The following is a 56,947-nucleotide window of genomic DNA, read 5'->3' on the forward strand; positions in this document are numbered from 1 at the left end:
AATCTTAGAAACCGGGTTTCTTCCCTTATTTCTCGTACTCAACCGAGATTATTCGCAGAAACCCGGTTTCTCGCCACCTATCGAGAGAAATCCGAGCGCACTTTCCCCCAATTTCCCCAATTTCGGTCGATCGCACAATCTTAGAAACCGGGTTTCTTCCCTTATTTCTCGTACTCAACCGAGATTATTCGCAGAAACCCGGTTTCTCGCCACTTGGGCGACAGAAATGCGAGCGCAAATCCGTCGCCCAAGTGGTGGCGGGTTTATATAAATTGTTGGTGATAGTTAGAGATGGCTGGCTCACGGGCCCCTACAGGAACTATGTTTATTTAGCCGGATATAATATCAGTATATTCCCCAAGGTTTGATTATGAACGAACCACCGCAAATTAGAAATCCCAGCATCACCCTCTATCCTTTCCACCTGCGAAATGACGGAGACGAAGGCTACCAACAAACAGCAAAAAATGCCGAACATCTCTGGCAAAACCTAGCCGATAATGTCGGTGAAAAAATCAATTTCCCCGAACTCAAATCCCTCAGATAGAAGCTAATCTGCTACAAAGACGGACTGTATCACGCAGCGGGCGAAGATGCGAAATTGAGCGGTAAAAAATTGTTAAAAGTCCGTTGTAGGAGATGATTTGCTGTTTTTGCAGAAGTTTCGGATTTTGTGCGATCGCAAATATCAAAGTCAAATTGAAAAATACTTAAACTACCTGATGGCGAATCAGGATTTGTTCCAGCAGACAATCTCCACAATCCGCGGGATGGTGGAAATCGAACAGGTGGAATTGGACGCCGAACAGGCAAAAAGCGATAAAAAGCGCGATCGCCAACTTGAGAATATCATCTTTTTTGTCGGAAGTGCGATCGGCGGCGGACAAATCTTTTCAGCCAGCTATCCCCTAATCACCAAGGATACACCCATTTAATGGCAACCCGATTTTTCCCTCCCGCTTCATCTCTTCACCGCGACGATTATCTGGAGTTTGCTTTTCGGTTTAATATTCGGCTTGCTGATATTACGTATCCTGCTGCTGGTAAGGAAAATATGTAAATTTATATTTCGGTAGCAAGTCGTAGGGTGTGTCACCTGCGATAAATCCCTAAAAAAGAGCGACTTTTCGAGTAGCGACGCACCTTATAAACAGCGCCCATACAAACAAATCCAACACTTCTTTTGTCGCAAAACTTTGTAAAAATCGTAGAAAACGGTGCGTGACAATTCATAGTCCCTGGTATGTATCAGGATTTTTCGCGGTCACACACCCTACAACTATAACTCTTCAAAAAATGAGGACTAAAGTCCTCACTACGAACCTAAATACAATTCATCAAACAAAAAACCTGGTTTTTTACCAAAACCCGGCTACCATGAACACAAGCAATATCAACACTGTTCAAACCTCAATTATTTAATAACTTCATCCCCATTTTCACCTTGTCCAAAATCGTCTTTTGCGAGACACAAGTAATCAGACAAAGCTTGCCACAATTCAAAGTATCCCGGCGGACTTCCTGAGCTTTTTCGCCGTACCAAATCTCGCGGGCGCTGGCTTCTTTCACATTCCCAATTACCGGAAACTCATCGCACAACTTCACATCGCCGCGCGTATCGATCCAGTAATTGCGCAGTCCAACGCGACAATGCCGAGTCGAATCAGGAGCTTTTTGTTCCTGGAAGTGAGGAACCATCAAACGCAATACTTCATCGCTGTTCATAATTGGTGCGCCGTTTTTCTTCATCTCAATTAAGCGCTCAATTACCTGTGAAAATTATTCCCTGTCTTCTTCTTCTACCCACAATTACGAATAGGTTTCTGGTGTCCAGCGGTTGACTGGTTGGAAGTTCACCGTCGTGGCTCCAATTCCTTTCGCCCAGGTTACAATTTCCTCTAGGTGGCGGAAGTTGAGCCGATTGATAGTTGGTTTGACGTTGATTGGAAACAGGACGTTTTGTTTTTCTTGTTCTTCCCGCAGATAACCGATTCCTTTGGAAAGTCTGTCAAACAATCCGGGTTGACCGCGCAAATAATCGTGCAATTCTGCGTTCTGCCCGTCAACGGACATATTCACATTAAAAGGACGCGCCGCTACAGTTTTCGCTGCATTTTCCCGAGTCATGCAGTAGCCGTTTGTGGTGACACCGGCGTGGATGCCATTTTTGTTGGCAAATGTCAGCAAGTCTAGAAAACCTTTCTTAATATAAGGTTCGCCACCGCTAAAGTTGATGGAAAATTCGCCGATAAATTCTTTGACACTCAAGAGGGCATTTTACCAATCTTCGATGGTCATTTCGTCTTTATATTCTTTGAGCCGCCAATACTCGCATTGACGGCATTTCACGTTGCAGTGCTCGTTGACAATCCCGTAAAAAGTAACTGGGGTTGTCATGTCTAGCCCTGTATTGATCCGCAGGGATTCGGCTACTGCACTCTTGGTGTGCTTGACGCCCAGTCTGGATAATGTTACAGCATCCATGTTTTTGTTACCTTACGTGTTGTTACTTAAGTCTATTTAGGGAACCGACTTTTCTAAATAGAATTACGTAGTTTTCGTTACCTATTCCTTTTGAGTACGTATGCACCATCTTAAGTGTTCCTTGTCAATATGGCTAGATGTTTGTGAAATATTTATAATATTAAAGGTCGTAACATATTAGTATTTCCAATGAATGAAGCGATTATTTGTGTGAAAACATGAATCAGCCTTAATAAGTGGCAAATAATATCGGCTTGAGATTGACTTAAATTAAGGAATTGTAATTTTTATTTAAATTCAGTCGAAAAAGTTAATAGTCTACCTCAGTAAAATTACTTAAGTATGCAGTACCAATAACTTAAAGTTATAATGAAGTGAGTGGCCCGTAAAGCATTTAACTTGACACAACCTTTAAAATATGAAGGAATTTAAGTATTTCAACGGCAAAAAATGGCGATAAACATGGGACGATATTTGCACGTACTGAAATTGTTCTGGGGTGCAGCGATCGCAGCCGAGCTCGAATACCGCATCAACTTTGTCCTCGCGACCCTCAGCAGCCTGGGAAACCTTGCTGGTAGCTTGTTTGGGCTGTCGCTGTTCTACCGTACCGGCTACAAGTTTGCGGGCTATTCATGGGAACAAGCTTTAGTGGTACTCGGCATTTTTACGATTTTACAAGGGTTTTCGTCAACCTTTCTGGCGCCCAACCTCAGCCGTATTGTCCATCGAGTCCAGGAAGGTACTCTCGATTTTGTCCTCCTCAAACCCATCAGTTCTCAATTCTGGCTATCTGCAAACACTGTTTCTCCTTGGGGAATCCCGGATTTAATCTTCGGCACCGTATTACTGCTGTATGCTGCTAATAAATTGGGAGTACAAATCGGCAACTATTTTTTAACAGCAATCCCGCTGTTATTTGGAACTATTACTCTTTACAGTATCTGGTTTATGCTGGGTGCGACTAGCATTTGGTTTGTCAAGATTTACAATGTTACTGAAGTTCTGAGAGGATTGTTAGAAGCGGGTAGGTTTCCGATGGCTGCTTATCCCGCAGCTTATCGATTTTTCTTTACCTTCGTGGTTCCTGTTGCCTTCTTGACGACTGTGCCGGCAGAAGCCATGCTGGGCAGAGGTGATATTGTTTGGATCGCAGGGGCGGGAGTTTTGGCGATCGGGCTGTTAATTTTCTCTCGGTACTTCTGGCAATTTGCACTCCGCTTTTACACCAGCGCTTCGAGTTAAGTAGGTAGGGTTTACTGCTGCGAGGCCAGAGATTGTCTGCGATGTTTGAGGAAAAAAAGCGAGAGAAAGTTTGACCAGTGGGGAAGAGTTGATGAAAATATACAGTTTGAATGCAGTACAGCCGACGGATAAATATTTTTTCCGCTATCTAGTTATATTCTAAAAAAAACTGTTAAATTCTACATATCCTTGAAATCTAAACTCTCAATCAACCACACAAACGAGGGCTAACGAATGAAAAGAAAAAGACTGGGCAACAGTAATTTTAATATCAGTGCGATCGGTTTGGGTGGTATGCCGATGTCGTTAAACGGCCGGCCACCGGAAGCGCAAGCAATTGCGGTAATTCACCGTGCCCTCGATTTGGGCGTTACTCTGATTGACACGGCAGATTCTTATTGCCAAGATGAATCTGACAAACACCACAACGAGCACCTGATTGCCAAAGCTTTGCAAGAGTACACGGGAGATATTCGGGCGGTTACTGTGGCCACGAAAGGTGGCTTAATGCGGCCTCAAGGTGCCTGGACTCGCAATGGTAATCCCCACCATTTGCGGCAGACAATTCGCGAAAGTTTTGATGCTTTGGGCGGTCAAAAGCCGATCGATCTTTGGCAGTACCACTCGCCCGATCCAGCCTATACAATCGAAGCAGCCCTAGCGCCCGCCAAAGAAGCAGTAGAAGCAGGAATGATTCGATTTATCGGAGTTTCCAACTTTTCTGTAGAACAGATCAAACGCGCCCGCGATACAGTAGAAATTGTCTCGGTGCAGAATCAGTACAATCCGTGGCACAGAGAACCGGAATCCGACGGCGTACTAGAATATTGCGAAGCCGAAAAACTGACATTTTTCCCCTGGAGTCCTTTGGGGGGAAGCCGTCGGGCCACTAGCTTGCAAGATCTGCCTGCGATCGCCAAATTAGCTGCCGAAAAAAACGTTTCAGTTTACTGTATAGTATTAGCTTGGTTGATGGCAAAATCGCCCTGTGTCGTTCCGATTCCCGGCGCCACAAAATTATCGAGCATTGAGGACTCTGTAAAGGCGATCGAAGTTAAATTGAGTGATGAGGAATTGCAACAAATTGCAGCAAGTTAGAAACTCCACTGATAAGCTGTTACGCATTTAAGTTGCATATTAGGGGTGATGCTCTGAGTATCGCCCCACAAGAATTTGATAATTTCTTGATATACAATTTGAATGCCGAGTAGCTTATAATACGACAGATTTAATTAGTAAAATTACCCCTTTGTGAGAAATTGAGTTTTATGGAAGCTAATCAAGTGAATGCCGATCGAGACGTAGCAATTGAACATCAAAACGTACCTGTCGCCCATGAAGGACTGCACAATTTTTTATACAGTTCCGACTCAGAACATAGCGCATCGACTGCTATTTCTGAATTAGAAAATGATGGTACGCAAGTAATGTCGATCGATACTTGGCGCGCTATAGCAAGTAATGCGAAGGTCGCCGGTGTTTACGCTGTCACGGACTCTTCTCGCAATACTCAATATGTAGGTTATTCACGAAATATCCTGCTTTCAATCAACGGTCATATAGCACAAAATGGCGCGGAAAATTGTGCTTTTGTGCGAGTGCAAACTTTTAAATTCCCAAAACGGGAAGAAATGGAAAGTTTGCGGGATGCTTGGATCGCAGAAATCGGCAGCATTCCGCCTGGAAACGGCGCCCAGAGCGAGATGTGGGCGAGTACGGTGGGTCAAGCAGCGCGATCGGCAATGTCGGCCGCGGAGCAACAAGCTTATGAGGAAAAGAAGCTAAAATTGCGCAAAGCCATGGCAGATTCTACTCTTAGCAAAGAGTTGGAAACAGCAGCTAAAAGTGATGGGGAAGGACACAAGCATCAGGAAGCTGTTGTTAACAATGATGATGATTGGAGTGCGGTGATTCAATCGCAAACCCAGGAAACAAAATCCGGCGAATAAAATTCGGTGCTAGATAAAGTTTCGTTTGTTGTAAGTAAGCGATCGAATTTCTATCGTTGGGTAGCGAGAAACCGGGTTTCTTCGACAAATTTGCGTTGAGTACGATAAATCTAGAAAGAAACCCGGTTTCTGAGATTAGGGTGCGTCCAATTCTTTGGTAGGTGGCGAGAAACCGGGTTTCTGCGAAAATTTTGGATTGAGTACGAGAAACATCGGAAGAAACCCGGTTTCTGAGATTAGTGAGATCGACCTTTTTTTCGTTCAGTAACTAAAGTCAAACTTACCCATTCACCCTTGTCATTGTAACTGCGCATCATCCGAAATCGCAAGTCAGGTTCTACCAACCAACCGGCCTCAAAAAATATAGGTTTTCTGGATTCAACTTTCACCGGACAAGTGCAAGAACCGCCGTCAGGAAGTAGCAAAACCTGCACGGGCGTTGCACCTTCGTTGAAATTAATAACTGAACCGTCAATGCTGCCGCTAGAAGCGATAACATTAGCATTACTGCCAAAAGTAATTTTCTGCATGAGCCGATCGCCATTTTGCGAATCCAATTGCAGTTTAGTAGAATAGCGATCTGCTGAACGCCCGTCTGGATACATCGTCACGGCCTCGCCCTCCCATTCTCCCAGCAAATCGCCAACCGTTAAAGGCGGACGTTCGGGGACGTTTTTATCAAGCTGCTTTTCCCGAATTAAGGTAAGTTGGGATAAATTACCGTCGGTACTGTAGAGTTGAACGAAGCGCAACCGGCGATAATTGTAGATAAAACCAAACTCGGCACCAGATTCAGAATAAGGTGATAGTTGAATAGTTCCCTGACAAAAATTCCCATTCTCGAAAAACAAGATATCTCGTCCCAAACTCTGATATTCTCGAACAAGTTCGCTGACTTCCGGTTCGCCGACACCGCTAGGATTTGGGGAGAAACGTCGCAGTTTCAACCGCACAGTTTTGTTATCGTTGAGTCCTTCTAGAGAGATAATGCTGGGAGTATCTTTAAGTACCTCTCCCCGCGTTGATAACTGAGTAAAGGAACCGTGCCATTCTCCTAAGTTTTGCAGAAAGTTTTCCCATTGCGAACCCATACTTTTACCTCTGGATATATACCAACTTTATAAACGGTTTATTCTTGTACTATCTAACTGTCAAGCGGTCAACGGAGAGGGCAGGCACGCACCATCCACTGCCCCTACAACTGTCACAGGTCAACGATCTAACTGTCAACTGCTATATGTCTAAAAATAGAATTATAACTCTGCTGACGGATTTTGGGTTGAGCGATGTTTATGTGGGAGTGATGAAAGGTACGATCGCCCAAATCAACCCGCAGTTAAAAGTGATTGACATTACGCACCAAATACCCTCGCAAAATATAGCAGCGGCGAGGTTTTGTTTGATGGCTGCTTTTGCTTATTTCCCGCAGGAAACCGTACACGTTGCTGTCGTCGATCCGGGCGTGGGTAGCAACAGACGCGCGGTGGCGGTGAAATGTGCTAATTGCTTCCTTGTCGGGCCCGATAACGGGTTGTTTGGCGGGGTGTTGAGTCGCGAAAGTGCGATCGCATCTGTGGAGATCACCAATCCGCAATATTGGCGTACACCGGAACCCAGCAGCACGTTTCACGGGCGCGATATTTTTGCAGCAGCGGGCGCTCATTTGGCGAATGGGGTGCCCCTGGAAGAGTTGGGAAGGGCGGTACGCCCTGCGAGTTTAGTACAGCTACAGATACCAAATTGCGCCGTTACAGCCACGGGTGCGACAGGTTGCGTTCAATATGTCGATCGCTTCGGGAATCTAATTACCAATATCCCGAATAATTGCGTTACAGGCAACAATTGGTCAGTCACAATTAACAATAGTTGCGCTCCAATTCACATACCCAGCGGTAAAACATACAGCGACAGCAAGCCTGGGGATTTAATAGCCATAATTGGTTCTGATGGTTGGCTAGAAATTGCCGTTAACAGCGGCAGCGCTCAATCCGTCTTGCAGCTAGAAGTTGGAGATAAAATAGAAATAATATTATATCCACTTCTCGAACAATCACCCTAAAATAGGTTCGTAGTGAGGACTGAAGTCCGCATCAAATGAGAGAGGAATAGCATTACGAACCCTCAAACCATCACCCTAAAATAGGTTCGTAGTGAGGACTTTAGTCCGCCTTCAATCAAAGAGGAATCGCATTCCGAACGCTCAAAACATCACCCTAACATAGGTTCGTAGTGAGGACTTCAGTCCGCCTTCAATCAGAGAGGAATCGCATTCCGAACGCTCAAACCATCACCCTAACATAGGTTCGTAGTGAGGACTTCAGTCCGCCTTCAATTAGAGAGGACTAAAGTCCTTACTACGAACCTATTTATTCATCTTAAGAGGACTTTAGTCCGCATTCAATCAGAGAGGACTAAAGTCCTTACTACGAGCCTATTTATTCATCTTACATTTGAGTTTATTTTCGCAAAATCAACAATAGTTTCGCGATATTCACTGCTATTAAAAAAAGCATCTCCATTATTATGCTTAGCATTAGGAACCAGCAAAAATTGCTTAGGTTCAGGAGAAACAGCATACAACTTATTACTCATCGCGGCGGGAATCAAAGGGTCAGCAGTTCCGTGAACGAACAAAACCGGAATTTTGAGCGATTTAACTTTATTCAAAGAATCAAACTTTTGTGTCAGCAGCAGCCGTACTGGAAACAGCCGCATCAAATTTTGGCGTTCTACCATATCCAGCATGGAAGTGAACGAACTTTGAACAATTAATCCCGCAGCTTCTGAATGTGCAACTGCTAATTCTACAGCAACAGCGCCTCCGAGTGAATGACCGTACAAAAAGATTTCGCTAGGCGACAATTGCCGCTGTTTGACTAAATAATTATAAGCTGTTTCTGCATCTTCATAAATCTGAGCTTCGCTGGGAAAATTGCCTTGACTGCGCCCGTAACCCCGGTAATCTATCAGCAGTACCGAAAAACCCAATTGTCGCAGGCGGTAAGATTGATTGATATTCGTACCGATGTTAAAGCCCTTACCGTGGAGGTACAATAGGGTTCCTAGTGGCTGTGGATTTGCCGCTGGCAGCCACCAACCGTGAATTTTGTCTGTTTTGTCCGTTTTGGGCGATCGCCCGTTAACTGGCAACCAGACCTCTTCGTAGGGGATGTTGAAAGCATCGGGTGTTTTGGCGATCGCAGATGTGGGACTAAAAATGAGACGAGTTTGCAGGATAAACAAGATTATGCAACAGACGATGTAGGCGATCGACCAAAATTTCACCAAAAATAATATCCATTTATGAAAATGCCTGTATTTCTTTGGTAATTTGCTCATGGGACTAAGATAACCGATAGGTGATTTAACCGCCTAAAAAACAACTATTATCTCCCTTGAAGCACCCCAACAAAATCGGTTCGTAGTGAGGACTTCAGTCCGCACCAAAGAAGGACTAAAGTCCTCACTACGAACCACCCGGTTGAGTTCACAAACCGGGTTTCTCATATTTATCCAGCTACCACGAAATTAACCAACTTTCCAGGAACCACAATCACCTTTTTAATCTCCTTACCTTCCAGATGGCGCTTAGCCAAATCCGACTCCCGGGCGTAATTTTCCAAAGCAGCTTTATCAGCACCAGAAGGCACTTGAATAGTGCCGCGCGTCTTACCCATAACTTGAATTACCAGCGTAATTTCATCCGTAACTAAAGCAGACGGATCGGCAACAGGCCAAGCTTGCAAGTGGACAGATTCGCTGTTACCAATTAAATGCCACAATTCATCAGCGATGTGCGGCGAAAAAGGCGCTAGCAGCAAAATCAAAGTATTAATTCCCTCTGCATAAACAGGCGAATCCTTACATTTAGCATCAGCCAGCGCATTGTTCAATTTCATCATTTCCGAAACAGCAGTATTGAACTGATACTCGCCCTCCAAATCTTCTCGAACTTCTTTAATTGCAGTGTGAATCGCCCGCCGCAAATCCTTCTCAGGTTTACTCAACACATCTTTCTCTCCCCCTTGGGAAGAGGCTTGACTCAACACATCTTTCTCCCCTCCTTGGGAAGAGGCTTGACTCAACACATCTTTCTCCCCCCCTTGATAAGGGGGGGCTGGGGGGGGTGCAGCAAACTCTGTCACCAAGCGCCAAACGCGATTTAAAAAGCGGAATTGCCCTTCCACATCAGCGTCATCCCACTCCAAATCCTTCTCAGGTGGCGCCTTGAATAAAATAAACATCCGCGCCGTATCAACCCCATATTTCCCCATAACTTCCAAGGGGTCAACACCGTTATATTTAGATTTGGACATCTTCTCATAGAAGACTTCCAAAGCTTCCCCAGTTTGCGGATCTTTAGGATTTTCCGAGTCTACATCTGATGCGGCAACATATTTGCCAGTCACAGGATTTTTGTAGGCTTTTGCTTGTACCATGCCTTGAGTTAACAAGCGCTTAAATGGTTCATCACAATTGATTAAACCCCGATCGCGCACAACCTTCGTAAAAAACCGCGAATACAGCAAATGCAGGATGGCGTGCTCGATGCCGCCGACATATTGGTCAACAGGCATCCAATCATTCGTCTTCGCCGAATCGAAGACTTGCGCTTGATTTTGAGCATCGGGATAGCGCAAAAAATACCACGATGAATCCATAAAAGTATCCATCGTATCCGTTTCGCGCTGCGCCGGAGTTCCGCAACTCGGACAAGGAACGTTTACCCATTCCGGCATCTTTGCTAACGGCGAACCTTTGCCAGTAAATTGTACATTTTCCGGCAACAATACGGGTAAATCCGATTGCGGGACGGGGACGGTTCCGCATTTTGGGCAGTGAATTACCGGAATCGGAGCGCCCCAATAACGCTGGCGAGAAATTAGCCAATCTCTCAAACGATATTGTACTCGCGCTTTGCCACAACCGGAATTTACGGCAGCTTGAATAATTGCAGCTTTGCCTTTAATTGAATCCATCCCGTTAAAGCTTTGGGAATTAATCATAATTCCTGGTTCCGTGTAAGCTTCCGTCAGCGGAACTTCATCATCATCCACAATTACTACTTTAATAGGTAGTTCATATTGATTGGCAAACTTGAAATCTCGCGTGTCGTGGGCGGGTACTCCCATGACTGCGCCGGTGCCGTATTCGTACAACACGTAATCGGCAATCCAAATCGGGATTTCTTCATCGTTGAAAGGGTTGATTGCTTTGCCACCTGTGGGGATACCGCGCTTCGGTTTGTCATCAGCCGTGCGCTCCATTTCGCTTTGCAATGCAACTTCTTTGATGAACGTATCAACAGCCGCTTTTTGGTCTGCCGTGGTCACGCGCTGAGTTAACGGATGTTCCGGTGCTAAAACAACGTAACTCACGCCATAAATTGTATCGGGACGGGTGGTAAAAACGGCAATTTTTTCATCCATGCCGACAATCGGAAATTCTAAGTAAGCGCCGACAGATTTACCAATCCAGTTGGCTTGCATTAATTTGACTCTTTCGGGCCAATCTGGCAATTTATCTAAGTCGTTTAATAACTGTTCGGCGTAATCGGTAATTTTGAGGAACCACTGCCGCAATAATTTGCGCTCGACTTTGGCACCCGAACGCCAGGAACGACCTTCGTTGTCTACTTGTTCGTTGGCTAAGACGGTTTGGTCGATCGGATCCCAGTTAACTGCCGCTTCTTTCTGATATGCTAATCCTGCTTCTAAAAATTGCAAAAACAGCCACTGAGTCCACCGATAATAATCGGGAGAACAGGTTGTAACTTCTTTTGTCCAGTCGAAAGAAATACCCAGGCGGCGAAATAAGCCTTTCATCTGGGAAATATTTTGATAAGTCCATTGTGCGGGCGGAATTCCGCGTTCGATGGCCGCATTTTCTGCCGGCAAACCAAAAGCGTCCCATCCCATCGGATTGAGTACGCGATAGCCTTGCATCCGCTTGAGTCTGGCAATTACATCGATGATTGTGTAGTTGCGGACGTGGCCCATGTGCAGGCTTCCCGACGGGTAGGGGAACATGGATAAGGCATAAAATTTAGGCTTTTCCCTATCTTCAGGCATCTGGTCTAAGTTTTGCTCAGCCCATGTCTGTTGCCATTTTTCTTCTATGGATTGGGGGTTGTATCTCGATTCCACAGCAATTGCTCCGTGCAGGGTTTAGTAAGGTTGGCTTCAGTATTTTTGCACATTCATGGGGCCGCGATTAGGATTCTTTGGCACCCCCAAGGATTTTGGCTCTAATATCTGTATTATATATTGTAGTATATGTATTTGGGTGCGCGGGCTATTTCTCGGTTAAAAGAATCAGACTGACGCACGGGTGGTGAGAAACCGGGTTTTTTCGAGAATACTTGGTTACATTCGGCAAAATCTCAAAAAACCCGGTTTCGAGGAGTCGGAAATGTGTGTTCAGAAACCGGGTTTTTACGAAAATACTTGGTTACAGTCGATAAAACCGCAAAAAACCCGGTTTCTTTGGTCTCGATCAGTAAGCCCTCAAAGAGTAAATAACTGCAATTCCCAGAAACCAGATTTCTCAAATAAATCTGGTTTCTTAGCATTTATTCTGGCTTAGATGCTATTAGGATCGATGTTCAATTCCCGCAGTTTTGCTGCTAAACGTTCAGATTTTTGAGCTTCTTGTTGAGCATTGAGAGCTTCTTGTTCGGCGCGCTGAAATTCTTGTTCTGCACGCTGAAATTCTTGTTCGGCGCGTTGAAATTCTTGTTCGGCGCGCTGTCGCTCTAATAGTCGTTCTGCATTTATTTCGGAAGGGGAAAGAAACTTTTCTCCATCAGGCTTATAAATTTCTAATCCTGCTTCTGCCAACTCAAACCTCACTCCCAGTCTCGGACTTATCCATCCCTCCATCGGTTCAATTGGTTCTAAGATTCCTTCTATTCTTTGCCAACCTTCCAACTCATTTGTTTCGGGATCGTAAAGGTAATACTCCTGCACTCCATAACGATAGTAAAATGAAAGTTTTTTGTTCATTTTTGTGTTGCTATCGTTGTGGGAGCGAATCTCAAAGACGACTTGGGGAGCAATATTATCTTCGCGAGATTGTATGTAGGAACGTCGATCGCCTTTTGGTCTACCAAATATTACCATCGTATCCGGTGCTTGAGAAATATCTGGTCTACCTTCAACCGGATACCACAGTAAATCGGCTGCTACAAATACGTTGGGGTCATCTTCAAACAGCGATTCGCAACCTTCTTTGATTGTGACTATTAACTTGTATTGTATTGTGCTGTCTGCCATTGGTTGACCGTCGCTGGATGGATAAATTATTTCTTCGGTTGTGACTTGCATAGTTGTTGTCTCCGAGAAGTATCTCTGCTTGATTATACTATTGTTGGAAGTAGTGATATCGGGTGAGGATACGGCAGTGCAGTTTCCCTATGGATGCTCGCTTATTTGCGTTCTAATTTTGCCAATTCGTTCTGGGCAAATTCGCGGAGTTTTGGATCGCGATCGTTCTGGGCGCGATCGCGAACGATTGCTAAAGTTTGAGGGCGATCGGGATATAGCTCAATAATAGCTGCAAGAGCTGTTTGCCGGGGGTTATCTTGCCAATCATATTTGCGATCGAAGGGGTCATTGATAGCAACATCGCACAATAATTCAAATATTCCAGGCTCATCTTTCCACCCCCGTGCTAATTCTTGGACTGCTGCTTGTCGCACATCCGAATCATCGTCAGATTGAGCGAGTTGTTTGAGCCAAGGTAAGGTTTCCGGGTCATCTTTCCACCCCCGTGCTAATTCTTGGACTGCTGCACGTCGCACAGGCCAATCATCGTCAGATTGAGCGAGTTGTTTGAGCCAAGGTAAGGTTTCCGGGTCATCTTTCCACCCCCGTGCTAATTCTTGGACTGCTGCACGTCGCACAGTCGAATTATCGTCAGATTGAGCGCGTTGTTTGAGCCAAGGTAAGGTTTCCGGGTCATCTTTCCAAGTTGCTGCAAGTGCTGCTACTGCTTGTCTACGAATTTGATAAACTCCGTATTTAGTTAACTCTTTGATTCGATCGCGCAAATCCCCAGCAATAGCAGCGATCTCATTTCGATTCTTGACTTCAGAAACACACTCGGCCGCCAAAAACAGATTGATAAACTTTTCTGCTTCCCCATTTTCACCAATCAGGTATTCTCGGATTTCACCTGTAAACTTAGCATTCAGCATTCCCGCCATTAAGCGCAACACTTCATGCCAAGACTCATCTCGCCAATGCCCTCGAAAAACTTCAATCAAACCATCTATATCGAGCGTTCTTTGTTTCTCAAATTGCCGGACAAACTCCCAAGCACAAAAATATTCCAAAAACGTGCGGTGGACAAAAGCAAAATAATCTTCATTGTATCCACCCAAGAAGCACAAGATAAAATTGCGATCGCGCAGTTGCTCTACCATCAACTTAGCACAAGCAGTTGCCCCAGTTCCCATCAAGCCGCTCAATGACTCAGTTATAGTCTCCCGCAAATCCTCGCGACTGATAATATTTCCGGCTAATCCTTTGCCACTCGACTGCATTTTGTAGGCAATTCGCCCACAGATAATTTGTTTGACTTCTTCATCAATTTTGTCAGAATCAATTTTATCATGATTTAACTGTTCCTTTTCCTTAAAATCCCATTTATGCAGCAGCACTTTAGAGGCTTCTTGATATAGTTTATGTCGAAAGCGCGGTAACTCCTGATAGCGATTCAGAATTGACATCATCGTCAGCAACAGCGGATTTACGGCTAATTCTAGAATCGCCCTTGATTCGGAAATTGCTTTATCCAATCTTTCTAAACTTGCAGCTTTTTTCAACCTGTCTGTCAGTGTCAACTCGTGCCACTTCTGAATAAATTATTGAATCTGTTCCGGTTCAAAATCTTGCAGCATGAAGTGATGGAATTCTGCATTTTTCAGCCGCTGCTGCTGGTAGCCGATAACGCGAGAAGTCACAACAACTTTTACTGCGGGGTAGGTTTGAGTAAAAGCATGAATTTGGTCAACAATCCGGTTGCGTTTTTGCACTTCAAACACTTCATCTAACCCGTCAAACATGACGACAGCCCGGCAGGCTTGCAGCCATTCGTGCAGTCTTGATTTATTTAAATGCCCGATCCAACTCGAACCGCGCTCGATAAATTATAGAAAATTACTGCACTCTTTTTCATCTTTACTACGATTGTACTTGCGCAATTCAATTAGTAAGTGAATCGGTTGCGATGACAACTGATTTGGAAGCAATTTTGACCACTGAAGCGCCAGATATTTTAACAGCGTAGATTTGCCTGAACCCGGATCTCCGAGAATGACTAAATAACGGTAATTGAAATCGTCAATGATTTCCAAGACAGATCGCGTTTGCTGTTGAGTGTAAGCTTTTTGATAGCGTTCCAAATCTTCGGCACTAACTTCGGCGGCGATTTCTCCCAGTTCCCGCAATCGCCTTTGAATCTCTTTGGGCAATTCATAATCTTTCGGCAAATATTCCTGACAATATCGCGCGTTTTGCGGAATAAATATTTCTTTGACTGTCAGTTGTCGTTCGTACTCTCCAGATCTAGTATCTAAATTACCTAAATCCAAACATTCATATTGTTCTCGCAGTGCTTCTTGATATTTTTCTAAGTTAAAATCAGCCGGAATCGGAGCATTGTTTTTGAGATATTGATTTATGCTATCAAGATTTTGGCTGTTGAAAATTTCTCGCAGTTCCGCATTTTGTTGTATAATTGATTTAACACTTTTAAAATAATTGTCTGCGACTTGTTCCCAACTAAATGTATCGGGAAGCGAGGCAACTGGCTTTCCCTGAAAAATCTTAGCAGGTACGAGCAGAGTGAACGTGGGGAACGTCCGTCGCACCCAATGCGGCAAACACAAATTTTGCCAATGCTGAGCTAAGATACCAGTGCCTAAATATTCACAAGTCCCTTGAAACGCAGTTCCCAAAACTTGCCTGACATCCGGTTGTTTGAGAAATTGCTTTAAAGGTTGCAGGTATTGCCGGATCTGTTTTTTATTGGAGTGCGATCGCTCTAATTCCTGCTCGAACAATATAATAAATGATCTCAGGGCATCGCGAACAGTATTTTGAGCGAAGGGTTTTTTAGCGAGTCCTTCAACATCTTTAATACAACCTTTAAAAAAATCTTTAACGTAGTCGTCTAAAGCGGCTTTTCCCAATTCTGTCAAAATAGGTGACACTAACAACCAAACCAAACCGGCGCTTTCTATCATGGCTTTTTGCTCGATCGACTTTAGTTGAGAATATTATAGCGTGGTTGAAAATTTTAGGAAACCCGGCGGTTGAAACCGCGGCTACACAAACGATGTCCGGATGGTGCGCGGACTAAGAGATGACATTATGTCAGAAATCCCGGCGGTTGAAACCGCCGAATCCAAATCTTGCTTGTATTCAATATCCTTCTTATTCTTAGTCCGCGCACCATCCGGACTTGGTTCGTGTAGCCGCGATTTAAATCGCCGGGGTTTCAACCGATTAAAACAACGAACACTTGCGCTTCAAAGCTGCTTGCAAAAGAGCATTATATTGTTTCTCCTTAACTGTATAAGCCCCGAATCTTTCGAGGTGCGGATTGTTCATTTGAGCGTCGAAAAGTAGATAAGATCGATCGCGCAATCTCTCCACCAACTTCACCATCGCCACCTTAGAACCCTCGGGAATCTGGTAAAACATCGATTCCCCAATAAACGCGCCGCCTATAGACAATCCCAAAATACCGCCCGCCAATTCGTCGCCGCACCAAGTCTCGAAGCTGTACGCCCAACCAGCCTCATACAAACCCCAGTAAATCTGCTTGAGCTCCTTAGAAATCCAAGTCGTTTCTCGATCGGCACAACCCTCAACCACCGCCCCAAAATCGCGGTTCACAGCCACCGAAAACCGATTTTGATTCAAGGCCCGGCCCAGCGATCGCGGATAGGTAAATCTCTCATCCAGCGGTATCAGCGCCCGCTGGCGGCTCGAATACCACCCCAGACTCTCCTCGCCATCATTGGCCATCAAGAAGTAGCCTTGCGCGTATCCCTGTATAATTGACGGTATATCATATTGCATAAATTTATCAGTTGTCATTTGTCCGCTAACTTTTCATTCGTCAACATTAGCAATTAGGAATAATCATGTCTGAAACCATCAAACCTATTACCTTACCGCCCGCCCAAAACCCCGAACAAGAAAGCCAATGGCTGCAAGAAACACTCCTCGCTTGGCTAGACTCCGAGTTTATCCCAGAAGCAGCCAACCAGCAAATAGCTAAAAGAGCCGCCCAAATCTACCTCCGCCAGCGCATGGAAGGCGAAAACGACTTGGGTAGCCTCGTAATTGCGATCGTCACCGAAATGCAGGCCTATGATTTTTCTAAAAGCTTTTACGGCGAATTTGCGATCGCCAATGCCGTCAGCGACTTATTACTCGAAAGTCTCGGTATCGATAAATGCTGCGGCCAATGAAGCAAGAAGGTTCGGCAACGGATTTTGTAACGGATGTAACGGATGCCAGGAGGAAGGAAGAAGCAAGGAGTAATAAGTAATGAGTAAGAAGCAAGAAGGAAAAAGCAAGAAGGAAGCTTGATATGAAGTCTGAAAAAAAAATAAACCCTAAATATAATCTTACCGATTACTCATAAGTTTTTTATTCATTCCTTATTCCTTTTTCCTTCTTCCTTTTCTCTCTCCTAGATAACTAAAGGTTTCTTTCTTCTATCCGTTAAATCCGTTACCAAATCCGTTGCCGAACTTCCTTCTTTCTGCTACCAGCTAGACTTCACAACACCGGGCAAAAGACCTTCGTGAGCCATTTCTCGCATCATGTTCCGAGACAGTCCGAAATCGCGGTAGTAACCTCTGGGGCGACCTGTAGCCCAGCAGCGGTTGCGCAAGCGAGTCCGCGAACTGCCGCGGGGTAGCTGTTGCAGTTGGCGGTGAATCGCCATTTTGTCCATCTGGTTCGCTGCTTGGTCGAACTGCTCTTTCAGGTCTTCGCGCTTGTCGGCGTACTTGTCTACGAGTCTTTGGCGCTTTTTCTCGCGCTCGACCATGCTCTTTTTGGCCATAATCTGTTGATATCCTTAGATAAATCACAATCTACTATTTTACTATATTTTGGTCATTTGCGATCGCTTTTATTTAAATTAGTTTTTTTGTTGACAAGATTTTTGGCAACAGGCAAGATGCCTGTTCCACAAGAGTTTAAATTTTTGGTAACAGGCAAGATGCCTGTTCCACAAGAGTTTAAATTTTTTTGGCAACTTCCACAAGAATTTAAGCTTTTTTAGCAACAGGCAAGATGCCTGTTGCACAAGAATTTAAGCTGTTTTGTGGAACAGGCATCTTGCCTGTTCCTGAAATTACGGCCACAAGAATTTAAGCTGTTTTGTGGAACAGGCATCTTGCCTGTCCCTGAAATTAGTGCAAAATCTAACTATTAGCAGAAGGGCACAAATCTGCAAGTTCGCAAATATGGCAAATCGGATTTCTCGCATTACAAACCGCCCGGCCGTGATACACCAACCGAATTGACCAATTTTCCCAATCCGGCTGCGGCAACAATAGCATCAAATCCCGCTCGATCCGAATTGGATCGGCGTGTTCAGTCAATCCCAACCGCTGACTCAAACGCTTGACGTGAGTGTCTACCGTCACGCCCTGATGAATACCAAAGGCGTGGGCGAGGACGACATTAGCCGTTTTGCGTGCAACTCCGGGCAATTCTAGCAGCAGTTCCATCTGCTGCGGTACTTGATTGTTGAATTTGTTGACGATCGCCCAACAAGCAGCTTTAATATTTTTAGACTTATTCCGGTAAAAACCAGTCGATCGCACCAGACGCTCCAATTCATCCAAATCAGCATTTGCCAAAGCCTGCGCATCCGGGAAACGCTCAAACAAAGCCGGCGTTACCAGATTGACTCGCTCATCGGTACACTGGGCCGCCAGAATCGTCGCCACCATTAACTGCACGGGAGTTTCGTAGTTGAGAGTGCAAGGGGCTTCTGGATACAGGCGTTTGAGGCGAATCAGAATTTCGAGCGATCGTTGTTTTAAACTTAACTTTTTAGTCATTAGTCATTGGTCATTGGTCATTAGTCATTAGTCATTAGTCATTGGTCATTTTACCCAGAGCGAAGTCGAAGGGTGGTCATTGGTCATTGGTCATTGGTCATTGAGCGAACTTGAGCTTAGTCATTTACAACTGATTCGGGTCAATTCCCATGTCTCGCAGCCGAGCTTCCAAAGCTTGCGAGCGCGATCGTTCTTGCTCCAGCATAGTTTCTGCTTGCTCAGCCCTTTGCCGTTCTTGTTCGGCCCTTTGCCGTTCTTGTTCAGCTCTTAATTCTGCTTGTTCTCGAAGTTGAGCGAGTTCCACAAAACTCACAAACGGTGTTCCATCAGGCCTGAATATTTGCAGTTCAGTTTCTGATACTTGAAACCGCACTCCCATTCTTGGACTGACCCAGCCGTTCACTTCTTCGACTGCTTCTAATCGATCCTCTCGGCGCTCCCATACAGTCAAATCCACACTTGCTGGATCGTAAAGATAATATTCTTCTACGCCGTACCGTTCGTAAAATCTCAGCTTTTGCAGCATCGGAGTCAGGCGATTTCCCCGCGACCAAATTTCAAACACGACTTGCGGTACAATATTTTCTTCGTTCCACTGTTGGTAGGAACCTCGATAACCTTTCGGTCTTCCAAAGGCTACCATCACATCTGGCGCTTGAGCAATTTTGTTATTTCCTTCTACTGGATACCATAGTAAGTTTCCCGCTACGAAAACATCAGCTATGCTCGCAAATAATAGTTCTAAGTTTTCTTTAATCCAAACGATTAATCGAAACTGTTCGGTATTGTCTGACATTGGTTCGCCGTTATCGTCTGGGTAGATGATTTTTGCTGTTTCGGGAGATTGCAGTTGTGTAACCATTGCTATTTCTCCAATATTACTGGTTAATTTATATTACAATGTTTTTGACTTAATAGAGGGCGGGTTTTGCCTCGATCTGGTCGATTATTTCATGAATTGTTAGCTCAACCCGCCCCTACCTTAATCTGGTTGACTTAAGAACAATCTGACGAGTCAAAAAAAGTCTGTATTCCTATAAAATTGCGCTCTTTAATTTATCAAAAAACCTTAAGTCAACCGTATTGATTTATATTACTCAGCAGTCACCAGTGGTGTAATGACTAATGGCTGCTGACTAATGACCAGCCTTCGGCTTCGCTCTTCGGCTAAAATGACTAATGACCAGCCTTCGGCTTGCTTCGGCTACGCGGTTATCGAGCGAAGTCGAGATACAGCACCAGTCGCTCTTCGGCTAAAATGACTAATGACTAATGACCAATGACCACCCTTCGACTTCGCGAGCGGCGAGATGACCAATGACTACTGACCAATGACCAATGACCACCCTTCGACTTCGCGAGCGGCGAGATGACCAATGACTACTGACTACTGCTGTCGAAGAGTTCGCATCAAATCAAAGCCCGCCAAATTAGCAGTATCGCGAACAATCAAGAAAATTCCCAAACCCAACAACAGCACCAAACCAGTCTGCATTACATTTTCTTGAATGCGGTTCGGCAGAGGCTTGCCGCGCAGTCCTTCTATTAACAGAAAAGCTAGCTGACCGCCATCTAAAGCAGGCAAAGGCAAGATATTAATCACAGCCAAATTTATACTAATTAATACCGCAAACTGAAACAAATTCGCAGCATCCGATCGCGCAATCCCTGCACCAGCGGCCACAATTGCCACGGGCCCGGACAACTGTTTTGCGGTTTGACCGAAATTGGTAACTAACTGCCCAAAACCTTGAAACGTCAGCACTACAATTCGCTCAAACTCAGTCGCGGCCTGGCTAAATGCCTCTACAATTCCGACTCGATGCCGCACGACGGTACCGTTAGAAGTTAGCTGCACGCCAATCTTACCTTTACCGTCAGGTGATAATTCGGGAGTTACTGTCACCACAAATTTTTGCTCTTCGCGCTGAATTTCTAACGCCAGGGGTTGGTTGGGATGATCTTGGATGGCTGAGACTAAAGATTTGATTGCTTCGCGGTTCGCGCCCAATTCCTTACCATCAACGGACAGAACAATGTCGCCCGATCGAATTCCGGCTTGTTTGGCGGCCGAACTAACTTCCGCAGCGACTTCCGGGACTTTAACTCCCGGTAGGTAGTTCATGGATGCAGCGCCAACGGTGGTCAATTGCACCACCAGCAGGAAGTAAGCAAAAATTAAGTTGGCAATTACTCCTGCACTAATCACGATCGCCCGATCGATCACAGGGCGATTTCGCAGCAAATCTGGGTCATTCGGGGGAATAGTGCTGTCTGGATCGTCATCCGGGAAACCCACGAAACCTCCCAGGGGAAAGGCGCGGAGGGCATATTCAGTTTCCGGGCCTTGGTACTTCCACAGGATGGGCCCGAAACCGATGGAGAAGCGGTTGACGTGAATGTGTTGAAGTCTCGCCGCCAGGAAGTGGCCGAGTTCGTGAACAACTATCAAGATACCTAAAACTGCGATCGCTGCCAAAACTGACATGAAGGATTCCACTAACACTTTTACTTGACTTTGATTTATTTTAATATCTTTTTAAGATTGGTGGCTTCCGACCGGCAAATTTCAGTCAAACTGGAAGATGATGTTTTTTGTCGGAAGTCCCGGTGCTGCGATCGACCGGACACGGCGGCAAAGCGATCGCGCGATGTACCTGAGTTTACCTCTCAAACCAATCCCCGATTACCAATTCCCCATTACCAATTCCCACTTACCAATTCGCAATTATGAAAGACACTTCTTTGAATATTATCGCTATTTCTATCTTCGCCATCACCGTGTCCATATTATTGGGCCCCCTATTCAACCTACCAGAGGCCGTACCTGCGATCGCCACCTTTTGCCTGTTGGGGCTAGCCACCCTCGACAGTTTCCAGTGGCAAGGTCAAGGCGGTACAATATTAGTAGATTGGTTGGGGGGAAGTTCTAAAGAAAAGCGCGATCGTATCCTCCACCACGAAGCCGGACACTTCCTCGTCGCGCATTTGTTGGGAATTCCCGTAACCAGCTACGCCCTCAACGCTCTTGAAGCATTCAAACAAGGTCAAACAGCCCAAGGCGGCGTCCGATTTGAAGACGAACAACTAGCATTTCAACTTCAAAACGGCACTCTTTCCGCCCAACTTTTAGACCAATACTGCACCGTGTGGATGGCAGGAATAGTCGCCGAAAAAGTTGTTTACGGCAGCGCCAGAGGAGGAGCGGAAGACCGCACAAAAATTAGCGCAATCTTAACACAACTGCGCCGTCCTACTTCCGAAATTCAACTCAAACAAAACTGGGGTTCGCTGCGAGCAAAAACCCTAATCGAAAGCCATCAATCCGCTTACGAAGCCCTAGTCGCAGCCATGGAAAAAAGAGCAACTGTCGCTGAATGCTGCGACATCATCCAGCAAAATTTGTAGGACAAAAATTGCGCACTATTGCCTCTTAAACTTAGCTTATTTGTAGATGTCTCACTCCCACCCCGATTTTGCCTAGAAACCGGGTTTAATAGCATAAATTTTATCAGGATTAAAAAATCATGTCACAATCAAAAGTTTTCGCAACAAAACTGCAAACAGCCAACCCAAATCAAGAAAAATTGCTGTGGCTGTTCGGTTTCCGCCTCGACCCCGAAACCGAAGTACCGAATCTATATACTCTCATTGTCTATGGAGAACAAGAACCGCCTTTAGTAGCCGGCGGTCAACTTGTATTTTTTACCCGTCCACAACTAGCGATTAATGCTCTGAAATTATGCAATATCGATGTCAGCAAACTGGGAAAACCGCCAACACAAATAGATGCTATTTGCGATATTGCAGAAACCCTGTACTTGCTCGATGCAGAAGATATTGACGAATCAGGGATTATGCTTAACTGTTTGAACGCGCTGTTAAATTTAGTTAAAGCCACATTAACACCGATGCCCACAGAGTACAAGCGCGTGCTTTATGCTTTTGCAGACCACTTGAATATTGAAGAAGAGTTTGCCAGTTTTTTAGCTGAAGAGGACATCCAGCGTTCGGAGATGGTCAATGCTATTTTGTGGTGTGTGGGAGCAATTACAGCAAAATCTAGATTGCTAACCTAGGAATTTTAGATTGGGGATTTGGGATTTGGGATTTGGGATTGAATAATTCACCCAATTTAAAATTTCAACTTCCTAGTTTCAACTATAACAGAAATCCTGCCCTCGTCTATCCTTCGCAAATTATAACAGGAAATAGAGCAATGACTGCAACAGATGTACGCTTGTGGACTGTAAACGAATACCGCCGCCTGACCGAAACTGGTATTCTCGATCCCGATGAACGAGTCGAATTAATTGACGGACAAATTGTTTCAAATAATTCTAAAAATCCTCCCCATGCTGCAACTAATCTCAGTGCGGGAGACTATCTCAGAACTCTGCTAGCAGGACTTGCTTTAATTCGCATCCAAAACCCGGTTACTCTGAGTGCAAATTCCGAACCAGAACCGGATCTTGCTGTCGTGCAAATCGACCCTAGGCTGTACCAAGATTTTCATCCCGCACCCGCTAACATTTTGTTGTTGGTAGAAGTAGCTGACACGACTTTAGAAACAGACCGCAACCGCAAAGCACGGGCTTATGCTAAGGCGGGAATTGCTGATTATTGGATACTTGATGTTAACACGCGGCAAGTTTATGTTTTTCGCGAACCGCTGGGGGGAAATTACCGACAAGAAACTATATTTGATGAAGAGGTAATTTTGTCAATGCTGGTTTTTCCCGAAATAGAAATTCAGGTAGGGCGATTGTTTCCTTAAGGGAGTTATTTGTATAGTTAGGCGGTGGGTTTATTTATTTTATGGGCGACAGATAAATGTTGCTGTTTAAACGGGCCCCTAGGTAATTTTTCAATGGGCGATTGACCTTTTTGGGAAATTTGCAAATGTGCGATTGGGCCAAGAGGGATAGCTGCGCAGCGCGTACTTTCTGTCGCTGGGTGGGGGCGGGTTTATCAAGATTGTTGGTGAGAATTAAAGATTGTTGTCGCTGGGTGGGGGCGGGTTTATTTCGATTGTTGGTGGGAATTAAAGATTGTTGTCGCTGGGTGGGGGCGGGTTTATTTCGATTGTTGGTGGGAATTAAAGATTGTTGGTGAAACCCGCCCCTACTATTCAATTACCAATTACCCATGACCAATTACCAATTACCTTTTTCCCAATTACCCAATCTTCAGGATCGTCCCGATCGCCCAAAAAAAACTTAGTATTACAGCGTAGCGCGAGTTATACTCCTATTGGAAAGACTGCGCCTGCCCAAAAATCCCGAAATCAAAGTTTATGAGCAACACTTCCCCCCCTGAACCAGTCGCCGACAACCCAAAAACCAAAAAACTCAGTTTCTCCACAAAGTTAGCATACGGCGCGGGAGACCTCGGCCCCGCAATTACTGCGAATGTTCTGGTGTTTTTCCTGCTGTTTTTCTTTACCAACGTGGCGGGTTTGGCTGCGGGGACTGCTAGCAACATTTTGCTGATCGGCAAGGTTTGGGATGCTGTAAATGACCCAATTGTGGGGGTTTTGAGCGATCGCACCTCTCACCCCTGGGGCCGCCGCTATCCTTGGATGGTTTACGGCGCAATTCCTTTCGGCATCTTCTTCTTTTTGCAGTGGATTGTTCCCAGCAAAGATCCCACGATATTGTTTTGGTACTATGTGGCGATCGGCATATTGTTTAACACGGCCTACACCGCCGTCAACCTGCCTTACACGGCCCTCACCCCAGAATTAACCCAAGACTACAACGAACGTACTAGCCTTAACAGTTTCCGGTTTTCTTTCTCGATCGGCGGCAGCATTTTGTCATTACTTTTAGGGAAAATTATCTTTGACTTAGTTAAAGACAATACCCAAAAATACTTAGTATTAGGTGCAATCTGTGCAGTAATTTCAGTATTGCCTTTGTACTGGTGCTTTTTCGGAACCCGCAAACACGTTTTCTCTCAATTGCAAGACAATCCAGTAGAAGACAATTCAACATCCTTGCCACTCGGAGAACAGGTGCGGATTGCATTTAACAATCGCCCTTTTTTGTACGTAATTGGAATTTACCTCTGTTCTTGGCTGGGAGTGCAATTAACTGCTTCGATTTTGCCTTACTTTGTCATCAACTGGATGAAACTGCAAGAAGCTGATTTTTTCCAAACTGCGATCGCAGTTCAAGGCAGTGCATTCGCCATGTTATCTGTTTGGAGTAGAGTTAGCGAACGCTATGGCAAAAAAGCTGTTTATTTTATGGGCATGAGTTTGTGGATTATCGCCCAAGCCGGACTGTTTTTCCTGCAACCGGGACAAGTTGTCCAGATGTACCTGTTAGCAGTTATGGCTGGTGTGGGAGTTTCCACTGCTTATCTCGTACCTTGGTCGATGATACCGGATGTGATTGAACTCGACGAACTCCAAACAGGAGAAAGACGCGAAGGCGTGTTCTATTCGTTTATGGTGTTGCTGCAAAAAATTGGTTTGGCGATCGGCTTGTGGTTGGTAGGCCAAGCATTAGAGCAAGCTGGATTTCTCGCCACAGTTCAGGGACAGGCTGCGCCCGTACAGCCGGATTCTGCGCTGTTTGCGATTCGAGTTGCGATCGGGCCGCTGCCCACAATTGCTTTAATTTGCGGCATGATTCTCACATATTTTTATCCAATCACCCGCGAATATCATGCCGAAATCTTGTTGAGACTTCGAGAAAAGAAAGCACAGAATCAGTAAGCTGTCATGAGTAGTGGGTAATTGGTAAATTCACCAAATAATAATTACCCGAAAGAATTGGTTTAAAGCCCGCCCGCCCGATCGGGAGAAATTAAAAGAAGACTATTCATTACTCCAATTCTCTTCCTTCTTTTGTCAAGTGCCCTCAAGCGGTCAACTGTCAAGCGGTCAACTGAATGAACAACAGCTCATCCGGGCGAGAGCCAGAGAAATTATCGCATCAGTTGCGAACTATTTCTATTCTATTACAAATGTGTCATAAACCTCTTTCATCGGTTCGTCGAAAAAAATAGCCCGTGGCGCGTTTCCCGCTAATATTGCTATAACTCTCATAGTAGGGCGAATCACAGCGATGGTTGTAGTAAGAGTCGAAGATCCCAGAAACCCGGTGTTTCTCCGACAAAACATCACATCGCCCAGCGCCATCCCCCCCCGGTAGCACAACCAAGAAGGCTGGATTTTTTCGAGATGTCGATCGACTTTGAGAACGCAAGTTATTAATTTTTATGTCTGTTGTGCACTATTGAGAGAATTTTGTGAGATAATTGGGTTGCTTATTAAGTCTAGAGACTTAATAAGCAGTCATCCAGCTCGTCAAAAAGTTGATAATTAAAAGATAAAGACAGATTTTTATGGGAAATTGATTCAATTAGTTGCCGTTCCAAAAATCGGCTGAATGCTGTTAATTATTATATGTACATCGAAAATGCCAAACTTTTTAGTGGGTCAGGAAAGCGGGTAAGTTAACAGGTGCTGCTGCCGTTGGTGGCGATCGCAGAAATGGCAGAGATGACCAGGCAATACCAGCGCGATCGGCGGCCCTGGTGTTACGGGAAATTGTAAAATTTTGGTAAAGTTATGGCGCGAGCTGTGGCGAAGCTCAGCGACACCGGAAAAAGTTGGATTCGCCGCCCATAAACCCTAAATACAAGCACAACACAGCAGACATAAATACAGTCAGATACAACTCTCTCTTCAGTTAGTCAAATAACTTTTGCAGCCGACACAACATAGGATTTAGTTATTTTTGTATACTATGTGAAAATAGTGAGAACTATTGGAAGGAAGTAGAACCAACCAACCAAGAATCTCCTGTGATATCCTGAAGTCAAGGGTGAAAGTATCAACCAGAAGGCTCGCAGAACCAAGCTGATTTTACCAAAAAAATATGAAAGAGGTCAAGATGGAAACAGAACAGGACGCTCATATCGTAGCAATTAGCAACCAGAGCAGACCCGCACAGCAATTGTCCGTTGACGAGGGAGAAGAATTAAGCGCGGCGCCTCAGAAAGGATTGAATCTCAAGCCGTTGTTTAGGACTTTTGCGCGACAAGCCCTAGTCATTATTGGGATTATGGCTCTAGCAGGCGCCGGAGGTTATTATCAGGTCAAGCAAGGCAAGAAAACATATCAAGCCGATTTTCGGATGCTAGTGGAACCCGTGACAACGGAGGCAAGACTTGCCGACGCCTCTGCCCTCGCCAATCGCAGTGAGGGGGGGGCAGTGCCTAATCGAGAATTTTTTAGTTTGGACTATCCAACTCAACTTCAAATTCTCCAGAGTCCTCAGATGCTGTCGGCTATTGCGAAACAAGTCCAACAAAAATATCCAGAAATGACCGAGGAACTTCTTAAAAAAGGATTAGTCGTGTTGCGCCTCGGAGAAAATGAGTTGACGCAAACTAAAATTTTGGAAGTTCGCTTCATGGGGCAGGACCCTAAATTAGTTGAGTTTGTTTTACAAGAAACTAAAAAGAAATATTTAAAGTACAGCCTAGACGAACGCAAGAGTCGCATTGGTCAAGGTGTTAATTTTATTGAAAACCAGCTTCCGGGACTCGACAAGCGAGTAAATGACCTGAAGTCTGATTTACAGGTGATACAGCAGCAGCAAAAAATTACCGATCCGAAAGAACAAGGCGCGCAATTGCTAGTGCAAATTCGCGCTGTAGAAACTTTAGAGTCAGAAACTCAAAGAATGCTCCAGGAACAGAAAATACTGTACGCTAACTTGCAAAAACAATTAGATTTTACACCAAATGAAGCTATTGCTGCTTCAGCTTTAAGCGAAGAACCTCAATATAAAGAGTTGCTGACCAAGGTTAAGGAAGTAGAAGGTCAGATTGCTGTAGAAACAGCTCGTTTTAAATCTGCTAACCCTATAGTGGAAGCTTTAGAGCGGAAGCGGGCAAATTTAGTAGCTTTGCTCAACCAGCAAACGGATCGAATTTTGGGGCAAAATTTGGTAGGAACTCAAGCCAATTCTAAAGTTCAGAATTTTCAAAATTCGATTCGCATAGGCTTGATTAAACAATTGGTTGATACTGCCAACCAAGTTCAAGTCTTAGAAGCTCGCAGTCAGGCGATCGCCCAAACTAAAGAGAATTTGAGCCAAAAAGCCAGAGAATTCCCCAGTATAGCTCGCCGTTACAATGAACTGCAACAGCAATTAGACATAGCCTCCCGCAGCCGCGATCAACTTTTAACTCAGCGGGAAACTCTGCGCGTCCAAGCAGCCCAAAGCCAAGTACCTTGGGAAATAATTTCTGAGCCCCGGATACCGAAAGATATTAAAACAGGCAAATACATTCCACTTCCCTCGAAAAGTGCAAACAACTTGATGATGGCAGTTATTGGGGGGCTAGTGTTGGGTCTGGTATTGGCTATCATCATTGAAAAGTTCCGCAATATTTTCTACTCTGCTGATGACATTAAAGATGCGATTGATGCGCCTTTATTGGGAGTAATTCCTCGTGACAAAAATTCTAAAAAGTTTCCGCCTTCTATTGCTAATGCCTATGCTTATCTTGAAGGAAAACAGGGTAATCATAAAAATGCTGCGGAATTTATAGAAGCTTTTGACTCTCTTTATACTAATATCCGCTTTCTTTCTTCAAATCGAACGATTAGCTCTTTGGCAATTGGTTCGGCTACAGTTGGCGAAGGCAAATCTACCGTTGCTTTAAACTTAGCCCACGTGGCAGCGCTGGCGGGTCAGCGAGTCCTGTTGGTAGACGCAAATTTGCATTCGCCCAGCCTGCACAGGCTGTTGGAACTGCCTAATGTCAAGGGATTGAGCAACTTTCTTGAAAATAAAAACGAACCGGATGAAATTATCCAGCGATCGCATCTAACGGATAATCTTTTTGTATTAACTGCCGGTCTTCCGGTTCCCGGTACTGCTAGACGGCTTGCCTCATCTCAGATGCAGTATTTAATGGAAGAATTTCAGGCAACATTTGACTTAGTGATCTACGATACGCCGCCGCTGGTTGACAGTAAAGATACAAATTTTTTAGCGGCGCGCACAGATGGCATACTGATGGTTGTAGCAGTTCGCCTGGTCAAGTTTTCTGTAGTCAAAAAAGTTTTCAGTCAATTAGAAAATTTTGGCATCCCCTGCTTGGGAACAGTTGCTAATCACGCCACCAAAGGCAAGAAGTATCCAGCATCTAAATCCTCATCACCTGTGGAAGAGAAAAATGAATATTTGAATTTTGCACCAGCACCGTCTGGCATCCGCAAACTAGCTCCCAAAAAAGAGTGAGATTGACATACTCCCCGACTATCAAGGCACGGGGATTCTAAGTTCAAACAGCAATTGCAAGCTTTCGCCTGTCTAACATCGCCTAACGCAGAGCGGTTGATGCCCCAACCGCACAAATATTTTTAGCGGCGTTTTCATCACGTCCATTCACTGATTGACAGGACGGACAACGCCATTCTCTTACCGACAAATCTAACTCTTTCAGGACATGGCCGCAGTTTGAGTTAGAGTCGATGGAGAAATCACTTTCCCCACCTCTCTTGCAAAACCGAACGTGAAACTTTCGCTTCATTCGGCTCCTCTTTAACTTAGCTTCTGTCACAAGTACCATAACTACCATCGTTGGCAGTTTTTTCATCGTGGCAATGTCGATGAAGTAATTGGAGATTATCATAAGAGTTTTTTCCTCCTTTTGATTTGGGTTCTATGTGGTCTATCTCCATCACGTCATGTTGTCTAAAGTAGTGACCGCAGCACGCGCATTTTCCTTTCTGTTTTTGAAGTAGCTTTGCCACTCTTATTGGTATCTCTGGGTGTTTTCCTAATCTGGTTGCCCAATAGGTGTAATTCCCATCATAAGGACTTCTAGTACCTTGCACTTTTATATACCTTGAGATTTCAGTTTCGCCGTGTTTGGCTAGTTTTAATCCCTCCGTGGTGCAGAATCGCCAGTTGTCAGTCCCTACGGTCTTCCAATATTTATAAAAAGCTTCATGTTTATTGCTTTTACGACATCGCCGGAGCGCCCATATTCTTATTTTTTGCCAGACCCGATCATCCATTTTACCAAATATTTATTGGCTGACTACATGGGAGTAGTAATTAGACCATCCTTTTATTATTGGATTTAGTTCGAGGATTAATTCGGACTGTTTCCTGTTTTTATGTTGGTCAATTACTAAACCCAACTTTTGTTGATGTGCTTTCCTTTTCTCCGAACTTGGGGTCATGAGCGTGTTAAATCCTAGACTTTTCCCTTGCGAGTTTTTGGCATTTCGATAGTTACCTGTCGGATATTGCCTGATCTTAAATCCTAGAAAATCAAAACCTTTGCTTCCATCTATCTCTATAAGCCTATGGCAGATTCTGGTTTTACTAGGTTTTAACTCTAATCCCATTTGGGTCAGCCATTCGGATCTTATTATTTGACACTTTTTAACTACTTCGATGTCTTCATGTATGCACACAAAATCATCTGCATATCTAATTAGACTGATGGCTTTCTTCAGATCTCTCGGTCTTACCTTAAATCCATTCCGATCTTTTATATTGATCGATTGAACGAATTCTTCGATTAGCTTTTCCAACCCGTGTAGGGCTATATTTGCTAATAAAGGTGAAATCACACCACCTTGTGGGGTTCCTTCTTCAGTCGGAAATAGTTGTTTTCCATCCATCACTCCTGATTTAAGCCATGCCCTAATTTGTCGTTGCATTTTAGGGAAGCTGTTAATCTTTTTGAGAAGTGCTTGATGATTGATTTTGTCGAAGCATTTAGCAATGTCCGCATCTAGTACATACTTGGCTTTTTGACCAATCTGAATGAATATTGCGGCTATTGCATCATGGCAACTTCTGCCTGGGCGAAATCCATAAGAGTTTTCCTCAAATACGGCTTCCCATTCAGGTTCAAGAGCTATTTTAGCTAGGGCTTGAACTGCCCTATCTCTCATGGTAGGTATTCCTAGTGGGCGTTTTTCACCATTGGGTTTTGGTATCCAGACGCGACGAGTCTTTTTACTTTTACCGTTGAGTTTTAATTCCCTTGCAAGTTTGAAACGTGCTGCTGGGGATAGAGATTTAATTCCATCCACTCCTGCCGTTTTCTTTCCCTGGTTGTCTTGTGTTACCCTTCGAGTAGCTAATAGCTTTGCTGACCATGAGTTAATCAGTGTTTTTTGAAGTCTGCGTACAGCTTTAGTATCACCACGACTCTTGGATCTGTAAATGCGCTTTTGTAACTTGTAGACGTTCTTTTCTCTTATTTTCCAGTTGATTTATTTCCCTTCACTGTTAAGATTTATTCCAGTGTATAATGGGATATCGTCTATCCATTCCACCCTGAACTTTGGTTCGGTATTAGACATATACATTACTAATCGCACCTTTACTATCTAAGTCAAAGTGTCTACATCTGCATATCCTTCCTATTACAGAAGGCTTTGGCTTCTTAGACAATCCTTCCCCCTGAATTATTATGGATGGTTTCCTACTCAGACATCGACCTTTCTGAGAGGTTAGAGGGGGTTGCTTCGTTCCCAATTACCTTTTGTTTGCGTCCTTAGAGTTCCACTTTCCACCGAGTTTATTGGTAGTGTAGGTTGGTCAGACTTGCAACTGCCAACACCTTAAGTATCTTTGCCTTTTGGCTTGGGCGATAACTGTCGTAGCCCATTCAGCCTCACGATGGTTCAGACGTGGATTCTGGCTTGCGCTTTACTCATAGACTCTTGCTTGATAGGGTTCCGCGTACAGTTCGCGGTTACTACCTTTCTATCCCGCTTTACCACTTTGATGACCATTCGCCGCAGTAGGGATAGTGCTGTCACTACTACACTTATAGGGTAAGACTTCCGATTTCTAGGTTACTTTCGGTCACTTACAAGGTAATGAAAGTTGTCATCTGTAAGGGATTAAAGTGCGAACTCAATCTTTGCTGGATTACCTTACAGAAGCTAACCGTCCCCCGATTGCTCGGTTTAGGTTAAACGAATCGCACACAAGTCTTACTGGATGGATACCATCTATCTATAAAGACGATCTGCTTATTTTTTTTCTTGGCAACCCATTCCAGGATTTGCAAAAATTCCCCAAAAGCCAAGTCGGAAATTTTACGACCCCACAGACGTTGCATTCCTTTGAGATTCAATGTCTCGAAACAGAGTACATCAAACCTATCGGTTAAATCAGCAGCTAATTTCCCGAACCAGTCAGAACGACGGTTTACAACGTCTTCATATCTACGGACTAAATTCTGCCTAGCTCTTTCCTGATTAGCTGAACCTTTTAGCTTCTGAGAATGCTGTCGATTGACTTTATTAATGACAGTGAGTGACTGTTTAAGGAATTGGGGTGATTCGATTTGAGTTCCATCTGAAGCTGTGAGGAATACTTTGAGACCGAAATCAAATCCAGCAATTCTACTCGTCTCGGATTTGATTTCTGGTGCGACAATATTGTCAACAACCACGACCATAAACAATTCACCTAGTAGAGTGCGTTTAATGGTTAAGGTTTTGACTTTTCCTTCAATTTGTCGGGAATTCCAATATTGATAAACTTTTGACCCAATTTTAACTCGGTTGCCACCCAGAAACTTGTACCCAGCTTGTTTAAGTGTGAAAGACTTATACTTACGTACTTTTTTGAAGTTGGGCGGTCTAACTCCTTTCTTGTGATGCTTGAAAAACAATTGATAGGCTTTTTCAATTCGTTGAGAAATATCTTGTACTGCTTGAGAGCCAACCAACTGCCAAAATTATTGACGCTTCCTTAGCTTAGCAATGTGAGCTTGGAGTTGAACACAATTTAAGTGTTTACCCCACATCCGGTAGTACCGCTTGTGGAGCGCAATACAATGGTTGTAGATTCCCCCTGCGGCGTTGATTGACCGTTTGAGAAATCTATTCCTTTTGTGTTGATACAGCTTAATTTTTAGTGTTTTCATGCTCTTAGTATACAGCGTTTAATTATCTTCTTGACTGAATAATTATTAAATTTTTTGATTTATGTCGCTTGATTTCCTAAGATTTAAAGAAAAAGCCGTCCTAGAAGGACGGGGCTTTAAACCCACTTTTCCGGTAAACCCGGATTTGGTATGAGAGTAAAAAAGATGACCCCACCCCAAAATTTTAGACAAAAGTTCAAGTTCCCAGATTCACGGAGCTGCAAGTCAATTTCAAATCTCAAATCTCAAATCGACTGGTGGCGGACTAATTCGCATCCGGCGTGGTAGGAAATGTGACGGTAAAATTAGTCCAGCCATTGCTGCTTTCAACCTCAATTTTTCCCTCCAACTGTTCGACAAGTTTTTGAACCAAAGCTAAACCCAAACCTGTACCTCCTTGTTTCCAGGGATCGGCGTTGGGAACTCGATAAAATTTCTCGAAAATTCGAGGCAATTCCTCTCTCGAAATGGAAGATTGATTGCTGAGTGTAAATTGGATGGAGGCAGCCAGAGCACTTGCTTGGATCGGATTTTTCTCGCTTCCTCCTTCTTCCCAGTCTCCCTTTTTGCACTCAACTTTCAAATAGATTTCGCCGTCATTGGCAGTATACTTGCAGGCATTGTTGAGGAGTTCTGCTAAAATTCGTCCTAAACTAGCGCGGTTGGAACAGATCGTGGGGAGGTGGCGATCGCACTCTACTCGCAAATGCTGGTGGCGGTTGTGGGCGCGGGTGTAAAACGGGTCGATAATTGTAGGTAGCCAGACTTCTAAGTTTACTGGTTCGAGATCGATCGGGCAAGCTGCTGCTTCGAGCCGCTGCAAATCGAGCAAAGCATTAATCAAATCGGTTTCTCTAGTACATTCAGTTTCTAAAATATCTAAATAAATCTGGCGCCGGTCTGGTGTGGGAGAAATTCTCAGCATATGAATAGCCATTTTCATATTAGCTAAAGGCGTCCGCAGTTCGTGAGAAACTGTGCTGAGAAATTCATCTTTTAGAACATTTAAATGCTGGAGCTCCTGCACTTTTTGCTGCAATTGGGCGGTACGTTCTTGGACTTGGCGTTCGAGGTCGGTGTTGAGATTTTGTACTTGCTGGTAGAGTTGTGCTTGCTGAATGGCGATCGCGATTTGAGTTGCCAGTTGCAGCAGCAAATCCAATTCCGAAGCCTGCCACTGCCGGGATTTGGAACACTGATGGACGCACATCATCCCCCACAAATTGCCATCTTGCAAAATTGGTACAATCAAATAAGCTTTGATTTGCGCTTGCTGGAAACGCGCATATTTTTCGGCACTCAAATTAGCTTTGTCGATGTCTGGGACGGCATAAATCTCCTGTTCGATCGCAAACGCAGCTTCCTGCCAAATATTGTCTGGCATGATTTCTCCCAAGATAGAAGACCACTTGGGGGCAACGGATTCTGCCACAAAAATGCCGAAATTGCTCGACTCCCAGCGCACGATCGCTACTCTGTCGGCTTGCAAAACTTGCCGGACTTCATCGACGCTGGCGTTGAGAATTTCTTCGAGGTTTAAGGATTGGTGAATCCGGAAGGAAATTTGAGTTAACAGCCGATCGCGCTGCACCTGTTCGTGGAGTTTGGCAGTCCGTTCGCGCACCTGCTGTTCCAATTTAGCATTGCGGCTTTGCAGCAGTTCCAATTTTTCCGATTGCAGTTGATAAACCGACTGCTGCAACTGTTTGACAACTCGGTACATTTCTGTGGGATCGAGGACTCTGAGCAAGCTGGTTTGAGTAATAATTCCCAGCAGTTCTCCGCGCCCGCCGCACACGACCAACCGCTGCACTTGTTGCTGCTGCATTTGTTTGTGCGCCGTCCACAGAGAATCGGAAGGTTGCAGAAATTGCAGGGGAGTTCTCATGACTTTTTGAGCTGGGGTTTCCTCGAAATTTAGTTCGAGAAACTGTGCCTGCACGATGTCGTATTCGGTAACAATTCCCAAAGGTTGGTGAAAGGAATAGTGAAAAATGGAGGTATGCTCATCTTTGGGCTTCTCCATTGTTAATTCTTTGTTTTTTGTAATGACTACGCAACTGACTTGATGCTCTGACATCAGTTCGGTTATGCTCAGCAGCGAGGCGGTGTGGGGCGCTGTAATTGGCGTAGTCATCAATTCTGCTACCCGCCGCAATTTGAGAATGTTGGAAGGTTGCAATACTTGGCGAATTCTTTCCCGCGTCAGCACTCCTACCAAGTGCCGGAATTGATTGACGATCGGCAAATAGCGAATTCGGTGCTGGCGAAATAAGGATAAAGCGGTAAACACGTCTTGGTCGTCGGATTCTGTGAGGGAAACCGACACCGGGGACATCACTTCGGAAATTGGTATTTTGTGGAGGGCTACTTTTTGCAGGCTGTTGATTTTGCCAGAAGCGATCAGCCTCACTAAGTCGGCGGGGGTTAGTATGCCGATTAACAGCCCGCGGCTGGGGTTTTCCGATAAGTTACCTGTGGTAATAGTCTGCTGGTTATGCACGACGAGCACGCAGCGGGCCCGCACCTTGTCGGGTACGGACGCTTCGGTCATCGCCCCCCGCTCTGAGGGTAAAGGCGTTTTGACTAGGGGACAACTGTTTTGCAACTGACTCATCAGGGCGATCGCCACTGCTAAGGAAGTTTCTGGGCCGGCAGTTAGGGGGTAGCGGTCGATCGCTTGTTCTAAAGCTGAGGAGTAAAAGGGGGGGTGGTACAAGGGCATGGTTGATTGCAGGTTGTCGGAGGGCGGCTAATACCATTTTCTATTTTTGATTTTAGATGGGGAATCGCTTATTGCATAAGGGTTTGGAGCTTCCCTAACGTTGTATTATTTTCAGAAAATGGTATAACAATCGGGCAAAGCCTTAGGGAACGGCCCAAACACCTCGCCTGTGCTTGAATTTTAAATAATAGACTTGCTCATTTATTATTTTCATGCAATTTGAGCTTTAGATTAATACTCTCACTAATCCGTAATTTCACTGAGTTCAAATCCTGGGGCGGTTTTTACTGCCTGCTTTTTTCCTGAGACTCCCCTATAATCAAAATCAGCCGAATGTAAAGTTTTACTACAAAATTTACCCATAATGACAACTTTAAGCTTAGAGCAAATTGCAGCCAAGTTAGAAAGCGAAAATTCAGCCGATCGCATGGTGGCTTTGGCTAACTTGCGGAACGTGCCGGCTGAAACGGCGGTACCTTTGATTAAAAAGGTGTTGAACGACGAAAGTTTGCAAGTGCGATCGATGGCTGTGTTTGCTCTCGGGGTCAAACCGACTGCTGAGTGCTATCCTATTCTAGTCAAATTGCTAGAAACTGACCCGGATTACGGCATTCGCGCTGACGCTGCGGGTGCTTTGGGCTATTTGGAAGATATCAGAGCTTTTGAGGCTTTGGTGCGCGCTTTTTACGAAGATACTCAATGGCTGGTGCGCTTTAGTGCGGCTGTTTCTCTGGGAAATCTCAAAGATCCGCGGGCTCGCGACGTGCTGCTGAAAGCTCTCGATAGCGAACAAGTGGTGATCCAGCAGGCGGCGATTTCGGCTTTGGGGGAAATTAAGGCAATTGGCGCGATCGATCGCATCCTCAACTTTGCTCAGTCGGAAGATTGGCTGATCCGCCAGAGGCTGGCTGAAGCTTTGGGCAATTTGCCGAGTGTGAAGAGCGTTTCGGCTTTGAAATACTTAGAAAAAGATAAAAATTCTCAAGTATCTGAAGCGGCAACATTTTCTCTCGATCGGCTTTCCAAAGCAGAAGGGTAAAATGTTGTAGGGGCGGGTTCACCCAAAATCTGTAACAGCAGTAGAATCAGATAAACCCGCCCCGGTTGCGATGTTTTCAATAAGTTATTAGACTATAATTACATAATAAATCTTCGCTCGATAGAACAACCGCAGATGAAGGGCAGATACACACAGATAAACGCAGATGTTTTTCAATATCGTAGAGTGAATGAGCGCCAGAGATCTATTGTTTGGGAAGAGTGAGTTAAATGCCGTACAGTCAATTTAGCGTGGAACAAATTAAGACAATTTTTGGCATAAGTTTTAATAGAACGGTTGGCTTGTTTGCCGACATCCCCGAAATAGAACCCAGCAATTTTTTGCAAGAAACTTTGCAATTCAATCGGCCTTTAGCACTAGAAATAAATTCGGAGAAAGCTCGCTCCGAACTAATTGTCGCGCCGATATTAGTTGAAATCAAAAAACGGCTGCCGGAACGGATGAGTTTATTTTCAGGTAGAGAGTTCAATGTAGACCCTGCTAGGGGTTTGAGCGGTTATTGCGATTTTCTAATTAGCCGATCGCCCGAACAGCTAGTCATCGAATCCCCAGTGATCGCCTTGGTGGAAGCCAAAAATGACAACATTCAATCTGGTTTAGGGCAGTGCATGGCAGAAACGATCGCAGCGCAAATATTTAACCAGCGTCAAGAAAATGACATTCAGACAATTTATGGAGTTGTGACAACTGGGAGTATCTGGAAATTTTTCAAACTCGAAGGAATTGCGATCGAAATTGACACAGACGAATATTTTATCAATAATGTTGCTAAAATTCTCGGAATTTTAATAAAATTTATAGAGTCTTGACTCAAACCAGAATTTATTATTGAAGTTGCTGCGTGCAAATCGCAAGTTAAAATAGTTGTTGACACCCTCGAAGCATAAACAGCCATGAATCAACCGCCAAATCCTTTTAACTCAAGTCCATCAAATCCCCTAGACCCCTTGCAGCAAGAACTTGACGAGCAAGGCGAAGGATTGCCGAAACGCTATCACCCGGCTACTAAGAAGACTCTGCAAAAATTATTCCTCATTCTGATAGTTGTCGGGGTAGTTATTGGCGGAATTGTATCTGTAGGGGTGATTTCGCTGATGCAAAAAGCCGGACTGACTGATGTGCCGGCGCGGGTACAGAATCCGAAGTAATATCTACTCGGAAGGATCTGTCGATGCTAAATTCAGCAATTTTCAGGGATGAAGCCTGAGAAATATGATGTTTTGTATGGATTTTTTCAAAATAATTGATGCTTAAAAATTCGACAGCCAAGCCCGATCGCACTCCACAACCTCAGATTTCCCAAAAACAGGTCTCCGCTGGCTTTCACGCTCTTTCTGACCCCCTGCGGATTCAGATTTTGGAGTTGCTGCGGGAACAGGAGTTGTGTGTTTGCGATTTGTGCGATCGGCTGGGAGTCCCTCAGTCTAAACTCTCTTTCCACCTCAAAACCCTAAAAGAAGCCGATTTAGTCCGCAGCCGCCAAGAAGGCCGCTGGATCTACTACAGCCTCAATTTAGCTCAGTTTCTCTCCCTGGAAGAGTACCTCGCTGAGTACCGCCGTTTCAGCCAGATGCTGCCGGCGCGGCCTTGTGCTGATGCGGGTTGACTCATTAATATTTTTTGATGAGTAATATCATTTCCCCTAAAGTAACCGCTATAGGTTCGTAGTGAGGACTTTAGTCCGCATCCAGCCAAGGACTAAAGTCCTCACTACGAACCAAGAGAGTTGACGCATCAATTTTTTTTGATATGATGGTTGTGAACCAATGAGTTGACGGCGATGGGTGCAACAGCAAAGAAATTAGCTTTTGGGGAAAATCGAGATTGCAGCCGAGAAGCACTCGCCGAAGGCCTCGGCACGTTTATGCTAGTTTTTGCAGGCACCGGTGCGGTGATGGTGAACAAAATTAGCGGTGGTTCTGTAACTCATTTAGGCGTTAGTTTTGTATTTGGTGCAGTTGTAGCCGCGATGATTTACGCGATCGGGCATATCAGCGGCGCCCACTTTAATCCAGCCGTAACCTTAGGATTTTGGGCGAGCGGTTTTTTCCCAAAATACAAAGTTTTGCCTTACATTTTGGCACAGTGTGCGGGGGCGATCGCAGCTTCCGCACTGCTGCTAATTACCCTAGGAAAAGTGGCAAATCTCGGTGCAACTATCCCTCTTAACGGCAATTGGTTGCAGTCTCTAATTTTAGAGACTGTTCTGACTTTTATCCTGATGTTTGTAATTTTAGGTTCGGGGCTTGACAGGCGCGCTCATATCGGCTGTGCGGGGATAGCAATTGGCTTGACTGTAGGCTTAGAAGCTGCATTTATGGGGCCGATTACCGGAGCGAGCATGAATCCGGCGCGATCGCTCGGCCCGGCCTTAATTGGCGGCATTTGGGAACACCACTGGGTTTACTGGGTTGCTCCGATTTGGGGCGCGCAGTTAGCCGTCGCTGTTTACCGACAAATGTCTAACGGGTTTCGGGATTTTAATTAAAAGTATCATGGGAAATTTCACGCACAAACCGAGAATTCTGTTTTTATACGGCTCTTTGCGAGAGCGTTCTTACAGCCGCTTTTTGGCGGAAGAATCGGCTCGAATTATTGAGGAATTCGGTGCCGAAGTTCGGTTTTTCAATCCTCGGGAATTGCCGATTTATGGCAGCGTTCCCGATACTCATCCCAAGGTTCAAGAATTGCGGGAATTGAGCCTTTGGTCGGAGGGTCAAGTGTGGTCGAGTCCAGAAATGCACGGCAATATTACGGGGATTATCAAAAACCAAATTGACTGGATTCCTTTAAGTATTGGCGCTGTCAGACAGAAGGAAAGGCAGAACTTTGGCGGTGATGCAAGTTAGCGGCGGTTCGCAGTCTTTTAATGCTGTTAATACTTTGAGGATTTTGGGCCGCTGGATGCGGATGTTTACGATTCCAAATCAGTCTTCGGTTGCTAAGGCTTATCAGGAATTTAATGATGATGGGACGATGAAGGATTCGCCTTTTCGCGATCGCGCGATCGATGTCATGGAGGAATTGTACAAGTTTACTTTGCTGTTGCGGGAGCAAGTGGACTATTTGACCGATCGCCACAGCGAACGCAAGGAACAAGCGGCCTTCGTAGGCGATCGCCCTAGCAAATCGCGCCCTGGAAGTTAATTAAGGCGATCGTTAGTGTTCGTAGTGAGGACTTTAGTCCTCTGATTGATGCGGACTAAAGTCCTCACTACGAACCATTTTTATTGAGAGAACATCAAATTACAACTAACAAAAACCATGAAAAAAGTAATGTTTGTTTGCAAAAGAAACTCCTGCCGATCGCAAATGGCAGAAGGATTCGCTAGAACCATCGGCAAAGACAAGATTTCCGTCACCAGTTCCGGCTTAGAATCAAGCAGAGTTCATCCGACAGCAATTCAAGTCATGTCAGAAATTGGCATTGATATCACCGATCAAACATCTAACGCCTTAGGCGAATTCAACGCCGAAGATTACGACGCAGTAATTTCTCTGTGCGGCTGCGGCGTTAATTTACCCGAAGCCTGGGTATTGCGAGAAGTATTTGAAGATTGGCAACTCGACGATCCCGACGGACAACCGATCGCAACTTTTCATCGCGTTCGAGGTGAAATTAAAGCACGAGTTGAAAAATTAGTTGACTCTCTCAAACAAGATTAATAGTCCTGGACGCACGGGTGGTCAGAAACCGGGTTTTTTTCAAGAATAGGCGTCACAACCCGCAAAAACCGCAAAAACCCGGTTTCTTTGACTTTGATGCGTCCCGGACTATGATAATTAGTGCTAAATTATGAGAGGCGTTCCCCGGAATGCCTCTACATTCGTTGCGAGCACAGACTAAAAAATTTAGCACATGACTCAAACCGCAATCACACCTTTCAAAAACAAACTCAACTCAGCTTTAACTAAAAAGCAGATTACAGTTTTACAAATTAATCTAGGGAAACGCTGCAACCTCGCTTGCACTCACTGTCACGTAGAAGCTAGCCCGACACGAACTGAAGAACTTTCGCCGGAAGTTTGCGAACAATTAATTGAACTTATTCGCCGTTTTCCTCAAATTCAAACTGTTGACCTCACGGGCGGTGCTCCCGAGATGCTGTACGGTTTTAAACCGCTGGCGGAAGCTGCGACGGCGGCAGGTAAAGAGGTCATTGTTCGTTCTAATTTGACGATTTATTTTGAAAATGGCTTTGAAGATATTCCCGAATACTGCGCGCAACACCAACTTAGAATTGTGGCATCGCTTCCCTGTTACCAAGCTGACAATGTTGACAAAATGCGCGGCAGCGGTGTTTTTGACAGTTCGATTCGGGCGCTGCAAAAGCTGAATCAGTTGGGCTACGGAAACAACCAAAATTTAATTCTAGATTTGGTGTACAATCCGCAGGTTCCGACAACAGATAAGTTTTCGCTGACAGCGGAACAGGGCAAGTTACAGCAAGATTATCAGGTTTATTTAGCCGAACATTTTGGGATTTGTTTTAATCACTTGTTCGCAATTACTAATTTGCCTGTGGGACGGACTAAGTTTCATTTGGAACACAAAAAACTGCACAAGCCTTATCTGGAGTTTTTGGAGAATAATTTTAATCCTGGTACTCTGGAGCATTTAATGTGTCGCAACGAATTGTCGATCGACTATTTGGGCAATGTCTACGACTGCGATTTTAACCAAATGGAGAATCTGCCCGCGAAAACTGGCAGCGGAGAAAGGATAACTGTTGCTCAATTGCTGGAATCTGGTAGTTTAGATGTAATTCAAGAGGTGCAAACTGCTGCTTATTGCTACGGCTGTACGGCGGGTAGCGGTTCTAGTTGCGGCGGTACTTTGATTTGATTTGAGGGAAAATTTGCGCTGATAGCAGTTTTCAATTCTGTGAAATACGGGACACGGCACCGCGCCTTTTGTCGTGTCAACTTAAGTTCAAATGTAGTGTCAGTCTACTGTTGGACAATTAGGCCCAGATCCCCCCGGCGCCCCCCTTCCCAAGGGGGGGACAAGATTCCTGTCAAAGTCCCCCTTTTTAAGGGGGATTTAGGGGGATCGAGACTATGCTACCAGCAAGATTTATCAGGGTTTTAGGCGATTGTTGTCACCATGAAGGACACGGCGCCGTGTCCCTACCCTGCAAGCAATTTAGACTTAGGAGTTTAGGTAATGAATGATTTGCGATCGCCCGGTGAACAAAATCCACCACCATCAAATAAGTGGAAGCTGATTGTAGGGATTGGTTTAGCTGTGGCTTTGATTGTGGCGGCCAAGTTTTTCAATTTTCAAGGAATTCTGACAAATGCGCTATCGGCGATCGCCAATCTCGGCCCTTGGGGCCCCGCAGCTTTTATCCTAATTTACATTATCGCCACAGTTTTATTTATCCCCGGTTCCTTGCTGACTCTCGGTTCTGGCGTTTTGTTCGGAGTCCTGGGCGGCACGGTTTGCGTTTCCATCGGCTCGGTTTTGGGCGCTACTTGCGCTTTTTTAACAGGTAGGTATTTAACTCGCGATTGGGTTTCCAAACAGATAGCAGGTAATCTCAAGTTTCAGGCGATCGACTCCGCAGTTGCCTCTGAAGGATGGAAAATTGTGCTGCTGACGCGGCTTTCGCCAATTTTTCCGTTTAACCTACTTAACTATGCTTTTGGAGTCACGCAGGTTTCTCTCAGAGACTATTTTTTCGCCTCTTGGATCGGCATGATTCCCGGAACAGTGATGTATGTTTATATTGGTTCCTTGGCTGGGAGTTTGGCTGCGATCGGAGCACAAGGGCGATCGCGCACTACTGCTGAGTGGGCTCTCTACGGCATTGGTTTAGTAGCAACAATCGCCCTCACCGTTTATGCAACCCGCTTGGCCAAAAAAGCTTTAGACGCAAAAATTTCTCCTTGAACCGATAGCGCAAGTTAGTATAATTGTCAACAGGGATTTCACCCTACATCATAATACATTGCTAATTTGAAAAACTCCGTATTTTCTCTGTGTTATTTACAGTTATTTTGTTATACAAACGAGAGAGATATTAAAGATATCGTAAACCACCAAGCTCAAGCAGGTAAACCGAAGGTCGAAATGTAAAGTTGATGCCAAAATAAAATGCGTTCGCGCGATCGAAATATTTTTTTAAAAGTCAGGAATGTAATACCATTTCTCACAAAAAATGCAACTGCTTTGCCCGCGATCAAAACCACGAAATTCATCAGTCATTCTCAATCCTTTAATCTCCAATCCCCCAATCGAAAATGGTATAAGTCCTGATTGGTGTAACCAATCAGGACTCAAACCCTCACTATTTGCCTAATATTAATTCTGCCGGATCGCCAATGACGAATGCCGTTTGATCAATTAGACTCTCGACGAGAACATTTGATGATGCAAAACCCAGCAAATCAAGCCCGAGCTGTGTCTGCGCAGCCGCCCCACCAAACAAAAAAGCTGCCCCGCTTTTGGCAAAACATCAGTAATTCTGCTCAATTGCGGTGGCAGCAAGCGCACAGTCTTTGGCAGCACAGACGGCAGCGCCGCCATTTGCTGACCTTGCTAATTCTGGCCAGCACGGCTTTAACGATGAGCACAACTGCTTGCATCAGCTATTTTTTTGTGCGCGGACTAATCCTCGACAACTTAAAGGAAGTAGCACTATTAAAACTAGAAAAAGGCACCGACGAAATCGATAGCTGGCTGAGCAGTCGCAAAGCAGAAATAGAAACCATCGCTTACTCTCCTACGGTTCGCACTCTCAATTGGAAATTAGTTGAACCGATTTTACAAGGAGAAACATACAGGTTAAAAGAGTATTTCGTCTTGTCATTAATTCAAGCCGATGGCTCAGTGCAGAACACTTTAGGCACTACCACGAACAGCAAAGACCGCAAATACTTTCAAAAGGCAATGGGCGGAAACGTCAAGGTTTCAGACCCGCTGATCGGACGCAGCACAAAGCTTTCTACAATCATAATTGCATCTCCAGTTTGGGCATTGCCTCCCACTCCCAATAAAGTAATTGGAGTCCTTGCAGGCAGCATTAAAGTAGACCGAGCAGCAAATGTGGCGCAAAGCTTGCATTACGGTTCAGACAGTTATGCTTTTGTGCTTAATTCAGAAGGAGTGCCAATTGTTCATCCCAACAATAAATTAACAGGAAATATCGATCGGCCAGCCCCAAGTTTTTTAAACTCGCAAGACCCAGGACTCTTCACAATTTCGCGCCATATGACCAGCCGCCAGACGAACATCGAACTGGTAAAAATAGATCGCAAATGGGTGTATGTGGCCTACGCTCCCCTCAACGAAGTTAACTGGTCGATGGCTTTAGTCATTCCCCGCGAAAATATTGAATCCCAACTGCAAGCATTAAATTTGCTGACATCCGTCGTCGCTGGACTGATCGGCCCGGCAATGCTAGCAGCAATTTGGCTAATTTACTCCTCCGAAAACAATCGCGCTCAAGCCGAGCGAGAAGCCATGCTAAACCGCATTGCCGGACGCATTCAGGCTTCTCTAGAATTAGACAAAATCGTGGCAAGTACAGTCGAAGAAATAGTGAATTTGCTGCATCTAGAACGGGCGGCTTTTGGTTGGTACGAACCGCAAAATAAACTCTTACAAATTATGTGGGAATGTTGCGAATCTGACGGTCCGAAAGAAGCCATAAAGTTTGAGCCTTACTTTGTAGAAAATTTGTCATTACGCACCGATCAATGCGAGCCAATGATTCTTTCGAGTGACACTTTGGCTGAGGGTGCAAGTCAACCTATCGAACTTAAAGCTAATAGTTATTTAGCCGTGCCTGTCCAGACTCAAAACCAGCCACAGGGTTATTTAATTTGCAGTCATGCTACTCATTGGTTTTGGAGCGGGGAGGAAATCCAACTGTTAAAAGCTGTGGCAGACCAATTGGCGATCGCAATTACTCAATCTCACCTTTACAGTCAAACCCAAGACCAAGTAAAACTGCTGAATAGTGCCTTGCATGAACTGAAAAAAACTCAAACTCATTTAGTTCAGAGCGAAAAAATGTCATCCCTGGGTCAAATGGTTGCGGGGATAGCGCACGAAATTAACAACCCGGTTAACTTCATTTCGGCTAATTTGCCTCACAGCACCAAATATACTAAAGATTTATTAGACTTGGTGAGTTTATACAAACAAAAATTCCCCGAGGCTCCCCCGGAAATAGCAGATTTTACCGAAGCAATCGAGCTGGAATTTATCGAGGAAGATTTGCCGCATATATTGAATTCTATGAAAATAGGAACCGAACGTATTCGTAGCATAGTTCTTTCTTTGCGCAACTTTTCTCGCCTCGATGAATCAGACAAAAAGCTGGCGGACATTCACGAAGGTATGGAAAATACCTTGCTGCTGCTCTCCAACCGCATAAAAAATGGAATTTATATAGTCAAGAAATACGGAAAAGTGCCTTCATTCGAGTGCTATCCGTCTCAGCTAAATCAGGTGTTTATGAACTTGCTGAGCAATGCGATCGATGCCTTGAACGAGATCGATCGCCTGGACAAAATCATTACTATTTCCACGGGCGTCGTTCGTGAAAATGGCGGGAAATTTATGAAAATGGCGATCGCCGACAACGGCCCGGGCATTCCCGACAGCATTAAAGACCAAATTTTTAACCCATTTTTTACTACCAAACCCGTGGGCCAAGGCACAGGTTTGGGATTGGCAATTAGCTACAAAATTGTAGTGGACGGACACGGCGGCAGCATCCAAATTTCTCAACCTCCAGGCGGCGGGACGGAGTTTTTGGTAAAAATTCCGATTAGTAATGAGCACCAAGAAGCAAGCAGGAAGAGGGAAGGAAGGCAACGGATGAGTGTCGCGGAGGCAAAGTCCAATCTAAAATCTAAAATCTAAAGAGGTTCGGCCACAAGCAATGTACGGGAGGTAAACGCCAATCTAAAATCTCAAATCAAAAATCGACTGACTGGCTGGCGTTGGCTAAAATTAAAAGAGTTGTTTAGGACTTACGCATAAGAGATCCCCCAACCCCCTTCTCAAGGGGGCTTTTCAGATTCCCCCCTTTTTAAGGGGGGCTAGGGGGGATCGGGGTTTCAAGCTTCAAGTGCGTCCAGGACTATTGTTGTGCAAGGAGTTTTATGGCTGTTGGTAAGGATACAATTTTCGATCGCTTTTTGTCGCCCCTGATACGACTGGCGATCGACGAAGAAGCACTGAAACGACTCTACGAAGGTATCGACTGGGAAGCAGCGGGCGATCGCCACCGACAACCCAACCTAGTTTATCCCGAATATTACAGCAGCCAAAACTTTCACGGCATCCAAGGCGGCTACCTCAACTCCAGTGCAGCGGTTTCCTACGATCCAATCACGCAATACGTTTTGCCTCCCCACGAAACAGTCGTCAGACAAGGCTTAATCGACGCTGTGCGGGTGAAACCGCGCCGAATCATCGATTTGGGATGCGGCACCGGTTCGACAACCCTGATGCTCAAACAAGCCTTTCCCCAAGCGGAAGTTGTCGGCCTGGATTTGTCGCCTTATATGCTGGTAGTCGCCGAAATGAAAGCGCAAAAAGCCGGGTTAAAAATCGAGTGGTTGCACGGAAAGGCCGAAAGCGTGGCTTTTGCTGACGCCAGCTTCGATTTAGTTGCAGCTTCCTTGCTGTTTCACGAGACGCCGCCTGCTGTATCGCAGGCAATTTTGCGAGAAAGTTTCCGACTGCTGAAGGTTGGGGGACAAGTGGCAATTTTGGACGGAAATCAAAAAACTTTGCGGCAGACAGAGTGGCTGACTGATATCTTTGAAGAGCCTTATATTAAGTCTTACGCCGCTGGTAGTATTGATGCTTGGGCGGGGGCTGCTGGATTCGCGGCGGTGCAAACTCAGGATCACTGGTGGGTGCATCAGGTAACGCAGGGTGTGAAACCTCTTCCTGGGGAAGATTTAGAGCCGGTGCGTCAGGCGAAGGTGTGGAATTTGGGCGATCTCGCTCCTGATTTTGATGGCGATTTACCGGGCATTCCGGCTTACAGTTGACAGTGGACAGTGGACAGTGGACAGTGGACAGTGGACAGTGGACAGTGGACAGTGGACAGTTGGCAGTTGACAGTGGACAGTTGGCAGTTGAGAGTTGGCAGTTGACAGACTAATGACCAATGACTAATGACCAATGACTAATGACCAATGACTAATGACCAATGACCAATGACTAATGACCAATGACCAATGACCAATGACCAATGACTAATGACTAATGACTAATAACTAATGACTAATGACCAATGACTAATGACTCTAAAAGCAGTTTTATTTGATTTTAATGGCGTTATTATTAATGACGAGCCGATTCACGAGAAAATCATCGATCGACTGATGCTTGATGAAAATCTCCAACTCAAACGTGGGGAGTTTCGGGAAGTTTGTTTGGGAAGGAGCGATCGCGCTGGGATTACCGAACTGCTGAAGCGCCGGGGACGATATCTGACAGAAACATACCTCGATCGCTTGCTGCTTGGCAAGGCCCAAGCTTATCAGGAAACAATCAATAGTTTGGAAACATTGCCCATTTATCCGGGTTTGGCAGAATTTATTGCCAAAATTCGGGCTGACGGACTGAAAATGGCGGTAGTTAGCGGGGCAATACGATCGGATATAGAATTGGTGTTAGATCGATCGGGTTTGACAGCAAATTTTGAGTTAATTGTCGCAGGCGACGACTTGATGGTGAGCAAACCCGCACCCGATGGCTATTTGTTAGCAGTAGAGCGACTCAACCAGAAATATCCCGACTTTAACCTGCAACCGATCGAGTGTTTGGCCCTAGAAGACACTTTTGCGGGGATTGAAGCGGCGAAAAAAGCGGGGATGCAGGTAGCGGGGGTGACTCACACTTACCCGTTTCACATGATCCAGCGCCAAGCTAATTGGACGGTGGACTATTTTGCTGATTTAGAGTTGGACAGAGTAGCGGAACTTTGCTCGATCGCCCCCACGGAGCCGGCGGCGGAAAACTATTGACGTTTTTAGCCGTTACGTGCTACTCTAGGTGACGGTCTGCCCAAGTAAAAGCAAATGCGACCTGCAAGCCTTTGAGATTCGGCAATCGGGCATCTAAAATGCTTGCATTGAAAGTCAATCAGGGGAATTAGCTCAGTTGGTAGAGCGCTGCGATCGCACCGCAGAGGCCAGCGGTTCGAGTCCGCTATTCTCCATAAATCAGTGGACAGTTGACAGTGGACAGTTGACAGCTTGCCCGCTGGCGAAAGAGAAGGGTTGCAGAGTAGGGGAATCAAACCATTTATGCAGTACGGGTATCGGCTCTATTCATCAGGTTATTTATCTGGGCGCCCGATGTGGCTGTTGCTATATTTGTAGAAAGGGCGATCGTCATCTGCTTTGATATTTGGCTGGTGCGATCGACCCAGTTACAGGCTCACTCCTAGCATCTATCACGTATTTGTATAAAAAAGCGGCTTGCTAATTTCAGACAGATTGCTGAAAAGACGTATCTTGGTGTCTAAACTCCATTTCTCCCGCAGTTGCCATCAATCCACACAAAACCTTCATTTTGTCAATCAATAATAAGTTTTGTATCAAAACGTACAACACTCTTGTTAAGCTAGTCTTAATATCAAGTCGCTATATGTTATTATTCTCAATCATCTGACTGAGCTATTCAGGAGTAACTAGAAAAAATGACAAAGCGATTCGATCGGCGGAAATTTCTTTTATACAGTTCTGCTACCCTAACATCAAGTTTATTTCTAAAAGCTTGTAGAACTCCGACTCCAACAGCAACCCCAGCCGCTTCTCCAACAGGAACTACACCATCCGCACCAGCAGCCAGCAGTGGAAACACGATCAAAGTAGGAATTTTACATTCCTTGAGCGGCACAATGTCCATCAGCGAAAAAAGCGTTGTCGATGCCGAACAATTAGCGATAGAAGAAATCAATAAAGCTGGCGGCGTCCTCGGAAAACAAATCCAAGCAATAGTAGAAGACGGCAACTCAGACTGGCCAACTTTTGCCGAAAAAGCCAAAAAATTGATCGATCAAGACAAAGTTGTCACCGTCTTCGGCTGCTGGACATCCGCCAGCCGCAAAGCAGTATTACCAGTATTTGAAGAAAAAAATCATATGCTCTGGTATCCCGTACAATACGAGGGTCAAGAGTGTTCCAAGAATATCTTTTATACGGGGGCGGCGCCGAACCAGCAAATCGAACCCGCAGTAGACTGGCTGCTAGAAAATAAAGGAAAAAAATTCTTCTTAGTCGGGTCTGACTACGTTTTCCCCCGCACGGCAAATACCATTATCAAAGCACAGCTAGCAGCCAAAGGCGGCGAATTAGTTGGCGAAGATTACATTCCTTTGGGCGGTACAGAAGTCACGCCAATTATCACTAAAATTAAGGCAGCTTTGCCAGATGGCGGCGTCATTTTCAATTCCCTCAACGGCGACAGCAACGTGGCATTTTTCAAACAGTTGCAGGGTGCAGGTTTGGGCCCGGATAAATATCCGTCAATGTCTGTCAGTATTGCTGAAGAAGAAGTAAAGGCGATCGGTGTAGAATATCTCAAAGGCCATTACGCCGCCTGGAATTACTTCATGACTGTGGAATCTCCCGCAAATACAAAATTTGTGGAAGCTTTCAAGGCAAAATACGGAAAAGATAGAGTGACCAACGACCCGATGGAAGCAGCTTACATCATGGTTTACCTGTGGAAGCAAGCCGTCGAAAAAGCAGGAACACCCGACGATTTGGAAAAAGTGCGGGCAGCAGCTTTGGGTCAAACTTTTGAGGCGCCAGAGGGCAAAGTAACACTGGAAGCTAACCATCACCTCTCTAAATTTGTGCGGTTGGGCGAAGTCAGAGAAGACGGTTTGTTTAACATCGCTTTTGCTACGCCAGAAGCAGTCAAGCCGGTTCCTTGGAATCAGTTTGTCGCTGAAACAAAAGGCTTTTCTTGCGATTGGTCAGACCCCGCAAAAGGCGGTAAATTTAAGGCTTGATAAGTAGCCAATACCAATTTTATTAATGTTGGCAACATATCTTCGCTCCCCCTAGGGCGTGTCTTTAAACCCGGAGATCCCCCCCGGCCCCCCTTAATAAGGGGGGAGTAAGAGCATTCTTTCGTCAATCCCTACTCCCTTAATAAGGGGGAACTGGAGTCTTCTTTCGTCAACCCCTACTCCCCTTAAGAAGGGGGAACTGGAGTCTTCTTTCGTCAACCCCTACTCCCCTTAAGAAGGGGGATGCGCGGGGGATCTTGACTAGGCTATAAGCGAAATATACAGAGGGTTTTAGTTCTAAGTTGACACCAATGGGATAAAACCCGCCTCTAATTATCCGAAAACAAAGTTAACCGACTTGATGCAGGAGGAAAAAAAGTGGCGATATTAGACGGTTTATTTAACGGCATTAGCATCGGCGCTGTTTTGCTAATTGCAGCCCTGGGATTAGCGATTATTTTCGGGCTGATGGGCGTGATTAATATGGCTCACGGCGAGTTGATGATGCTGGGGGCTTATACAACTTTTGTAGTGCAGAATGTCTTCAAAGGGATTGGAGGATTTGCCTTTGAAATGTATATTTTATTTGCCATTCCCTTAGCTTTTTTAGTGGCTGCACTGGTAGGATTAATTCTGGAACGAGGCGTGATTCGCCATCTCTACGGGCGCCCGCTAGAAACTCTGCTGGCAACTTGGGGCGTAAGTTTGATTTTACAGCAGTTTGTCCGCAGCGTCAGTTGGGTGCTGGTAATTGGGATTGCGGTGTTCTGTTTGCTATTTTTTGGCGGTTTGCAGGTGCTGAAATCGCGCTCGGATTTCGATCGCACTCGCAACACATTTACCGCCATAATTTTACCTTTATCTTTGGGTATTTCGTGGGCGGCGAGCGCATTTTTAGCACAAACTTACCAACTCGCAGTAACTCAACCTTGGTTTGGCGCTCAAAACGTTGACGTGACTGCGCCCGGATGGCTGCGCGGAGGCATCCCGCTGGGAACTTTTCAGTTACCCTACGCCAGACTTTTTATTATTGCGCTGACAGGCATTTGTTTGGCGGGAATTTACCTATTTTTACAAAAGTCTGTGTGGGGATTGCGGATTCGCGCTGTGACGCAAAATCGCAGCATGAGCGCTTGTTTGGGAATACCTACGGAACAAGTAGATGCGCTGACTTTTGCTTTGGGTTCCGGGTTGGCTGGTGTCGCTGGGTGCGCGATTAGTTTGATTGGTTCCGTAGGGTCAAATACCGGGCAAAATTATATAGTTGATACTTTTATGGTGGTGGTTGTGGGCGGTGTTGGCAAGATTATGGGGAGTGTAGTTGCTGCAATGGCGATCGGCACTGCAAATTACCTGATCGGTTCGGGAACATTAGCATTAATGTTCGCTCCTGTCAAGCCTTTAGCTGATTTTTTTACATTTTTCGCCACCACCAGCATGGCAAAAGTGATGGTATTTGCCTTAATTATGGCTTTTCTGCAAGTGCGGCCGGGAGGAATTTTTCCGCAAAAAGGACGCACAGTTGAGAATTAAAAACTACAGCTTTGAGCGCCAAAAAAATGAAGAATACAGAAAAAAAGGCTCTGTTCAAAGAAGCAGCAATTGTAGGGGCGATCGCCCTAATTGCGATCGTGCTCGTCCCAGGAATAGTTCCTGACGCTCGTCTAAACCAATTGGGACGATTTTTAGCACTAGCAATTGCAGCTCTCGGTATAGACTTAATTTGGGGATACACAGGTTTGCTCAGTCTGGGACATGGCGTATTTTTTGCCCTAGGTGGCTACGCCTTCGCCATGCACCTCAAACTACAAATACCCCCAACCGCCAGCAGTCAATTACCCGAATTCATGAGCCTCTACGGTGTCACCGAACTGCCCTGGTTTTGGCAACCATTCTATTCATTTCCCTTCTCAGTCGTCGCAATATTCATCATCCCCGCCATCTTGGGCGGACTTTTAGGTTACTTAGTATTCCGCAATCGAATTCGAGGCGTATACTTTTCAATTCTCACCCAAGCAGCAACAATTGTATTTTTCAACTTCTTTAACGGCCAGCAAAAACTGATAAACGGCACCAACGGACTCACAGACTTTAAAACCCTGTTCGGAGCCACAGTAAACAATCGAGATACTCAATATATTTTCTACATTCTCACCATACTATTTTTAGTAGCAACTTACGCCCTCTGCCGCTGGCTGACAAGCGGGCGTTTCGGGCGGTTGCTATTAGCAATTCGCGACGACGAAGTGCGCCTGCGTTTCTCCGGCTACAATCCCACAGGATACAAAGTTTTAGTATTTGCAATTTCCGCCGGTTTAGCCGGGATTGCAGGCGCTTTATTCACCGTACAAACGGGAATTATTTCGCCAAAAGCAATGGATATCGCATTTTCCATCGAAATGGTAATTTGGGTAGCAGTGGGAGGCCGCGCCACGCTATCAGGAGCAATATTGGGCGCGCTGCTAGTCAACTTTGGCAAAAGTTTCTTGAGCGAACAATTCCCCGAAGTCTGGCTGTTTTTCCAAGGCGCGCTATTCTTAATAGTAGTCACAGTCTTGCCCGACGGTTTAGTCGGATGGGTGCAATATCAAGATTTTGAGCCAATTCGTCGCTTGTTCAGAAAACCAAAGTACGCATCTACTTACCCCAGCCTGGAACAAGACCCCGAAGTGCAGCACGAAAAAGAAGAACTTGAACATTGATTGCAAAAATATCGTGTATATATAAGTAGGCGGACTTAAATAAATGTCACCCGTTCGAGAGAAACGAAGCAATTGCCATAGACTAGAGACCAGTTTTCCTCCGGCTCGCTTCGCTAACATCACTCGCACCCAGATGCAATATATATGTCCACCTACTTAGATATCAGTAGCAAGCAGCTTCGTTTTTTTAACTTGAGGGGAAACGTATGGCAGATATTATTGACTACAAAATCTACGGCGACGATTTGCAACTCATCGAGATTGAACTAGATCCCAAAGAAGGCGTGAGGGCTGAAGCTGGAACCATGACATACATGGAAGGCGACATCCAAATGCAAACATCCACAGGTGGCGGCCTCTTTCAAGGTTTCAAACGGATGCTGACAGGAGCGGGTTTTTTCATTACCACCTTTGTCAACGCCGGAAATCGCAAGGCCCGCGTCGCTTTTGCCGCCCCCTATCCGGGTAAAGTAATTCCCCTCGATTTAGGCAAACTTGGCGGTAAATTTTTATGTCAAAAAGACTCTTTTCTCTGTGCCGCCAACGGGATTGAAATAGAGGTAGCTTTCACCAAGCGGTTGGGTGCCGGTTTCTTTGGCGGAGAAGGCTTTATTTTGCAAAAATTGCAGGGTGACGGGCTAGCTTTTGTTCATGCGGGAGGAACAATAGTTGAGAAAAATTTGGGAGTTGGCGAAGTGTTGCGAGCAGACACTGGTTGTTTGGTAGCTTTTGCGCCGACGGTAGATTACGATATTCAGTTTGTTGGTGGCTTTAGAAATGCTTTATTTGGCGGCGAAGGTTTGTTTTTAGTCAAGCTAACGGGGCCGGGAAAAGTGTATTTGCAAAGTCTGCCCCTCTCGAAGTTGGCTGAGCGGATTATGGCTGCAAATCCAGCTCTAGTAACGAGCAGTTCTAACAGTATTTCGTTTGACTTTATGAGCAATCGTGGCTAGTGCCCATGTAGGGTGCGTCTGTCAGCAGATTTGTGGGCTTTTCCAGAGACTATTGGCTGATGCACCTAGGAAGTTAAAATTAAAATGGTATTGGTTGTTGTATATTGCTGAATAAAAGTTATGTAAGGTGCGTCAGCTCGGAGATTTTCGGCTTTTTCTGAGAGTGTTGACTGACGCACCCTACAATTAAAATTAAGGACAAGCAGTTTGTAAGGTGCGTCAGTCAGTAGATTTTTGATTTTTTTCAGGGACTGTGTACTGACGCACCCTACAACTCAAAGTCAACCGGTGCGCAGTTATGTAGGGTGCGTCAGTCAGTAGATGTTTCGGCTTTTTCTGAGACTGTTGACTGACGCACCCTACAACTCAAAGTCAACCGGTGCGCAGTTATGTAGGGTGCGTCAGCCCGGAGATTTTTCGTTTTTTCAGGGACTGTTGACTGACGCACCCTACGAGGAAAAATAAGGATAAGCAGATGAAGGGAAAAGTATTAGAAATAGAAAACTTGACTGTTAGTTTTGATGGTTTCAAAGCCATCAATGGTTTAAATTTCAGTATGGATGCGGGCGAACTGCGAGTTATCATTGGCCCCAACGGTGCGGGGAAAACAACTTTTCTCGATTCGATTACCGGGAAGGTGCAGCCGACGGAAGGGCGGGTAATATTTAAAGGTCGCAATTTGCAGAAATTGTCCGAATATCAAATTGCTCGTTTGGGGATTGGCCGCAAGTTTCAAACGCCGCGAGTTTACTTAAATTTAACGCCTAGGGAAAATTTAGAGCTATCTTGTAACCGCGATAAAAATGTATTTCCCACTCTGTTTAAGCATTCTCCTGTAGAGGAAAAGCGCACGGTTTCAGGTTTGTTAGAAACAATTGGTTTGGTTGCTAAAGCTGATACTGCTGCTGGTTTACTTTCTCACGGGGAAAAGCAGTGGTTGGAAATTGGGATGTTGGTGGCGCAATCTCCTGATTTGTTGTTGGTGGATGAGCCTGTGGCGGGTTTGACTGATGAGGAAACGGTGTTAACTGGAGAGTTGCTGATTTCGCTGGCCCAAAGTCACTCGGTGTTAGTGATAGAACATGATATGGAGTTTGTGCGGCAAATTGCTAAAAAGGTGACGGTGTTGCATCAGGGTGCTGTTTTGTGCGAGGGAACGATGGATGAGGTGCAAAATGACGATCGCGTAATTGAGGTATATTTGGGAAAACCGGAAAGTCATTAGTCATTAGTCATTAGTCATTAGTCATCAGTCATTAGTCATTAGTCATTAGTCATTAGTCATTAGTCATATCAGGCTCGGTAAATTAACCACAAGATTTGTAGGGGCGGGTTTACCAACAATCTTTCATTCTCACCGACAATCTACATAAACCCGCCCCGGCGACAAAATTTGAGCCCGGGGAATTCAACGGACACGATACCAATGCCCAATGCCCAATGCCCAATGCCCAATTCCCAATTCCCAATGCCCAATTACCAATCCAAATAATATGCTGCAAGTCTCTGATTTGAATGTTTATTACGGCGAAAGTCACATTTTGCGCGGTGTGGATTTAAGCGTTAATGCGGGACAAATGGTTTGCTTGATCGGCCGCAATGGTGTGGGCAAAACTACGATGCTAAAAACGATTATGGGCTTGCTGCAACCGCGCAGCGGCACAATTAATTTTGGCGGACAACCTATTGCTTCTAAGTTGACTCACCAACGGGCTAAATTGGGGATTGGTTACGTGCCTCAAGGGCGCGAAATTATTCCGCGTTTGACTGTGAAAGAAAATCTGTTGTTAGGTTTGGAAGCGAAACCAATTATGACAAAAAATCCTGAAGTTCCTGATGAGATTTTTGAGTTATTTCCGGTTTTGAAGACTATGCTCGATCGCATGGGGGGCGATTTGAGCGGGGGACAGCAGCAGCAGTTAGCGATTGCTAGGGCTTTGATGGGTGAGCCGAAATTGTTGGTTTTGGATGAACCGACGGAGGGGATTCAACCGTCTATTATTTTGGATATAGAGGCTGCGGTGCGCCGCGTGGTTGCTACTAGGGGAATTTCGGTTTTGTTGGTGGAGCAGCATTTGCATTTTGTGCGGCAAGCTGATTGGTATTATGCTATGCAGAAAGGCGGAATTGTGGCTTCGGGAAGCACTAGCGATTTGAGTGATGCGGTGGTTCAGAAATTTTTGGCTGTTTGATTTACATTTTTGAACCGATATCAAAGAAACCGGGTTTTTATGGGATTAAGGGCTTTGATGCAGTAGCTCGTAAAAAAACCCGGTTTCTGCCTCTAGGAAAGATTCTCTTATTAATTTTTTCGGCCGTCGGGCATTGTGGTGCCGGCCATGCTGGCTCGATCGACACTAGCGCCATCTATATTAGCATTGCGGAGGTTGGCATTTGACAGGTTGGCGTCTCTCATGTCGGAAAATCGCAAGTCGGCGCCGTCTAAGTTTGTCCCTGTCAAGTTGGCTTTGCGGAGGTTGGTGTTGCTGATTCTGGCTCCGATTAATTCGGCGCCGCTTAAGTCGGCGCGAGCAAGATTGGTGTTGACAAAATCTGATATCTCGAAGCGACTACCGCTGAGGTTGGCGTCTGATAAATCTGCTCCTGTGACGATCGCATTTTTTAAGCGCAGGTTAACTAATTTTACGGCTCGCAGGTCGCAGCGGGCGCAGCTTTGAGTTAGCAGGAGGGTTTCGACGTTGGCGTTGATTTGGTCAATTTGTTGCTGGGAGAATCTTTCGGCAAATTCTGGGGAGACGTAGCCGAGTTTTTTGGGATCTTCGGCTTTTGGTTGGGGTGTTTGTGGTTGCGGTATTGCTGTTTGCCCGATCGCCCTTAGTTGGAGTCCCAGTTTCGGATATTCTAGAGTTGCGCCAAAAATTAGCAGGGCGATCGACAATATTGTGAATTTTTTCATAAAAAAATTGCAAATAGACTATTTATAGTGTATGGTCTGTTGCCCATTTATCTCGCTATAATTTTATCACAATTCTCATCTTATGTCTGCTTAAAATAAAAGTCTAAATTTAGTTTATAGTCAGGAATGCGAGTTTTATTGCAAATCAGAGGACTCGCATTCCTGACGGCAAACACCTAACATTGATTAGCAGCGCGCTACATTTAGTTAAATAGATCCAAATTCAGATAAAAAACTTCGGAACCGTCAGGTGCGCGAATCAACTTTTCTATTAGCGGAGGCAGTTGCTGTTGGCGGTACAATTCGGGAATTTCGCAGAAGCTTTCTTCGGCAATTTCTAAAATCTTGGGCATATCAGGAATGGCAATCCCCAAGCGATCGCTCTTATTTAAGGTGCAAACAATTAAATAGTTGCAGTCAGCAATGCTCCGGCTGCTGGGGAAAAATTTGGATAAATTAATCAGGGTAATCAGTTCTTCTTGGTGCCGCACTAAACTTTGACCGCTATCTAAAAAGCCGTAGGGATTAAAGTCTTTAACAACGCGCTGCACTTTTTCAATAGGAACCGCATAATTAACGCTTCCCAGTTCAAAGGAAACAAGTTTTCGAGGAGGAGTTCTGGCAGCGCCTTGTTTCTTGCTGCGAAATCGACGATTATAATTCGTGTGAGTCATGCGATTTTAGATTGGGAACGGGGAATGGGGAATGGGGAATGGGGAATGGGGCATCGGGCATCGGGCATCGGGCATCGGGCATGGGGAATTGGGGCATGGGGAATCGGGGCATGGGGAATCGGGGCATGGGGAATCGGGAATTGGGAATTGGGAATTGGGAATTGGGAATTGGGAATTGGGAATTGGGAATTGGGAATTGGGAATTG

General features: G+C 45.1%; 55 protein-coding genes, 1 tRNA gene and 1 pseudogene. 33 read left to right on the forward strand and 24 right to left on the reverse strand.

All coding sequences use genetic code 11. From position 1 onward, the window contains the following. The 3 genes from QUB64_RS26585 to QUB64_RS26595 all read left to right on the forward strand — a co-directional run. The coding region (locus tag QUB64_RS26585; RefSeq protein WP_333343413.1) for a hypothetical protein at positions 1-271 on the forward strand (271 nt) is incomplete at its 5' end. 99 nt (positions 272-370) lie between these two features. Continuing rightward, positions 371-547 (forward strand): hypothetical protein, encoded by a 177-nt coding sequence (locus tag QUB64_RS26590; protein ID WP_333266798.1) that lies wholly within the window; start codon positions 371-373, stop codon positions 545-547. Positions 548-644: 97 nt separating this feature from the next. Further along, a complete protein-coding gene (locus tag QUB64_RS26595; protein WP_333266800.1) occupies positions 645-935 on the forward strand; it encodes a hypothetical protein in 291 nt (96 codons plus the stop codon). A gap of 475 nt (positions 936-1,410) precedes the next feature. Here the strand turns inward: QUB64_RS26595 and QUB64_RS26600 are convergent, their stop codons facing one another. The 3 genes from QUB64_RS26600 to QUB64_RS26610 are packed head-to-tail and all read right to left on the reverse strand — an operon-like array spanning position 1,411 to position 2,484. Beyond that, the gene (locus QUB64_RS26600; protein ID WP_333266802.1) at positions 1,411-1,749 is read right to left on the reverse strand and encodes an SPASM domain-containing protein; all 339 of its coding nucleotides are present in this window, start codon (positions 1,747-1,749) and stop codon (positions 1,411-1,413) included. A 60-nt stretch (positions 1,750-1,809) separates the two neighbouring features. After that, positions 1,810-2,268, reverse strand: a complete 459-nt coding sequence (locus QUB64_RS26605) for a radical SAM protein (protein ID WP_333266804.1) — start codon at positions 2,266-2,268, stop codon at positions 1,810-1,812. A 9-nt stretch (positions 2,269-2,277) separates the two neighbouring features. Then, positions 2,278-2,484 carry a hypothetical protein gene (locus QUB64_RS26610; protein WP_333266807.1) on the reverse strand — a complete coding sequence of 69 codons (207 nt, stop codon included), beginning with the start codon at positions 2,482-2,484 and terminating at the stop codon, positions 2,278-2,280. A 450-nt stretch (positions 2,485-2,934) separates the two neighbouring features. On the opposite strand from QUB64_RS26610, the gene QUB64_RS26615 reads away from it, so the two are divergent. The 3 genes from QUB64_RS26615 to QUB64_RS26625 all read left to right on the forward strand — a co-directional run bounded on the left by QUB64_RS26615 (position 2,935) and on the right by QUB64_RS26625 (position 5,678). Continuing rightward, positions 2,935-3,729 carry an ABC transporter permease gene (locus QUB64_RS26615; RefSeq protein WP_442921721.1) on the forward strand — a complete coding sequence of 265 codons (795 nt, stop codon included), beginning with the start codon at positions 2,935-2,937 and terminating at the stop codon, positions 3,727-3,729. A gap of 234 nt (positions 3,730-3,963) precedes the next feature. Then, the gene (locus QUB64_RS26620; protein WP_333266808.1) at positions 3,964-4,827 is read left to right on the forward strand and encodes an aldo/keto reductase; all 864 of its coding nucleotides are present in this window, start codon (positions 3,964-3,966) and stop codon (positions 4,825-4,827) included. Between the two features lie 170 nt (positions 4,828-4,997). Continuing rightward, positions 4,998-5,678: a GIY-YIG nuclease family protein gene (locus tag QUB64_RS26625; protein WP_333266810.1), complete on the forward strand. Its 681-nt coding sequence runs from the start codon at positions 4,998-5,000 to the stop codon at positions 5,676-5,678. 236 nt (positions 5,679-5,914) lie between these two features. Here QUB64_RS26625 and QUB64_RS26630 read toward each other — a convergent pair whose 3' ends face one another. After that, positions 5,915-6,769 (reverse strand): DUF3598 family protein, encoded by an 855-nt coding sequence (locus QUB64_RS26630; RefSeq protein WP_333266812.1) that lies wholly within the window; start codon positions 6,767-6,769, stop codon positions 5,915-5,917. A gap of 146 nt (positions 6,770-6,915) precedes the next feature. On the opposite strand from QUB64_RS26630, the gene QUB64_RS26635 reads away from it, so the two are divergent. Beyond that, a complete protein-coding gene (locus QUB64_RS26635; RefSeq protein ID WP_333266814.1) occupies positions 6,916-7,737 on the forward strand; it encodes an SAM hydrolase/SAM-dependent halogenase family protein in 822 nt (273 codons plus the stop codon). 380 nt (positions 7,738-8,117) lie between these two features. Here the strand turns inward: QUB64_RS26635 and QUB64_RS26640 are convergent, their stop codons facing one another. The 7 genes from QUB64_RS26640 to aat form a co-directional block, all read right to left on the reverse strand. Further along, entirely contained in the window at positions 8,118-9,017 is a 900-nt protein-coding gene (locus tag QUB64_RS26640) for an alpha/beta hydrolase (RefSeq protein WP_333266816.1), read from the reverse strand. Positions 9,018-9,187: 170 nt separating this feature from the next. After that, on the reverse strand, positions 9,188-11,824 hold the full coding sequence (gene leuS / locus QUB64_RS26645; RefSeq protein WP_333266819.1) for a leucine--tRNA ligase: 2,637 nt from the start codon (positions 11,822-11,824) through the stop codon (positions 9,188-9,190). 435 nt (positions 11,825-12,259) lie between these two features. Then, the gene (locus tag QUB64_RS26650; RefSeq protein WP_333266822.1) at positions 12,260-13,003 is read right to left on the reverse strand and encodes a Uma2 family endonuclease; all 744 of its coding nucleotides are present in this window, start codon (positions 13,001-13,003) and stop codon (positions 12,260-12,262) included. 101 nt (positions 13,004-13,104) lie between these two features. Beyond that, positions 13,105-14,523: an NACHT domain-containing protein gene (locus QUB64_RS26655; RefSeq protein ID WP_333394263.1), complete on the reverse strand. Its 1,419-nt coding sequence runs from the start codon at positions 14,521-14,523 to the stop codon at positions 13,105-13,107. Between the two features lie 21 nt (positions 14,524-14,544). After that, entirely contained in the window at positions 14,545-14,745 is a 201-nt protein-coding gene (locus QUB64_RS26660) for an NACHT domain-containing protein (RefSeq protein WP_333266828.1), read from the reverse strand. A gap of 84 nt (positions 14,746-14,829) precedes the next feature. Beyond that, entirely contained in the window at positions 14,830-15,927 is a 1,098-nt protein-coding gene (locus tag QUB64_RS26665) for a hypothetical protein (protein WP_333266830.1), read from the reverse strand. A 262-nt stretch (positions 15,928-16,189) separates the two neighbouring features. Continuing rightward, positions 16,190-16,768, reverse strand: coding sequence for a leucyl/phenylalanyl-tRNA--protein transferase (gene aat, locus QUB64_RS26670; protein WP_333266930.1), 579 nt, complete (start codon positions 16,766-16,768; stop codon positions 16,190-16,192). A gap of 65 nt (positions 16,769-16,833) precedes the next feature. On the opposite strand from aat, the gene QUB64_RS26675 reads away from it, so the two are divergent. After that, positions 16,834-17,163: a hypothetical protein gene (locus QUB64_RS26675; RefSeq protein ID WP_333266832.1), complete on the forward strand. Its 330-nt coding sequence runs from the start codon at positions 16,834-16,836 to the stop codon at positions 17,161-17,163. Between the two features lie 299 nt (positions 17,164-17,462). Here the strand turns inward: QUB64_RS26675 and rpsN are convergent, their stop codons facing one another. The 4 genes from rpsN to rseP all read right to left on the reverse strand — a co-directional run bounded on the left by rpsN (position 17,463) and on the right by rseP (position 21,262). Next, positions 17,463-17,765 (reverse strand): 30S ribosomal protein S14, encoded by a 303-nt coding sequence (gene rpsN / locus QUB64_RS26680; protein ID WP_293142737.1) that lies wholly within the window; start codon positions 17,763-17,765, stop codon positions 17,463-17,465. A gap of 364 nt (positions 17,766-18,129) precedes the next feature. Next, the gene (nth, locus tag QUB64_RS26685) at positions 18,130-18,774 is read right to left on the reverse strand and encodes an endonuclease III (RefSeq protein WP_333266840.1); all 645 of its coding nucleotides are present in this window, start codon (positions 18,772-18,774) and stop codon (positions 18,130-18,132) included. A gap of 124 nt (positions 18,775-18,898) precedes the next feature. Further along, positions 18,899-19,636, reverse strand: coding sequence for a Uma2 family endonuclease (locus tag QUB64_RS26690; protein ID WP_333266842.1), 738 nt, complete (start codon positions 19,634-19,636; stop codon positions 18,899-18,901). Positions 19,637-20,161: 525 nt separating this feature from the next. Continuing rightward, positions 20,162-21,262: an RIP metalloprotease RseP gene (rseP, locus tag QUB64_RS26695; RefSeq protein WP_333266844.1), complete on the reverse strand. Its 1,101-nt coding sequence runs from the start codon at positions 21,260-21,262 to the stop codon at positions 20,162-20,164. Positions 21,263-21,504: 242 nt separating this feature from the next. Here rseP and QUB64_RS26700 point away from each other — a divergent pair, with 242 nt between their 5' ends. The 6 genes from QUB64_RS26700 (at position 21,505) to QUB64_RS26725 (ending at position 29,045) form a co-directional block, all read left to right on the forward strand. Next, on the forward strand, positions 21,505-22,182 hold the full coding sequence (locus QUB64_RS26700) for an ATP-dependent Zn protease (RefSeq protein WP_333266846.1): 678 nt from the start codon (positions 21,505-21,507) through the stop codon (positions 22,180-22,182). A gap of 119 nt (positions 22,183-22,301) precedes the next feature. Next, positions 22,302-22,853: a hypothetical protein gene (locus tag QUB64_RS26705; protein WP_333266848.1), complete on the forward strand. Its 552-nt coding sequence runs from the start codon at positions 22,302-22,304 to the stop codon at positions 22,851-22,853. A gap of 140 nt (positions 22,854-22,993) precedes the next feature. Beyond that, positions 22,994-23,551, forward strand: coding sequence for a Uma2 family endonuclease (locus QUB64_RS26710; protein WP_333266850.1), 558 nt, complete (start codon positions 22,994-22,996; stop codon positions 23,549-23,551). A 125-nt stretch (positions 23,552-23,676) separates the two neighbouring features. Next, complete coding sequence (locus QUB64_RS26715) at positions 23,677-23,889, forward strand: hypothetical protein (RefSeq protein ID WP_333266852.1); 213 nt, start codon at positions 23,677-23,679, stop codon at positions 23,887-23,889. Between the two features lie 181 nt (positions 23,890-24,070). After that, complete coding sequence (locus QUB64_RS26720) at positions 24,071-25,498, forward strand: MFS transporter (protein ID WP_333266854.1); 1,428 nt, start codon at positions 24,071-24,073, stop codon at positions 25,496-25,498. Positions 25,499-26,681: 1,183 nt separating this feature from the next. After that, on the forward strand, positions 26,682-29,045 hold the full coding sequence (locus tag QUB64_RS26725; protein ID WP_333266856.1) for a GumC family protein: 2,364 nt from the start codon (positions 26,682-26,684) through the stop codon (positions 29,043-29,045). Positions 29,046-29,127: 82 nt separating this feature from the next. Here QUB64_RS26725 and QUB64_RS26730 read toward each other — a convergent pair whose 3' ends face one another. From QUB64_RS26730 to QUB64_RS26750, 5 genes are all read right to left on the reverse strand, one after another. Beyond that, positions 29,128-29,439 (reverse strand): zinc ribbon domain-containing protein, encoded by a 312-nt coding sequence (locus QUB64_RS26730; protein ID WP_333266858.1) that lies wholly within the window; start codon positions 29,437-29,439, stop codon positions 29,128-29,130. Then, the gene (locus QUB64_RS26735) at positions 29,354-29,827 is read right to left on the reverse strand and encodes an HNH endonuclease (RefSeq protein WP_333266860.1); all 474 of its coding nucleotides are present in this window, start codon (positions 29,825-29,827) and stop codon (positions 29,354-29,356) included. The genes QUB64_RS26730 and QUB64_RS26735 overlap by 86 nt, the downstream gene beginning before the upstream one ends. Before the next feature lie 12 nt (positions 29,828-29,839). Then, positions 29,840-31,042: a group II intron reverse transcriptase/maturase gene (gene ltrA / locus QUB64_RS26740; protein WP_333266932.1), complete on the reverse strand. Its 1,203-nt coding sequence runs from the start codon at positions 31,040-31,042 to the stop codon at positions 29,840-29,842. A gap of 707 nt (positions 31,043-31,749) precedes the next feature. Further along, positions 31,750-32,514: an RNA-guided endonuclease InsQ/TnpB family protein gene (locus tag QUB64_RS26745; RefSeq protein WP_333266862.1), complete on the reverse strand. Its 765-nt coding sequence runs from the start codon at positions 32,512-32,514 to the stop codon at positions 31,750-31,752. Positions 32,515-32,977: 463 nt separating this feature from the next. Continuing rightward, positions 32,978-35,437 (reverse strand): CBS domain-containing protein, encoded by a 2,460-nt coding sequence (locus QUB64_RS26750; protein ID WP_333266864.1) that lies wholly within the window; start codon positions 35,435-35,437, stop codon positions 32,978-32,980. A 364-nt stretch (positions 35,438-35,801) separates the two neighbouring features. Between QUB64_RS26750 and QUB64_RS26755 the strand changes: the two genes are divergently transcribed. From QUB64_RS26755 to QUB64_RS26795, 9 genes and pseudogenes are all read left to right on the forward strand, one after another. Next, complete coding sequence (locus QUB64_RS26755; protein ID WP_333266866.1) at positions 35,802-36,476, forward strand: HEAT repeat domain-containing protein; 675 nt, start codon at positions 35,802-35,804, stop codon at positions 36,474-36,476. A 230-nt stretch (positions 36,477-36,706) separates the two neighbouring features. Then, on the forward strand, positions 36,707-37,306 hold the full coding sequence (locus QUB64_RS26760; RefSeq protein WP_333266868.1) for a hypothetical protein: 600 nt from the start codon (positions 36,707-36,709) through the stop codon (positions 37,304-37,306). Between the two features lie 84 nt (positions 37,307-37,390). Beyond that, positions 37,391-37,645: a hypothetical protein gene (locus tag QUB64_RS26765; RefSeq protein ID WP_333266870.1), complete on the forward strand. Its 255-nt coding sequence runs from the start codon at positions 37,391-37,393 to the stop codon at positions 37,643-37,645. A gap of 98 nt (positions 37,646-37,743) precedes the next feature. Then, on the forward strand, positions 37,744-38,103 hold the full coding sequence (locus QUB64_RS26770) for an ArsR/SmtB family transcription factor (protein ID WP_333266871.1): 360 nt from the start codon (positions 37,744-37,746) through the stop codon (positions 38,101-38,103). Positions 38,104-38,277: 174 nt separating this feature from the next. Further along, positions 38,278-38,985: an MIP/aquaporin family protein gene (locus QUB64_RS26775; RefSeq protein WP_333266873.1), complete on the forward strand. Its 708-nt coding sequence runs from the start codon at positions 38,278-38,280 to the stop codon at positions 38,983-38,985. 7 nt (positions 38,986-38,992) lie between these two features. Continuing rightward, positions 38,993-39,648: pseudogene (arsH, locus tag QUB64_RS26780) on the forward strand (arsenical resistance protein ArsH). 113 nt (positions 39,649-39,761) lie between these two features. Then, positions 39,762-40,163: an arsenate reductase, glutathione/glutaredoxin type gene (gene arsC, locus QUB64_RS26785; RefSeq protein WP_333266875.1), complete on the forward strand. Its 402-nt coding sequence runs from the start codon at positions 39,762-39,764 to the stop codon at positions 40,161-40,163. 193 nt (positions 40,164-40,356) lie between these two features. Further along, positions 40,357-41,343: an arsenosugar biosynthesis radical SAM (seleno)protein ArsS gene (gene arsS / locus QUB64_RS26790; protein ID WP_333266877.1), complete on the forward strand. Its 987-nt coding sequence runs from the start codon at positions 40,357-40,359 to the stop codon at positions 41,341-41,343. A gap of 321 nt (positions 41,344-41,664) precedes the next feature. Continuing rightward, complete coding sequence (locus QUB64_RS26795; RefSeq protein WP_333266879.1) at positions 41,665-42,393, forward strand: TVP38/TMEM64 family protein; 729 nt, start codon at positions 41,665-41,667, stop codon at positions 42,391-42,393. 155 nt (positions 42,394-42,548) lie between these two features. Here QUB64_RS26795 and QUB64_RS26800 read toward each other — a convergent pair whose 3' ends face one another. Continuing rightward, the gene (locus tag QUB64_RS26800) at positions 42,549-42,701 is read right to left on the reverse strand and encodes a hypothetical protein (RefSeq protein WP_333266881.1); all 153 of its coding nucleotides are present in this window, start codon (positions 42,699-42,701) and stop codon (positions 42,549-42,551) included. 169 nt (positions 42,702-42,870) lie between these two features. On the opposite strand from QUB64_RS26800, the gene QUB64_RS26805 reads away from it, so the two are divergent. The 9 genes from QUB64_RS26805 to urtD all read left to right on the forward strand — a co-directional run bounded on the left by QUB64_RS26805 (position 42,871) and on the right by urtD (position 54,375). Continuing rightward, positions 42,871-45,375, forward strand: coding sequence for an ATP-binding protein (locus QUB64_RS26805; protein ID WP_333266883.1), 2,505 nt, complete (start codon positions 42,871-42,873; stop codon positions 45,373-45,375). A 242-nt stretch (positions 45,376-45,617) separates the two neighbouring features. Further along, the gene (locus QUB64_RS26810) at positions 45,618-46,517 is read left to right on the forward strand and encodes a class I SAM-dependent methyltransferase (protein ID WP_333266885.1); all 900 of its coding nucleotides are present in this window, start codon (positions 45,618-45,620) and stop codon (positions 46,515-46,517) included. 252 nt (positions 46,518-46,769) lie between these two features. After that, on the forward strand, positions 46,770-47,498 hold the full coding sequence (locus tag QUB64_RS26815; RefSeq protein WP_333266887.1) for an HAD family hydrolase: 729 nt from the start codon (positions 46,770-46,772) through the stop codon (positions 47,496-47,498). Positions 47,499-47,619: 121 nt separating this feature from the next. After that, positions 47,620-47,692, forward strand: a tRNA-Ala gene (locus QUB64_RS26820). A 483-nt stretch (positions 47,693-48,175) separates the two neighbouring features. Next, positions 48,176-49,495 (forward strand): urea ABC transporter substrate-binding protein, encoded by a 1,320-nt coding sequence (gene urtA / locus QUB64_RS26825; RefSeq protein WP_333266889.1) that lies wholly within the window; start codon positions 48,176-48,178, stop codon positions 49,493-49,495. 378 nt (positions 49,496-49,873) lie between these two features. After that, positions 49,874-51,028, forward strand: coding sequence for an ABC transporter permease (locus tag QUB64_RS26830; RefSeq protein ID WP_333266891.1), 1,155 nt, complete (start codon positions 49,874-49,876; stop codon positions 51,026-51,028). A 26-nt stretch (positions 51,029-51,054) separates the two neighbouring features. Next, positions 51,055-52,197, forward strand: a complete 1,143-nt coding sequence (gene urtC / locus QUB64_RS26835) for an urea ABC transporter permease subunit UrtC (protein WP_333266893.1) — start codon at positions 51,055-51,057, stop codon at positions 52,195-52,197. A gap of 206 nt (positions 52,198-52,403) precedes the next feature. Further along, positions 52,404-53,150 carry a TIGR00266 family protein gene (locus QUB64_RS26840; RefSeq protein ID WP_333266895.1) on the forward strand — a complete coding sequence of 249 codons (747 nt, stop codon included), beginning with the start codon at positions 52,404-52,406 and terminating at the stop codon, positions 53,148-53,150. 475 nt (positions 53,151-53,625) lie between these two features. Continuing rightward, a complete protein-coding gene (urtD, locus tag QUB64_RS26845) occupies positions 53,626-54,375 on the forward strand; it encodes an urea ABC transporter ATP-binding protein UrtD (protein ID WP_333266898.1) in 750 nt (249 codons plus the stop codon). Positions 54,376-54,484: 109 nt separating this feature from the next. Here the strand turns inward: urtD and QUB64_RS26850 are convergent, their stop codons facing one another. Beyond that, positions 54,485-54,652, reverse strand: coding sequence for a hypothetical protein (locus QUB64_RS26850; protein WP_333266900.1), 168 nt, complete (start codon positions 54,650-54,652; stop codon positions 54,485-54,487). On the opposite strand from QUB64_RS26850, the gene urtE reads away from it, so the two are divergent. Next, the gene (gene urtE, locus QUB64_RS26855) at positions 54,644-55,342 is read left to right on the forward strand and encodes an urea ABC transporter ATP-binding subunit UrtE (protein ID WP_333266903.1); all 699 of its coding nucleotides are present in this window, start codon (positions 54,644-54,646) and stop codon (positions 55,340-55,342) included. The genes QUB64_RS26850 and urtE overlap by 9 nt on opposite strands. Positions 55,343-55,452: 110 nt before the next feature. On the opposite strand, the gene QUB64_RS26860 is transcribed toward urtE, so the two are convergent. Next, positions 55,453-56,067, reverse strand: coding sequence for a pentapeptide repeat-containing protein (locus tag QUB64_RS26860; protein ID WP_333266905.1), 615 nt, complete (start codon positions 56,065-56,067; stop codon positions 55,453-55,455). A gap of 203 nt (positions 56,068-56,270) precedes the next feature. Next, positions 56,271-56,741: a chemotaxis protein CheW gene (locus tag QUB64_RS26865; RefSeq protein ID WP_333266907.1), complete on the reverse strand. Its 471-nt coding sequence runs from the start codon at positions 56,739-56,741 to the stop codon at positions 56,271-56,273. Between the last annotated feature and the right edge of the window lie 206 nt (positions 56,742-56,947).

It is taken from the genome of Microcoleus sp. Aus8_D2 (assembly GCF_036702665.1).
Taxonomy (GTDB): domain Bacteria; phylum Cyanobacteriota; class Cyanobacteriia; order Cyanobacteriales; family Microcoleaceae; genus Microcoleus.

What these genes read in the sequence shown, in the direction of transcription:
- QUB64_RS26590 (WP_333266798.1), top strand. Translation starts at nt 371, where the DNA reads ATGAACGAACCACCGCAAATTAGAAATCCCAGCATCACCCTCTATCCT.
- QUB64_RS26600 (WP_333266802.1), bottom strand. Translation starts at nt 1,749, where the DNA reads ATGAAGAAAAACGGCGCACCAATTATGAACAGCGATGAAGTATTGCGT.
- QUB64_RS26610 (WP_333266807.1), bottom strand. Translation starts at nt 2,484, where the DNA reads ATGGATGCTGTAACATTATCCAGACTGGGCGTCAAGCACACCAAGAGT.
- QUB64_RS26615 (WP_442921721.1), top strand. Translation starts at nt 2,935, where the DNA reads ATGGCGATAAACATGGGACGATATTTGCACGTACTGAAATTGTTCTGG.
- QUB64_RS26620 (WP_333266808.1), top strand. Translation starts at nt 3,964, where the DNA reads ATGAAAAGAAAAAGACTGGGCAACAGTAATTTTAATATCAGTGCGATC.
- QUB64_RS26625 (WP_333266810.1), top strand. Translation starts at nt 4,998, where the DNA reads ATGGAAGCTAATCAAGTGAATGCCGATCGAGACGTAGCAATTGAACAT.
- QUB64_RS26630 (WP_333266812.1), bottom strand. Translation starts at nt 6,769, where the DNA reads ATGGGTTCGCAATGGGAAAACTTTCTGCAAAACTTAGGAGAATGGCAC.
- QUB64_RS26635 (WP_333266814.1), top strand. Translation starts at nt 6,916, where the DNA reads ATGTCTAAAAATAGAATTATAACTCTGCTGACGGATTTTGGGTTGAGC.
- QUB64_RS26640 (WP_333266816.1), bottom strand. Translation starts at nt 9,017, where the DNA reads ATGAGCAAATTACCAAAGAAATACAGGCATTTTCATAAATGGATATTA.
- QUB64_RS26650 (WP_333266822.1), bottom strand. Translation starts at nt 13,003, where the DNA reads ATGCAAGTCACAACCGAAGAAATAATTTATCCATCCAGCGACGGTCAA.
- QUB64_RS26660 (WP_333266828.1), bottom strand. Translation starts at nt 14,745, where the DNA reads ATGTTTGACGGGTTAGATGAAGTGTTTGAAGTGCAAAAACGCAACCGG.
- QUB64_RS26665 (WP_333266830.1), bottom strand. Translation starts at nt 15,927, where the DNA reads ATGATAGAAAGCGCCGGTTTGGTTTGGTTGTTAGTGTCACCTATTTTG.
- aat (WP_333266930.1), bottom strand. Translation starts at nt 16,768, where the DNA reads ATGCAATATGATATACCGTCAATTATACAGGGATACGCGCAAGGCTAC.
- QUB64_RS26675 (WP_333266832.1), top strand. Translation starts at nt 16,834, where the DNA reads ATGTCTGAAACCATCAAACCTATTACCTTACCGCCCGCCCAAAACCCC.
- rpsN (WP_293142737.1), bottom strand. Translation starts at nt 17,765, where the DNA reads ATGGCCAAAAAGAGCATGGTCGAGCGCGAGAAAAAGCGCCAAAGACTC.
- nth (WP_333266840.1), bottom strand. Translation starts at nt 18,774, where the DNA reads ATGACTAAAAAGTTAAGTTTAAAACAACGATCGCTCGAAATTCTGATT.
- QUB64_RS26690 (WP_333266842.1), bottom strand. Translation starts at nt 19,636, where the DNA reads ATGGTTACACAACTGCAATCTCCCGAAACAGCAAAAATCATCTACCCA.
- rseP (WP_333266844.1), bottom strand. Translation starts at nt 21,262, where the DNA reads ATGTCAGTTTTGGCAGCGATCGCAGTTTTAGGTATCTTGATAGTTGTT.
- QUB64_RS26700 (WP_333266846.1), top strand. Translation starts at nt 21,505, where the DNA reads ATGAAAGACACTTCTTTGAATATTATCGCTATTTCTATCTTCGCCATC.
- QUB64_RS26705 (WP_333266848.1), top strand. Translation starts at nt 22,302, where the DNA reads ATGTCACAATCAAAAGTTTTCGCAACAAAACTGCAAACAGCCAACCCA.
- QUB64_RS26710 (WP_333266850.1), top strand. Translation starts at nt 22,994, where the DNA reads ATGACTGCAACAGATGTACGCTTGTGGACTGTAAACGAATACCGCCGC.
- QUB64_RS26715 (WP_333266852.1), top strand. Translation starts at nt 23,677, where the DNA reads ATGTGCGATTGGGCCAAGAGGGATAGCTGCGCAGCGCGTACTTTCTGT.
- QUB64_RS26720 (WP_333266854.1), top strand. Translation starts at nt 24,071, where the DNA reads ATGAGCAACACTTCCCCCCCTGAACCAGTCGCCGACAACCCAAAAACC.
- QUB64_RS26725 (WP_333266856.1), top strand. Translation starts at nt 26,682, where the DNA reads ATGGAAACAGAACAGGACGCTCATATCGTAGCAATTAGCAACCAGAGC.
- QUB64_RS26730 (WP_333266858.1), bottom strand. Translation starts at nt 29,439, where the DNA reads ATGATAATCTCCAATTACTTCATCGACATTGCCACGATGAAAAAACTG.
- QUB64_RS26735 (WP_333266860.1), bottom strand. Translation starts at nt 29,827, where the DNA reads ATGGATGATCGGGTCTGGCAAAAAATAAGAATATGGGCGCTCCGGCGA.
- QUB64_RS26750 (WP_333266864.1), bottom strand. Translation starts at nt 35,437, where the DNA reads ATGCCCTTGTACCACCCCCCCTTTTACTCCTCAGCTTTAGAACAAGCG.
- QUB64_RS26755 (WP_333266866.1), top strand. Translation starts at nt 35,802, where the DNA reads ATGACAACTTTAAGCTTAGAGCAAATTGCAGCCAAGTTAGAAAGCGAA.
- QUB64_RS26760 (WP_333266868.1), top strand. Translation starts at nt 36,707, where the DNA reads ATGCCGTACAGTCAATTTAGCGTGGAACAAATTAAGACAATTTTTGGC.
- QUB64_RS26765 (WP_333266870.1), top strand. Translation starts at nt 37,391, where the DNA reads ATGAATCAACCGCCAAATCCTTTTAACTCAAGTCCATCAAATCCCCTA.
- QUB64_RS26770 (WP_333266871.1), top strand. Translation starts at nt 37,744, where the DNA reads ATGCTTAAAAATTCGACAGCCAAGCCCGATCGCACTCCACAACCTCAG.
- QUB64_RS26775 (WP_333266873.1), top strand. Translation starts at nt 38,278, where the DNA reads ATGGGTGCAACAGCAAAGAAATTAGCTTTTGGGGAAAATCGAGATTGC.
- arsC (WP_333266875.1), top strand. Translation starts at nt 39,762, where the DNA reads ATGAAAAAAGTAATGTTTGTTTGCAAAAGAAACTCCTGCCGATCGCAA.
- arsS (WP_333266877.1), top strand. Translation starts at nt 40,357, where the DNA reads ATGACTCAAACCGCAATCACACCTTTCAAAAACAAACTCAACTCAGCT.
- QUB64_RS26795 (WP_333266879.1), top strand. Translation starts at nt 41,665, where the DNA reads ATGAATGATTTGCGATCGCCCGGTGAACAAAATCCACCACCATCAAAT.
- QUB64_RS26800 (WP_333266881.1), bottom strand. Translation starts at nt 42,701, where the DNA reads ATGAATTTCGTGGTTTTGATCGCGGGCAAAGCAGTTGCATTTTTTGTG.
- QUB64_RS26805 (WP_333266883.1), top strand. Translation starts at nt 42,871, where the DNA reads ATGATGCAAAACCCAGCAAATCAAGCCCGAGCTGTGTCTGCGCAGCCG.
- QUB64_RS26810 (WP_333266885.1), top strand. Translation starts at nt 45,618, where the DNA reads ATGGCTGTTGGTAAGGATACAATTTTCGATCGCTTTTTGTCGCCCCTG.
- QUB64_RS26815 (WP_333266887.1), top strand. Translation starts at nt 46,770, where the DNA reads ATGACTCTAAAAGCAGTTTTATTTGATTTTAATGGCGTTATTATTAAT.
- urtA (WP_333266889.1), top strand. Translation starts at nt 48,176, where the DNA reads ATGACAAAGCGATTCGATCGGCGGAAATTTCTTTTATACAGTTCTGCT.
- urtC (WP_333266893.1), top strand. Translation starts at nt 51,055, where the DNA reads ATGAAGAATACAGAAAAAAAGGCTCTGTTCAAAGAAGCAGCAATTGTA.
- QUB64_RS26840 (WP_333266895.1), top strand. Translation starts at nt 52,404, where the DNA reads ATGGCAGATATTATTGACTACAAAATCTACGGCGACGATTTGCAACTC.
- urtD (WP_333266898.1), top strand. Translation starts at nt 53,626, where the DNA reads ATGAAGGGAAAAGTATTAGAAATAGAAAACTTGACTGTTAGTTTTGAT.
- urtE (WP_333266903.1), top strand. Translation starts at nt 54,644, where the DNA reads ATGCTGCAAGTCTCTGATTTGAATGTTTATTACGGCGAAAGTCACATT.
- QUB64_RS26860 (WP_333266905.1), bottom strand. Translation starts at nt 56,067, where the DNA reads ATGAAAAAATTCACAATATTGTCGATCGCCCTGCTAATTTTTGGCGCA.
- QUB64_RS26865 (WP_333266907.1), bottom strand. Translation starts at nt 56,741, where the DNA reads ATGACTCACACGAATTATAATCGTCGATTTCGCAGCAAGAAACAAGGC.